The sequence below is a fragment of the Streptomyces sp. CB03238 genome, from assembly GCF_002099185.1.
Classification (GTDB): Bacteria; Actinomycetota; Actinomycetes; order Streptomycetales; family Streptomycetaceae; genus Streptomyces.
This window is the reverse complement of record NZ_NBCN01000007.1, coordinates 56,575-113,217: the sequence shown is the minus strand read 5'-3', so window position 1 is coordinate 113,217 and position 56,643 is coordinate 56,575. Positions and strand designations below refer to the sequence as shown.

The 56,643-nt window shown below is 73.3% G+C and carries 52 protein-coding genes and 2 pseudogenes (2 of these 54 cut by a window edge); 36 read left to right on the top strand and 18 right to left on the bottom strand.

The features are described 5' to 3' along the window. The 8 genes and pseudogenes from BKD26_RS13635 to BKD26_RS13595 form a co-directional block, all read left to right on the top strand. A protein-coding gene (locus tag BKD26_RS13635; protein ID WP_084898101.1) for a glycosyltransferase crosses the window boundary here: on the top strand, positions 1–670 show its 3' portion. It extends 488 nt beyond the left edge of the window; the window shows 670 of its 1,158 coding nt (coding positions 489–1,158); the start codon falls outside the window, past its left edge; its stop codon occupies positions 668–670. Further along, positions 667–2,082, top strand: coding sequence for an exopolysaccharide biosynthesis polyprenyl glycosylphosphotransferase (locus tag BKD26_RS13630; protein WP_084898100.1), 1,416 nt, complete (start codon positions 667–669; stop codon positions 2,080–2,082). The genes BKD26_RS13635 and BKD26_RS13630 overlap by 4 nt, the downstream gene beginning before the upstream one ends. Next, positions 2,082–3,335, top strand: a pseudogene (locus BKD26_RS13625) (O-antigen ligase family protein); the annotation flags it as partial. The gene BKD26_RS13630 and the pseudogene BKD26_RS13625, both read left to right, overlap by 1 nt. 325 nt (positions 3,336–3,660) lie before the next feature. After that, entirely contained in the window at positions 3,661–5,661 is a 2,001-nt protein-coding gene (locus BKD26_RS13615; protein ID WP_143662644.1) for a lipid II flippase MurJ, read from the top strand. Beyond that, positions 5,594–6,322 (top strand): polysaccharide deacetylase family protein, encoded by a 729-nt coding sequence (locus tag BKD26_RS13610; RefSeq protein WP_084898099.1) that lies wholly within the window; start codon positions 5,594–5,596, stop codon positions 6,320–6,322. Before BKD26_RS13615 ends, BKD26_RS13610 begins: the two co-directional genes overlap by 68 nt. A gap of 5 nt (positions 6,323–6,327) precedes the next feature. Further along, the gene (locus BKD26_RS13605; RefSeq protein WP_107417866.1) at positions 6,328–7,425 is read left to right on the top strand and encodes a glycosyltransferase; all 1,098 of its coding nucleotides are present in this window, start codon (positions 6,328–6,330) and stop codon (positions 7,423–7,425) included. Between the two features lie 7 nt (positions 7,426–7,432). Then, positions 7,433–8,095 (top strand): lipopolysaccharide biosynthesis protein, encoded by a 663-nt coding sequence (locus tag BKD26_RS13600; RefSeq protein WP_084898097.1) that lies wholly within the window; start codon positions 7,433–7,435, stop codon positions 8,093–8,095. Then, positions 8,092–9,189, top strand: coding sequence for a GNAT family N-acetyltransferase (locus BKD26_RS13595; RefSeq protein WP_084898096.1), 1,098 nt, complete (start codon positions 8,092–8,094; stop codon positions 9,187–9,189). The genes BKD26_RS13600 and BKD26_RS13595 overlap by 4 nt, the downstream gene beginning before the upstream one ends. On the opposite strand, the gene BKD26_RS13590 is transcribed toward BKD26_RS13595, so the two are convergent. From BKD26_RS13590 to BKD26_RS13575, 4 genes are all read right to left on the bottom strand, one after another. Next, on the bottom strand, positions 9,179–10,684 hold the full coding sequence (locus BKD26_RS13590; protein WP_084898095.1) for a glycosyl hydrolase: 1,506 nt from the start codon (positions 10,682–10,684) through the stop codon (positions 9,179–9,181). The genes BKD26_RS13595 and BKD26_RS13590 overlap by 11 nt on opposite strands. 206 nt (positions 10,685–10,890) lie before the next feature. Then, positions 10,891–11,124, bottom strand: a complete 234-nt coding sequence (locus tag BKD26_RS13585; protein WP_084898094.1) for a chaplin — start codon at positions 11,122–11,124, stop codon at positions 10,891–10,893. A 451-nt stretch (positions 11,125–11,575) separates the two neighbouring features. Then, positions 11,576–12,928, bottom strand: a complete 1,353-nt coding sequence (locus BKD26_RS13580) for a cytochrome P450 (protein WP_084898093.1) — start codon at positions 12,926–12,928, stop codon at positions 11,576–11,578. A 240-nt stretch (positions 12,929–13,168) separates the two neighbouring features. Next, positions 13,169–13,549, bottom strand: coding sequence for a DUF6479 family protein (locus BKD26_RS13575; RefSeq protein WP_084898092.1), 381 nt, complete (start codon positions 13,547–13,549; stop codon positions 13,169–13,171). A 200-nt stretch (positions 13,550–13,749) separates the two neighbouring features. Here BKD26_RS13575 and BKD26_RS13570 point away from each other — a divergent pair, with 200 nt between their 5' ends. The 4 genes from BKD26_RS13570 to BKD26_RS13555 all read left to right on the top strand — a co-directional run bounded on the left by BKD26_RS13570 (position 13,750) and on the right by BKD26_RS13555 (position 16,682). Beyond that, positions 13,750–14,142 carry a rodlin gene (locus tag BKD26_RS13570; protein WP_084898091.1) on the top strand — a complete coding sequence of 131 codons (393 nt, stop codon included), beginning with the start codon at positions 13,750–13,752 and terminating at the stop codon, positions 14,140–14,142. Positions 14,143–14,300: 158 nt separating this feature from the next. Further along, entirely contained in the window at positions 14,301–14,693 is a 393-nt protein-coding gene (locus BKD26_RS13565) for a rodlin (RefSeq protein ID WP_084898090.1), read from the top strand. Positions 14,694–14,871: 178 nt separating this feature from the next. Continuing rightward, positions 14,872–15,384 (top strand): SigE family RNA polymerase sigma factor, encoded by a 513-nt coding sequence (locus BKD26_RS13560; RefSeq protein WP_084898089.1) that lies wholly within the window; start codon positions 14,872–14,874, stop codon positions 15,382–15,384. A 65-nt stretch (positions 15,385–15,449) separates the two neighbouring features. After that, a complete protein-coding gene (locus BKD26_RS13555) occupies positions 15,450–16,682 on the top strand; it encodes a hypothetical protein (protein ID WP_084898088.1) in 1,233 nt (410 codons plus the stop codon). Between the two features lie 37 nt (positions 16,683–16,719). Here BKD26_RS13555 and BKD26_RS13550 read toward each other — a convergent pair whose 3' ends face one another. The 3 genes from BKD26_RS13550 to BKD26_RS13540 all read right to left on the bottom strand — a co-directional run bounded on the left by BKD26_RS13550 (position 16,720) and on the right by BKD26_RS13540 (position 21,339). Continuing rightward, on the bottom strand, positions 16,720–18,408 hold the full coding sequence (locus BKD26_RS13550) for a bifunctional 3'-5' exonuclease/DNA polymerase (RefSeq protein WP_084898087.1): 1,689 nt from the start codon (positions 18,406–18,408) through the stop codon (positions 16,720–16,722). A gap of 109 nt (positions 18,409–18,517) precedes the next feature. Continuing rightward, the gene (locus tag BKD26_RS13545) at positions 18,518–20,590 is read right to left on the bottom strand and encodes an FtsX-like permease family protein (protein WP_084898478.1); all 2,073 of its coding nucleotides are present in this window, start codon (positions 20,588–20,590) and stop codon (positions 18,518–18,520) included. Positions 20,591–20,604: 14 nt separating this feature from the next. Next, complete coding sequence (locus BKD26_RS13540; protein ID WP_084898086.1) at positions 20,605–21,339, bottom strand: ABC transporter ATP-binding protein; 735 nt, start codon at positions 21,337–21,339, stop codon at positions 20,605–20,607. 111 nt (positions 21,340–21,450) lie between these two features. On the opposite strand from BKD26_RS13540, the gene BKD26_RS13535 reads away from it, so the two are divergent. Both BKD26_RS13535 and BKD26_RS13530 read left to right on the top strand, forming a co-directional pair. Then, positions 21,451–22,611 (top strand): DUF2786 domain-containing protein, encoded by a 1,161-nt coding sequence (locus BKD26_RS13535; protein ID WP_084898085.1) that lies wholly within the window; start codon positions 21,451–21,453, stop codon positions 22,609–22,611. Positions 22,612–22,701: 90 nt separating this feature from the next. Next, entirely contained in the window at positions 22,702–24,825 is a 2,124-nt protein-coding gene (locus tag BKD26_RS13530) for an FUSC family protein (protein ID WP_084898084.1), read from the top strand. Between the two features lie 18 nt (positions 24,826–24,843). Here BKD26_RS13530 and BKD26_RS13525 read toward each other — a convergent pair whose 3' ends face one another. From BKD26_RS13525 to rpmB, 3 genes are all read right to left on the bottom strand, one after another. Continuing rightward, positions 24,844–25,299: a hypothetical protein gene (locus tag BKD26_RS13525; protein ID WP_084898083.1), complete on the bottom strand. Its 456-nt coding sequence runs from the start codon at positions 25,297–25,299 to the stop codon at positions 24,844–24,846. A 61-nt stretch (positions 25,300–25,360) separates the two neighbouring features. Continuing rightward, entirely contained in the window at positions 25,361–25,666 is a 306-nt protein-coding gene (rpsN, locus tag BKD26_RS13520) for a 30S ribosomal protein S14 (RefSeq protein ID WP_084898082.1), read from the bottom strand. Next, positions 25,666–25,902: a 50S ribosomal protein L28 gene (gene rpmB / locus BKD26_RS13515; protein ID WP_084898081.1), complete on the bottom strand. Its 237-nt coding sequence runs from the start codon at positions 25,900–25,902 to the stop codon at positions 25,666–25,668. Before rpmB ends, rpsN begins: the two co-directional genes overlap by 1 nt. A 63-nt stretch (positions 25,903–25,965) precedes the next feature. On the opposite strand from rpmB, the gene rpmG reads away from it, so the two are divergent. The 5 genes from rpmG (at position 25,966) to BKD26_RS13490 (ending at position 28,258) form a co-directional block, all read left to right on the top strand. Then, a complete protein-coding gene (gene rpmG, locus BKD26_RS13510) occupies positions 25,966–26,130 on the top strand; it encodes a 50S ribosomal protein L33 (protein WP_073756961.1) in 165 nt (54 codons plus the stop codon). A gap of 6 nt (positions 26,131–26,136) precedes the next feature. Continuing rightward, positions 26,137–26,394 (top strand): type B 50S ribosomal protein L31, encoded by a 258-nt coding sequence (locus BKD26_RS13505; RefSeq protein WP_084898080.1) that lies wholly within the window; start codon positions 26,137–26,139, stop codon positions 26,392–26,394. Continuing rightward, positions 26,394–27,521: a GTP-binding protein gene (locus BKD26_RS13500; RefSeq protein ID WP_084898079.1), complete on the top strand. Its 1,128-nt coding sequence runs from the start codon at positions 26,394–26,396 to the stop codon at positions 27,519–27,521. Before BKD26_RS13505 ends, BKD26_RS13500 begins: the two co-directional genes overlap by 1 nt. Before the next feature lie 3 nt (positions 27,522–27,524). Then, on the top strand, positions 27,525–27,770 hold the full coding sequence (gene rpsR / locus BKD26_RS13495) for a 30S ribosomal protein S18 (protein WP_073756964.1): 246 nt from the start codon (positions 27,525–27,527) through the stop codon (positions 27,768–27,770). 248 nt (positions 27,771–28,018) lie between these two features. Continuing rightward, positions 28,019–28,258 carry a DUF397 domain-containing protein gene (locus BKD26_RS13490; protein WP_073756965.1) on the top strand — a complete coding sequence of 80 codons (240 nt, stop codon included), beginning with the start codon at positions 28,019–28,021 and terminating at the stop codon, positions 28,256–28,258. 88 nt (positions 28,259–28,346) lie between these two features. Here the strand turns inward: BKD26_RS13490 and BKD26_RS13485 are convergent, their stop codons facing one another. Next, positions 28,347–28,868, bottom strand: a complete 522-nt coding sequence (locus tag BKD26_RS13485; RefSeq protein WP_084898078.1) for an ATP-binding protein — start codon at positions 28,866–28,868, stop codon at positions 28,347–28,349. Positions 28,869–29,178: 310 nt separating this feature from the next. Here BKD26_RS13485 and BKD26_RS13480 point away from each other — a divergent pair, with 310 nt between their 5' ends. The 9 genes and pseudogenes from BKD26_RS13480 (at position 29,179) to BKD26_RS13440 (ending at position 37,751) form a co-directional block, all read left to right on the top strand. Beyond that, positions 29,179–30,060 (top strand): helix-turn-helix transcriptional regulator, encoded by an 882-nt coding sequence (locus BKD26_RS13480; RefSeq protein ID WP_084898077.1) that lies wholly within the window; start codon positions 29,179–29,181, stop codon positions 30,058–30,060. 72 nt (positions 30,061–30,132) lie between these two features. Further along, a pseudogene (locus tag BKD26_RS13475) lies at positions 30,133–31,587 on the top strand (aldehyde dehydrogenase family protein); the annotation flags it as partial. A gap of 89 nt (positions 31,588–31,676) precedes the next feature. Continuing rightward, positions 31,677–32,213, top strand: a complete 537-nt coding sequence (locus BKD26_RS13470) for a DinB family protein (protein ID WP_084898076.1) — start codon at positions 31,677–31,679, stop codon at positions 32,211–32,213. A gap of 75 nt (positions 32,214–32,288) precedes the next feature. Then, on the top strand, positions 32,289–32,930 hold the full coding sequence (locus BKD26_RS13465) for a PadR family transcriptional regulator (RefSeq protein ID WP_084898075.1): 642 nt from the start codon (positions 32,289–32,291) through the stop codon (positions 32,928–32,930). Positions 32,931–33,017: 87 nt separating this feature from the next. Then, the gene (locus tag BKD26_RS13460; RefSeq protein WP_084898074.1) at positions 33,018–33,959 is read left to right on the top strand and encodes an ATP-binding cassette domain-containing protein; all 942 of its coding nucleotides are present in this window, start codon (positions 33,018–33,020) and stop codon (positions 33,957–33,959) included. A 17-nt stretch (positions 33,960–33,976) separates the two neighbouring features. Then, positions 33,977–34,804, top strand: coding sequence for an ABC transporter permease (locus BKD26_RS13455; protein ID WP_084898073.1), 828 nt, complete (start codon positions 33,977–33,979; stop codon positions 34,802–34,804). Between the two features lie 106 nt (positions 34,805–34,910). Further along, complete coding sequence (locus BKD26_RS13450) at positions 34,911–36,116, top strand: sialidase family protein (protein WP_241518675.1); 1,206 nt, start codon at positions 34,911–34,913, stop codon at positions 36,114–36,116. A 71-nt stretch (positions 36,117–36,187) separates the two neighbouring features. Further along, positions 36,188–36,946: a MerR family transcriptional regulator gene (locus BKD26_RS13445; protein ID WP_084898072.1), complete on the top strand. Its 759-nt coding sequence runs from the start codon at positions 36,188–36,190 to the stop codon at positions 36,944–36,946. Positions 36,947–37,067: 121 nt separating this feature from the next. After that, complete coding sequence (locus BKD26_RS13440) at positions 37,068–37,751, top strand: VTT domain-containing protein (RefSeq protein ID WP_084898071.1); 684 nt, start codon at positions 37,068–37,070, stop codon at positions 37,749–37,751. Positions 37,752–37,762: 11 nt separating this feature from the next. Here BKD26_RS13440 and BKD26_RS13435 read toward each other — a convergent pair whose 3' ends face one another. Further along, complete coding sequence (locus BKD26_RS13435; protein ID WP_241518628.1) at positions 37,763–42,160, bottom strand: cation-transporting P-type ATPase; 4,398 nt, start codon at positions 42,158–42,160, stop codon at positions 37,763–37,765. A 117-nt stretch (positions 42,161–42,277) separates the two neighbouring features. On the opposite strand from BKD26_RS13435, the gene BKD26_RS41270 reads away from it, so the two are divergent. After that, positions 42,278–42,679 (top strand): hypothetical protein, encoded by a 402-nt coding sequence (locus BKD26_RS41270; protein ID WP_241518627.1) that lies wholly within the window; start codon positions 42,278–42,280, stop codon positions 42,677–42,679. 493 nt (positions 42,680–43,172) lie between these two features. Here BKD26_RS41270 and BKD26_RS13425 read toward each other — a convergent pair whose 3' ends face one another. Beyond that, entirely contained in the window at positions 43,173–44,858 is a 1,686-nt protein-coding gene (locus tag BKD26_RS13425) for a threonine/serine exporter family protein (RefSeq protein ID WP_084898068.1), read from the bottom strand. A gap of 110 nt (positions 44,859–44,968) precedes the next feature. Then, entirely contained in the window at positions 44,969–45,463 is a 495-nt protein-coding gene (locus tag BKD26_RS13420) for an inorganic diphosphatase (protein ID WP_073756976.1), read from the bottom strand. Positions 45,464–45,635: 172 nt separating this feature from the next. Here BKD26_RS13420 and dacB point away from each other — a divergent pair, with 172 nt between their 5' ends. From dacB to BKD26_RS13385, 7 genes are all read left to right on the top strand, one after another. Next, complete coding sequence (gene dacB, locus BKD26_RS13415; RefSeq protein ID WP_084898476.1) at positions 45,636–47,069, top strand: D-alanyl-D-alanine carboxypeptidase/D-alanyl-D-alanine-endopeptidase; 1,434 nt, start codon at positions 45,636–45,638, stop codon at positions 47,067–47,069. Between the two features lie 55 nt (positions 47,070–47,124). Continuing rightward, positions 47,125–48,252: a zinc-dependent metalloprotease gene (locus tag BKD26_RS13410; protein ID WP_084898067.1), complete on the top strand. Its 1,128-nt coding sequence runs from the start codon at positions 47,125–47,127 to the stop codon at positions 48,250–48,252. Between the two features lie 201 nt (positions 48,253–48,453). Beyond that, positions 48,454–49,545, top strand: a complete 1,092-nt coding sequence (gene tilS, locus BKD26_RS13405; protein WP_084898066.1) for a tRNA lysidine(34) synthetase TilS — start codon at positions 48,454–48,456, stop codon at positions 49,543–49,545. Between the two features lie 41 nt (positions 49,546–49,586). Further along, positions 49,587–50,126 carry a hypoxanthine phosphoribosyltransferase gene (gene hpt / locus BKD26_RS13400; protein ID WP_064067358.1) on the top strand — a complete coding sequence of 180 codons (540 nt, stop codon included), beginning with the start codon at positions 49,587–49,589 and terminating at the stop codon, positions 50,124–50,126. Positions 50,127–50,297: 171 nt separating this feature from the next. After that, positions 50,298–52,337, top strand: coding sequence for an ATP-dependent zinc metalloprotease FtsH (gene ftsH, locus BKD26_RS13395; RefSeq protein WP_084898065.1), 2,040 nt, complete (start codon positions 50,298–50,300; stop codon positions 52,335–52,337). A 120-nt stretch (positions 52,338–52,457) separates the two neighbouring features. Beyond that, positions 52,458–53,063 (top strand): GTP cyclohydrolase I FolE, encoded by a 606-nt coding sequence (folE, locus tag BKD26_RS13390; protein ID WP_073756980.1) that lies wholly within the window; start codon positions 52,458–52,460, stop codon positions 53,061–53,063. A 92-nt stretch (positions 53,064–53,155) separates the two neighbouring features. Next, positions 53,156–54,166, top strand: a complete 1,011-nt coding sequence (locus BKD26_RS13385) for an aldo/keto reductase (RefSeq protein ID WP_084898064.1) — start codon at positions 53,156–53,158, stop codon at positions 54,164–54,166. Positions 54,167–54,664: 498 nt separating this feature from the next. On the opposite strand, the gene BKD26_RS13380 is transcribed toward BKD26_RS13385, so the two are convergent. The 4 genes from BKD26_RS13380 to BKD26_RS13365 all read right to left on the bottom strand — a co-directional run. Continuing rightward, complete coding sequence (locus BKD26_RS13380; RefSeq protein WP_084898063.1) at positions 54,665–55,141, bottom strand: DUF3180 domain-containing protein; 477 nt, start codon at positions 55,139–55,141, stop codon at positions 54,665–54,667. Positions 55,142–55,188: 47 nt separating this feature from the next. Continuing rightward, complete coding sequence (folK, locus tag BKD26_RS13375; protein WP_084898062.1) at positions 55,189–55,788, bottom strand: 2-amino-4-hydroxy-6-hydroxymethyldihydropteridine diphosphokinase; 600 nt, start codon at positions 55,786–55,788, stop codon at positions 55,189–55,191. After that, the gene (gene folB, locus BKD26_RS13370) at positions 55,785–56,144 is read right to left on the bottom strand and encodes a dihydroneopterin aldolase (RefSeq protein WP_064067363.1); all 360 of its coding nucleotides are present in this window, start codon (positions 56,142–56,144) and stop codon (positions 55,785–55,787) included. Before folB ends, folK begins: the two co-directional genes overlap by 4 nt. 133 nt (positions 56,145–56,277) lie before the next feature. Further along, positions 56,278–56,643 carry the 3' portion of a nuclear transport factor 2 family protein gene (locus tag BKD26_RS13365; protein ID WP_241518674.1) on the bottom strand. It continues 33 nt past the right edge of the window, so the window shows 366 of its 399 coding nt (coding positions 34–399); its start codon lies beyond the right edge, outside the window; it ends in the stop codon at positions 56,278–56,280.

Sequence of the window (56,643 nt, the reverse complement as noted above, 5' to 3'; positions counted from 1 at the left end):
CTGGTCGGTCGTCCACAACGGCGTCGACACCGCCCGGTTCACCACCGGACCGGACCGGGCGGCCGCCCGCGCCGCGCTCGGGCTGCCCGCCTCGGCACCGCTCGTGGTGTGCGTGGGGCGGCTGTGCCGCCAGAAGGGCCAGGACACGCTCCTGGAGGCGTGGCCCGCCGTCCTCGACCGCGTACCGCACGCGCGGCTCGTCCTCGTCGGTGACGGCCCCACGTCCGAGGCGCTGCGCGCCACCGCCCACCGGCTGGGCGCGCCCGGGTCGGTCACGTTCGCCGGGGCCGTGGCCGACCCGGCGCCCTGGTACCGGGCCGCCGACCTCGTCGTGCAGCCGTCCCGGTGGGAAGGGATGGCCCTCGCGCCCCTGGAGGCCATGGCGGCCGGCCGCCCCGTCCTCGTCACCGACGTGGACGGCGCCCGCGAGAGCCTGCCGCCGGGCCAGGAGACGCACTGCCTGGTCCGCCCCAGTGACCCCGCCGCCCTCGGCGCCGCCCTGGCCGTGCTGCTCCAGCGGCCCGTCCTGCGGGAGGCCCTCGGCCGCCAGGCCCAGCGGCACGTACTCCGGCGATTCGACGTGCGGCGCGCGGGCGTGGCCATCGCGGACGTGTACCGCGAGGTGACCGCCGCACCACGCCCCGAGCTCAGGGAGCCGATCTCCCAGTGACCACGGAAAGCACCAGCCCGGCCACCACGGTCGTCCCGCCGCGCGGGAGGGCCGACCGGGTGGCCCTGCCGCCGAGCCGCCCGGTGCCCGCGCCGCCCTTCGTCTCCTCCCTGGTCGCCGCCGACTGCGCCGCCGTCCTCCTCGCCGCGCTCACGCTCGACCACGAGCAGCGCGGCGCCGCCCTGCTGATGCAGCTCACCGCCTGCCTGGCCGCGCTCAACGCGTACGCCGGCCTCTACCGCCCCGGTGCCATCGCCTCCGTACTCGACGAACTGCCCACCCTCGCGGGACGCGCCGCGATCGCCTGGTGCGCGGCCGCCGCGCTGCTCGCCGCGCAGTCCCCACGGGGCGCCATCGGCCCGGCGGCGCTGGCCGCCGCGTACGCCGTCCACCTCGCCTTCGTGTGCGGCTGCCGCGCCGTCCTGCACCACCGGCGCCGCACCGCCGCCCGCGCCCACCCGAGCTCCGCGCTCGTCATCGGCACCGCGCCCGCCGCGCGGCGACTGGCCGGCGTCCTCGCCAGGCATCCGGAGTACGGCATGCGGCCGGTCGGCATCGTCGCCACCCAGCGGCCGGAGCCCGCCGAATCGTCACTGCCGGTGCTGACGACCCCCGAGGAGATCCACCGGGCCGTCATCCAGAACAGCGTGCGCGACGCGGTGTTCGCCGGCGGCGCCGAAGCCGGCGGCGCCGAACATGCCGACCTCGTCGCGCTGCTGCGCCACTACGGCTGCGCCATCCGGCTCGTCGGAGACACCGGCGGTGGCCGGACGCCGATGAGCCAGCACCTGTGGGGCCACGCGTGCCGGCGCCTGGACCCGCCGCCCGCGCACCGGGGCCGGCTGCCCAAACGGGCCCTCGACATCACGGTCGCCGGGCTCATGCTCGCCGCCCTCTCCCCGCTCCTGCTTTTGTGCGCGGCCGTGATCCGGTTGTCCGACGGGCCCGGGGTGATCTTCCGTCAGGAGCGCGTCGGCCAGGACGGCCGGCTGTTCACGCTGCTGAAGTTCCGTACGCTGCGCCCCGCCGACGACGAGGAGGCCGCGACCCGCTGGAGCGTCGCCCACGACGAGCGGATGAGCGTCGTCGGAACGTTCCTGCGCCGTACGTCGCTCGACGAGCTGCCGCAGCTGTGGAACGTGCTGCGCGGCGACATGAGCCTGGTCGGCCCGCGCCCGGAACGCCCCTACTTCGTCGCCAAGTTCAGTCGCCTGCACCCCGGTTACGCGGCGCGGCACCGGATGCCGGTCGGGCTGACCGGGCTCGCCCAGGTGCACGGGCTGCGCGGCGACACCTCCATCGAGGACCGGTGCCGCTTCGACAACCACTACATCGACCACTGGTCGCTCTGGCAGGACGTGTGCATCCTGCTGCGTACGGCGGCCTCGCTGATCCGCCCGGCGGGCAGCTGATGCCGCTTCGCCTGCCGCCGCTTCGCCTGCTGCCGCTGCTCGCGGTGGTCGCGCTGCTCGCCGTCCCGCCACCGCACGGCGCCTCCGGTACCGGCACGGTGGCGGACGCGGCGTCCGCCGTGCTCGTCGTCTTCTGCGCCGTACGCCTGGTACGGGACCGGGCGCGGCCGCTGACACCGACGGCGGCCGTCGTGCTGGGTCTGCCCGTGCTGGGCGTCTGTACGGCGGCCGTCGCGTCCCACGACCCGGCGGCGAGCCTCCCGGGCGTGGCGCGTTACCTCCAGGTCTTCGTCCTCGTACCGGCCGCCGTGGTGCTGCTGGTGCGCGACCGGCGGGACTTCGCGGTGGTCGCCTGGGCGGTGATCGGCCTCGCCCTGGTGCAGGGGGCGGTCGGCGTCGTGCAGTACCTCACCGGGACGGGCGCGTCGTACATGGGGGAGGACGTCCGGGCGGTGGGGACGTTCGGGGCCGGCGATGTGATGGGCATGGCGACGGTCGTCGCGTACGGGATCGTCGCGGCCGCCGGGATCGCGCTCGGTTCACCGGGGCGGGGGCGGGCCAGGACATGGGCGCTGGTGTGCGGCGGGCTGCTGCTCGTGCCGCTGGTGGTGTCGTTCAGCCGCGGCGCCTGGATCGCGACGGTGCTGGCGTGCGGGCTGCTGCTGGTGCTGTGCGGGGTGCGGCGGGCGGTGCGGGCGGGACTGGCGGCGGGCGCGCTGGGCGTGGTGCTGGTGGCGGGGCTGGGCATCGGCTCGCAACTCGTCCAGGAGCGGGTCGCGAGCATCACGCAGGTCACCGCGGCTCCCGACCGGTCGGTGACCGACCGGTACACCATGTGGGCCGCGGCGGCCGGGATGTGGCGCACCGAACCCCTCACGGGCGTCGGGCTCAAGGGCTTCCCCCACTACCGGGACAGCCACGCCTCACTCGCCCTGTCGTCGGGCAGCGACACGGCGGGCGCGGGGCGGGGCTTCGAGCGGCAGCCCCTGTTGTCGCCGCACAACATGTACCTGCTGGTGCTGGGGGAACAGGGCCTGCTCGGCCTCTTGACGCTCGCGGGCAGCTGGCTCGCCCTGCTGGTGTGCGCCCTGCGGCGACTGCCGGAGGCCCGCCGGGACGGCCTGGACTGCGCCTTGGTCGCGGTGGGCCTGCTGGTGTGGCAGCTCGTCGACTTCGTGTACGCGGACATCGGCGGCCCGGCCACCGTCCTGACGGCCCTGGCCCTCGGCCTCGCCGCCTGGTGGGCCCTGGCCCCGTGGTCCCCGTGGTCCCCGTCGGACGCCGCCCCGCGTCCCGTCGGCCCACGGGGCGGCCCGTGCCCCGTTCCGCGCGGCGCGGCGACCGGGCGGGCCGGGGGCGCCGGCCAGGGCGCGGGCGTGTGTGCGGGTACGGACGCGGGCGGGGTACGGCCCGGCAGGGGTGGCGCCGGCTCGGACGCCGTCCGGGGCGGCGCGCGGGAGCCGGGCGTCCAGGCCCCGGCACGTGGCGCCGTCCAGCGAGGTGCCGTCCCCGGCCGTGGCGCCGTCCAGCGGGGTGCCGTCCCGTGCGCCGGCGCCCTTCCCGGCACGGGAGGTCCGCATGGCTGACGCCCCGCAGCGCGTCGCGGTGGCCGCGCGGCCCGCGCCGGAGGCTGGCGGACTGTCATGGGCTCCGTCCAGCCGCGTCCTCGCCCGGGCGGCCGCGCTCACGGCCGGGCTGACGGCGGTGGGCGCCCTGCTGGGGCTGGTCCGGGACCAGTTGCTCGCCCGCACGTTCGGCGCGGGTACCGGCACGGACGCCTTCCTCGTCGCCTGGACCGTCCCGGAATTCGCGGCCACGCTGCTGATCGAGGACGGCATGGCCCTCGTCCTCGTACCCGCCTTCGCCGCCGCGCTCGCCCGCCGGGCGGGCCAGGGCGACGACCCCGTACACGCCCTCGTCAGGGCCACCCTCCCGAAGGCCGCCCTCGGCATGAGCGCCGCCGCCGGGGGGCTGGCCCTCGCCGCGCCCTGGCTCGTCACCCTGCTCGCGCCCGGGCTGCCGGATCGGCAACTGGCCGTCGACTGCACCCGGTTGACCGCGACCTGCCTGCTCTCCTTCGCGCTCGCCGGGTACTGCAGCGCCGCGCTCCGCGCCCATGGCCGGTTCCTCGCACCGGCCGCGATCTACGCGGCGTACAACACGGGCATCATCGCGGCGGTCGTCCTCCTCGGCCCCGGCGAGTGGGGCGTACGCGCGGCGGCTGCCGGGGTCGCGGCGGGCGGCGTGCTGATGGTGCTGATCCAGGCGCCGGTCCTCTGGCACGTGCTGCGCACACCCGGCGCGCCGCGCCCCACCCCCGCGACCCCGGACCGGCCTGCGTCCCTGTCCGCCCCGGGGAAGGCCGAGCACCCGGCACCATGGTTCGCCCCGGCGGAACCGGAGCAGCCGACGACCCGCCCCACCCCCGCGACCCCGGACCGGCCTGTGTCCCTGTCCGCCCCGGGGAAGGCCGAGCACCCGGCATCCCGCCTCGCCCCGGCGAAGGCCGAGCAACCCGCACCCCCGTCCGCCCCGGTGAAGCCGCACCAGCCGACACCATGGACCGCCTCGGCGGAGCCGGACCGGCCGACACCATGGACCGCCCCCGCGGAGCCGCACCGGCCGGCGCCCCCGTCCGCCCCCGCGAATCCGGGGCAACCGGCCGTCCAACTCGTCCTGGTCGCGCTCGCGCCGGTGGTCGTGTTCGCGGTGAGCCGTCAGTCGCAGGTCCTGGTCGAGCGGTTCCTCGCCGCGCCGCTGCCCGCCGGGGCCATCTCGCACCTGAACTACGCCCAGAAGGTCGCCCAACTGCCCATGGTCCTGTCGCTGATGCTGTGCACGGTCAGCTTCCCCGTCGTCGCGCGGGCGCTCGCGGCGGGTGACACGGCGGCCGCGCGGCGGCGGGCCGAGCGGGATCTGCTGCTCGCGGGCGTGATCGTCCTGGTCGGCGCCGCGACCGTCGTGGCGGCCGCGCCGCAGATCGTGCAGGTGCTCTTCCAGCGCGGCGCGTTCGACGGCGCGGACACCGCCGCCACGGCCGCCGTCATGCGGGTGTACGCCCTCGGGCTGCTCGGCCAGACGCTCGTCGGTGCCCTCGTACGCTGCTACTTCTCCGCCTCCCGCCCCCTGTGGTACCCGGCCGCCGCCATGCTCGGCGGCATCGCCGTGACCGCCGCCGCCGGCCGGGCGTGGGCCGGCCCGTGGGGCACCCCCGGCATCGCCGCCGCGAACGCGCTCGGCATCACCCTCACCGCCGCCCTCCTCCTGCTCGGCGTACGCAGGCAGAGCGTCCCCCTCGACGCCCGGCGCCTCGCCCTCGGGCTGGCCCGGCTCACCGCGGCCGCGGCCGTCGCCACCGCCGCCGGGTGGTGGTGCGCGGCCGGTCCACCGCCGCTCGCCGTGGCGCTCGCACTCGTCACGGTCACGGCCACGTTCACCGCCACCGCCTGCGCCCTGCGCGCCCCGGTCGTCCCCTCCCTCATCCGTTCCGCCGTGCTGCGAAGGCCCACTCATGAACCAGCCGAGAATCCCCCTCTGGGTGGCGATGTACCACTCGATCGACGACACCACGGACGATGACCCGTACCACGTGACCGTCTCGCCCGCCCGCCTCGACAAGCAGCTGCGCTGGCTGCGCGACCACGGCCTGCGCGGGGTCGGCGTACGGCAGTTGCTGCTGTACGCGGCGCGCCACGGCGACACACGCGGCCTGGTCGGCCTCACCTTCGACGACGGGTACGCCGACTTCCTCGACAACGCCGTCCCGATCCTGCGCCGCCACGAGTGCACGGCCACCGTCTTCGTCCTCCCCGGTCGGCTCGGCGGCGACAACACGTGGGACGCGCTCGGCCCGCGCAAGCCGCTGCTCACCGAGGACGGCGTCCGCCGCTGCGCCGCCGCCGGCATGGAGGTCGCCTCGCACGGCCTCGCGCACGTCTCGCTGCCCGCCGCCCCCGAGCACGTCCTGCGCGAGGAGACCGCGCGCAGCCGCGAGGCGCTCCGTACGCTCACGGGAACCGCCCCGGACGGCTTCTGCTATCCGTACGGCCACGTCAACGGCCGCGCCATCCGCGCCGTGCGGGAGGCCGGGTACACGTACGCCGCCGCCATCGACCCGGGCGCCATGAGCAGCCTGTACGCCCTGCCCCGGGTGCACATCGGGCAGCGGGACACCGCCTGGCGGCTGCACGCCAAGCGCCGGCTGCACGGGGTGCGGCGCGCCCCGGTACCCGTGTCATGAGCGCCCTGAACGTCCTGCACGTCATCACCGGCCTCGGCATCGGCGGCGCCGAGCAGCAACTGCGCCTGCTGCTGCCGCACATGGGCCGTGTCCGCAGCAGCGTCGTCACGCTCACCAACCCCGGCCCCGTCGCCGCCGCGCTGCGCGCCGACGGCGTACCGGTCGCGCACCTGGGCATGCGCGGCAACCGCGACCTGTCCGCCCTGCCCCGCCTGACCCGGCTGATCCGGCACGGCGCCTTCGACGTCGTCCACACGCACCTGTACCGGGCGTGCGTGTACGGGCGGCTCGCCGCGCGCCTCGCGGGCGTACGGACCGTCGTCGCGACCGAGCACTCGCTGGGCGCCGCCCAGATCGAGGGCCGGCGCCTGAGCAGCGGCGCGCGCGCCCTGTACCTGGCGAGCGAGCGGCTCGGTACGTCGACGGTCGCCGTCTCCGACACGGTCGCGCGGCGCCTCGCCGGGTGGGGCGTGCGCCCGGCGCGCATCCGGGTCGTACCGAACGGCATCGACGTGCGGCGCTTCGCCTTCGACCCGGCCGCGCGGCGGGCGGCGCGCCGGCGGCTGGGGCTGGCGCCCGGCGCGTACGTCGTCGGCGGGGTGGGGAGGCTGGCGGCGGGCAAACGGTTCGACACGCTGATCCGGGCGGTGGCCGCGCTCCCCGAGGACACCCGGCTGCTGCTGGTCGGGGAGGGCGAGCAGCGGGAGCCGCTGGAACGGGTCGCCCGGGAGTGCGGGGCGGCGGACCGGGTGGTGTGGGCCGGCGCGGTCGACCGTGGCCTGCCGGAGCTGCTGTCGGCGATGGACGGGTTCGTGTCCACCTCCGCCGAGGAGGCGTTCGGGCTCGCGATCGTCGAGGCGCTGGCCGCCGGGCTGCCCGTGCGGTACGTGGCGTGCCCCGCGCTCGACGACCTGCCGCCCGAGGAGGCGCCCGGGGCGCGCCGGATCGGCGGAACGGTCCAGGACGTGGTGGCCGCGCTGCGGTCGGTCACCCGCGACCGGCTGCCGGTCCCCGCCGCCGTACACCGCTACGACATCGCGCGCAGCGCACAGCAGTTGATGTCCCTCTACGACGAGCTTTCGACGAGCTCTACGAAGAAGTGAGTTGTCGATGACCACGACCCAGTCCCTTGCCGTACGCCGCGCGATCGGATGGCTCACCCGTCTCAAGCGCACCCGCCGCCGCTGGCTCGTCCCGGCCGCCGCGCTGCTGGGCGTCCTCGTCGGCGGCGCGTACGGGCTGCTGAAGACCCCGGAGTACGCGGCGACCAGTTACGTCATCGTCGTGCCGTCCGCGAAGTCCGACCCGGCCGGCGCGATGGGCCTGGCGCAGGCGTACGGGCGGGTCGCCACCGACATCGCGGTCGTCGGCGACGCCCAGGTCGCGGCCGGTGTGCCGGCGGACACCCTGCGCGCGAGCGTGCAGGCCGCGACCTCGCCGGACGCCCCGATGATCGCCATCACCGCGCGGGCGCCGGAGGCCGCGGTCGCGGCGGGGATGGCCGACAGCGTGGCCAGGGCGCTCGTACAGAAGGGCTCCCACACCGAAGGCAGCACCGGCGTGAAGGTCCTCCAGTTCACCCGGGCCGCCACGCCGACGAGCCCCGTCTCGCCCTCGCCGTCGCTGTCCGCGCTCGTCGGCGGCTGCGCGGGCGGGCTGCTCGGCGGGCTCGCCCTGCTGGTGCGGCCCCGCTACGCGCGGCGCGGGCAGCGGTACGGGTACGGGCACGGGGCGGTGCCGGGGCCGGTGGCGCAGCAGGAGGCCCTCGTATGACCTGGGAGGTGACGGTCTGCCGGGACGGCGAGGAGTTCGGCCGGCTGGCGCGGGACTGGGCGGGCCTGTACCGGCGGTGCGCCACGGCCACCCCGTTCCAGGCGCACTCCTGGCTGCACTCCTGGTGGGTGTCGTACGGCACCCCCGGCACCCTGCGCGTCGTCCTCGTACGCCGGGACGGGCGGCTCGCCGCGGCGGCGCCCTTGCGGCTGGTGCGCGGGCCGCTGCCGGTGCTGACCCACCTGGGCGGGGCCATCACGGACTTCTCCGACGTGCTCGTCGACGACGCGTACGCCGACGCGGCGGTACCCGTACTGACCAGGGCGCTCGGCCGGCTGGCCCGTACCGCCGTGATCGACCTGAGGGAGGTACGGGCGGAGGCCGCCGCCCAGCGCGTCTACGCCTGCTGGCGCGGCCCGCGCCACCGTATGCCCGACTCCGTCTGCATGGAGCTCCCGGCAGCGCCCATCGACGAGCTGGTCGGCCGCCTGCCGTCGTCCCGCGCCCAGCGGGCCCGCTCGAAGCTCCGCAAGCTGGACAAGCTGGGCATCGAGGAGCACGTCGTCCCCGCCGCCGAGGTCCCGCACGCCTTGAAGCGGCTGCTGGACCTGCACCAACGCCAGTGGGGGGAGCGCGGGGTGACACCGGAACACCTCAAGCCCCGGTTCGCGGAGCACCTGGAGCGGGCGGTGCGGTCGATGGTGGCGTCGGGTGACGCGATGGTGACGGAGTTCCGCATGGCCGGTGACGTGGTCGCCGCGGACCTCACGCTGATGTCGCCGCTGCTGTCCGGCGGCTATCTGTACGGGGCGCATCCGGTGCTGCGCGCCAACAAGGTGGACGTGGCGACGCTGCTGCTGCGCAACGGCGCCCGGGAGAGCAGCGCCAGCGGCCGCACCACGCTGAGCCTGCTGCGTGGGCGCGAGTCGTACAAGAGCCACTGGCGCCCCGAACCGGTCGTCAACCAGCGGCTGCTGCTCGCCCGCCGGCGCACGGCGGCTCCGCTGCTGCTCCTCGCCGGGTACGCGGCCGGCCGCCGCCGGGCGGCGGACCGGCTGCGTGACCGGGCGTGGGTGCGGCGGCTCATGACGTGAGGTGACGGCGCCATTCGACGCGTACGCACAGCTTGCGGCCGAGCCACTTCTCGACCCAGTCGCCGAGGTCCAGCGGCGTGCAGGCGGGCTGCGGCTCGGGCTGGGGCTGCGGTTCCGGTTCCGGCTCGGGCTGGGGCTCCGGCTCGGGTGCCGGTTCCGTGGGCTTGCCCTTCCCGGAGAGCATCGTGCGGAACACCTCGGACGACTTGGGGTTCTCGTCGCACTGCCACACGCCGTGCGGGCAGTAGTCGGTGATCGTGTGGTACAGCGGCTTGTGCCGGTCGATCCACTCCAGCATGCGCCGCATGTACTCCGGGTTGTCGCCGTTGCGGAACAGGCCCCACTCCGGGTACGAGATGGGCTTGCCGTGCGCGGCGGCGAACTCCACGTGCTGCCGCAGCCCGTAGGGCTCGTTCACCTGCTGGTCGAAGGTCTGGCCCGAGGGCTGGTCGTAGGAGTCCATCCCGATGATGTCGACGACGTCGTCACCGGGATAGCAGGCGGTCCACGGAATGGCGTCCCGCCCGCGGTTGGGCGCGAAGTCGAACCGGAACCGCTGGCCCGGCACCGCGCGCATGGCGGTGACGATGCGTTTCCAGTACGCCTTCCAGGCCTCCGGATCGGGGCCGCAGCGGTGCGAGTACGTGATGCCGTTCATCTCCCAGCCGAGGACGATGACGGTGTCCGGCACGTCGAGCCGTACGAGGCGCTCACCGAGGGCCCGGAAGTGCCGGTCGAAGCGCCCGTCCGCGCCCAGCCGCAGCAACTGCCGTACGACGGGGTCCGGCAGGTGGCTCTCGTTGCGCTCCAGCATGGGCACGTTGAGCACGAACAGCCGGTCCTTGCGCGCCTGCCGCCACTGCGCCCAGTGCTCCAGGAAGCCGGGGCGGCCCTCGATGTTGGTCCACACGTCGCCGGGCAGGTAGGTGTGCCCCACCCGCAGGTCGGTACCGCCGAGCCACTTGCGCAGCCCCGCCATGCGGTGGATGCCCCGCGGCCCGTAGTCCAGATAGGCCCCCACCGCGGTCCCGGCACCCGCGTCGTCCCCGTCCCCGGCCCCGTCCCCGGCCTCGGTCGAGGTCCCGGAGTGCGGCCGGGTAACCGCTGCCGCCCCCGATCCCGCACCGGCCTTGGAACCCGTCCCTGGCCCCACCCCGGCTCCGTCGCCGGCTCCCGCCCCGGCTCCGGCTCCCGCGCCCTGGCCCGCCCCGGCTCCGGCGGCCGTCCCGGCCCCCGCCCCCGCCCCCGCAGCCGTCCCCGCGCCCGCGCCCGCCTCCGTACCGGCTTCCGCGTCGCCGGCCGGGCCTGGGCCGTGCTCCGGTGCACGCCCCGCTGCCGGGGCCATGGCAGGGGGTTCGGCCGCCCCCGGGGCGGCCGGGGCGGCGGCGTGACCGGGCGGGGCCGACAAGGCGGATCCGGCCATCAGCAGGCTCAGCAGACCGGCGGTGAGCACCCCCCGCCGCGCGCCTTTCGTGTTCGCTCTCCGGTGACCCATGTCCGCTCCTTCGCCAGGCGTCAGGATTCCGCCAGTCACTCGGAGCAAAAGTATTCTTAATGGGCCGACCGGGATCGCGGTCCCGGCTTTCAGTAGGCCGTTGGTGGATTTCATCGCCCGCATGGGGCATCCGGGCAGAGAAAAGCCGGTCCCGGAGCGCTCCGGGACCGGCTGTTACGCGGACGCGGCCGAGGCCTGCTGCTGCGTCACTTGTTGACGCAGACGTTCCCGAAGGCAGGGTTCAGCAGCGCGATGATGTTGATGGTGTTGCCGCACACGTTGATCGGCACGTGAATCGGCACCTGGACGACGTTGCCGGAGATGACGCCCGGCGAGCCAACAGCGGCAGCCTCGGCGTCGGCGTCGGCCACAGCAGGCGCGGCCGCACCCAGCGCCATGACCACACCGGCGACGGCTACCGCAGCCTTCTTGCACTTCATAGTTTCGGGTCCTTTCCACAGGAGGAAGTCTTGCCACGGATTTCGTGACGAACGAGCCCGACGAGGCCCGGCTTCCACTGCGAAAATCACAACGAATGCGAAAGCGGAAAGACACCACTGCGGCAACTTTCGGCACCGATTCACTCGAACTGCCGAGCTGCGGCCGGAGGCAGATGGCTCAACGGCTGGGCCACACGGGGCGGGACGTCAGAACCTCCCATTCGTGGTCCGGCAGTCCCGGGACCGCCCGGCCCAGCGCTCTCCATTCGCGCAGCAACGACGAATAGACGGGGGCCGTGTCGGCCTCCGTCGCTTGCCTGCTCTGTGGGATGAGGGGCACACGCTGCCACTTACCGGCGCGAGGAGCCATGCCGAACCTTTCCGTTCACAGCAGCCTTGGCGAGGCTCTCGCATCATGTCACAGCGCGTACTCGTCTCCTCACAGCCGCCGTCACGGGCGATGGGGCAGGGCCGCGAAGCGCAGGCCGAAGTGGTCGAGGGTGCGCGGCAGCGGCCGGTCCGGCCGCAGCCGGCCGGGCCGGTCCGGCAGGTAGGTGTGCCGTTCGAGGAGGGCCGCCAGCATGGTGGAGGTGACCAGCAGCACCAGGTCCTCCCCCGGGCACTCGCCCGGGCCCGCGCTGAACGGCATCAGCGCCTCGGTGTCCTGGGCCGTGCCGTCCAACCAGATCTCCGGCGTGAACCGGTCCGAGTACGGCAGCGACTCGTCCCGGTGGAACAGCGGGGTGTAGATCAGGAACTCGGTCCCGGCGGGCAGCGCGTCCTCGCCCCAGTCCGTCTCTCGCACCGACTCACGCAGCACGAACGGCGAGGTCGGCCACAGGCGTACCGACTCCAGCAGGCAGGCGCGGGTGTACGGCAGGAGGCGCGGCTCGGTCAGGTCGGTGACCGCCAGCTCATTGCGTATCTGCGTCTCCTGCGCGGTGTGTGTGGACAGCAGGGCCAGGGTCCGGTAGGTCGCGATGCCCGCCGCGTCGAAGGCGAACAGCCAGTGCGGCACCTGGCCCGCCGGGTCGGTGCCGGGCTCGGCGGGCGTGGCGGCGAGGGCGGCGGCGAGGCTGCCGGGCTCGGCGCGGTCGAGGTGCGTGCGCAGCCGGCGCTCGAAGCGGTCGCGCAGGGCGGTGCGGCGCGGGGCGGCGCCGGCCCAGTTGGCGGTGGAGCGGAGCCGGCCGAGCATCGCGGTCAGGCCGGTGTCGTCACGCCCGGTGTCGCCGAGCACGAGGCGCCGGGCCGTGCGGTCCCAGGCGGTACGGAAGGCCTGCCAGTCGATCTCGCCGTCGCCGGCGGTCGTCGCGCCCAGGAGCTTGCCGGCCTCTTCGCGTACCGTCCGCACCATCCGCGGGGCCAGGCTGTGCATCTGGTGGCCGTACTCCAGCACGGCCTCGTTGAACGCGCGCCGCGTGTCCCGTTCCGTACCGCGGGAGATCAGCACGCCGTGCGGCTGGAACTGTTCGAGCGAGGCGCGCTTCTCGCGGGTGGAGGGGGAGTACGGGTCCGGCGTGCCGTTCAGGATCCGGGTGGCGTCACCGGCCTGGAGGACGACGGCGAAGTGGCGCCCGGCCACATCGACCCGGAGCGGGCCGGGGCCGTAGGCGCCGCGCAGCTCGGTGAGCAGCCCGGTGGCGCGCCGGTCGACGGCGTACCGCTCGGCCAGGGCCATCCCGGCGCGGCGGCGGACGATGACGCCGGCCGCGAGGGTGGGTGCGAGCACCTGCGCGGCCAGCCGCGCGGTGTCGCGCGCGGACGCCCGGGCGGGGGTGTGCGTGGCCCTGTCCGTACTGGTCATGGGCCCCGGGTGCCCAGGCGCCCCCAGCACGAAACGGCACGTGGGAGTACGCGGCCCGCTCGCCGCCGGGGCCGTACGCCGCCGGTGCCAGCCCCCGCCGGGGCCGTGCGCTACCGGCCGGCCTTCGGCCGCCCCGTGCCAGTCGCCGCCGGGGGCAGCCACCGCCGGGCCGTGCGCCCGCCGGGGGCAGCCGCCACGGGGTGGCCGTGCGCCTGCCGGTGCCGGCCGCCGCCGGGGGCGTCAGCCGCCCGTGGTGGGGCCGCCGCTGCCGAAGCCGCCGCTGGGGGCGCCGCCCCACTTGGCGTCCTTCTCGCTGCGCGGCGAGGGGTCCGGGTCGGTGTTCTGGTGCCTCAGCTCGTACGGCATCACCCGGTCCTCGCGCTCGTCCAGCTCGGCGGGGCGGCGGTGGCCCTCGGCCTCACCCGGCAGCCCGGCGTCCGGCGGCCGGTGCGGCTGCTCGGCCGGGTCGGGAGGTGCGGGCTCCCGGTTCCGGATGCGCCGCCCCAGCCAGAACGCGCCGATCAGGAAACCGACGAGGAGGACGCCCGCGACCAGCGGACCAATGCCCACGACATGGTCCTTTGCGGCGAATTCCGTAGTGAACGCAGTAAGAGAGTCCATATGGGGCGTGTACCCCGGTCAGGCCCGATCAGACATGCGCACGGGCCGGGCACGGGCAGGGACAAAACCATCATCGTAAAAGCGATTCATCCGTTGTTAGGTGATTGATCTCTTCGGGTGACCTGGCGCAACTTAAACGGTGCGGCGCTGTTGATCAGGGCGACCCCGAGCACCGGGTCTCTCGACGAGAAGGATGGACCATGATCAAGAAGGTTCTGGCCACCGCCGGCGTCGCCGCGGCCGTCCTTGGCGCGTCCGCGCCGATGGCCGCCGCCGTGGGCGACCGCGGAATCGACACGCAGAACGGCAACTTCGCCACCCAGTCGTACGGCAACACGACCACCGGTGGCTACATGAGCCCGCAGATCGGGCTGATCCAGGGCTCCCTCAACAAGCCCTGCATCGGTCTGCCGGTCCAGGCCGACGTTCAGAACATCGTGGCCCTGGTCAACGTCGGTGTTCAGGACATCCTCAACGACACGCAGAACCAGCAGTGCGCCGAGAACTCCACGGCGGTCAAGGGCGACAGCGCCCTGTCGCACCTCCTGGAGAAGGTTCTCTCCGAGAACGTCTCGGCCTCCGTCGAGGACTGACGTGACGCCACCGTCCCGCACGACCACTGGGTCGGTCGTGCGGGACGGTACCGCGTGGCGCTCGCCGCCACGCGCACAGGGCTGACACCCCCCTTCACGCGCCCGATGCCGGGCGCGGCACGACCCGAGCACCGGGTCTCTCGACGATTGGATGAACCATGATCAAGAAGGTTCTGGCTACCGCCGGCGTCGCTGCGGCCGTGCTCGGCGCGTCGGCGCCGATGGCCTCGGCCGTGGGCGACCGCGGTATCGACACGCAGAACGGCAACTTCTCCAAGCAGGTCTACGGCAACACCGTGACGGGCGGTCACCAGAGCCCGCAGGTGGGCCTGGTCCAGGGCACGCTCAACAAGCCCTGCATCGGTCTGCCGATCTACGCCGATGTCCAGAACATCGTGGCGCTGGTCAACGTCGGTGTTCAGGACATCCTGAACGACCAGCAGGACCAGCAGTGCGTGGAGAACTCCACGGCGGTCAAGGGTGACAGCGCCCTGTCGCACATCCTGGAGAAGGTCATCGCGGAGAACGCGGCTGTCGCGGTCCAGGACTGACGCACGACACGCGCGTAGCCACCACTTGGGCGGGCCCCACATCCGGCACCACGGATGTGGGGCCCGCCCTCGTGCGCGTGGTGGGAGGCGGAGAGGGAGGGAAGTCGTGTGAAACATTTGCCGGGGGCTGCCGCGTCAATGGGGTGAAGGACGACGGCAGCGGGGTGAAGGGGAGGGCATGAGAAGGTCCCGAGCGGACGAGTTCATGGAGTTCGCGGGGGGCCGCACCGGGCATCTTTTCCGCTCCGCCTGCCTGCTGACCAGCGGCGACACCCACCTCGCCGAGGACCTGGTGCAGGAGACGCTGGGACGGATGTACGCGCTGTGGGGCCGGATGGCGCGCATCGACAGCCCCGCGGCGTACGCCCAGACCGTCCTCGTCCGCACCTACCTCACGCAAGCGCGACGGCGCTCCTCGGGCGAGCGGCCGCTGGCCGAGCTGCCCGACACCGCCACCGGGCGCGGCGACGATCCGGCCCTGCGGGTGGCGCTCCTCGACGCGCTGGCGCGGCTGGCGCCGAAGGACCGGGCCGTGGTGGTGCTGCGGTACTGGGAGGACCGCAGCGTCGAGGAGACCGCCGCCGCCATGAACGTCAGCGCGGCCGCCGTACGTACGCGCTCCACCCGGGCGCTCGCCCGGCTCCGCGAGCAACTGGGCGGCAGCCTCGCCGAACTCGTACCGGCGCACTGAGCGACTGCCACCCCCACCGACCCTGCGACCACGAACGTCACACGACCCACGAACGGTGGTTCCCCATGCCCTTTGAGGACGACGTCTCCGAGGCGATGCACCGCACCGGCGAAACCTTCATCACGGACCACCGCGCGATCGTGGAGGGCGGGCTGCGGCGGGGGCGTGCCCGGGTGATGCGCCGCCGTGCGGCCGTGGGGGCGGCCGCCGTGATGGCGCTGACCGGTTCGGCGGTCTACGGGGGCTGGCTGCTCGGCACCTCCTCCGCCCAGGAGGTGGCCACCGTCAACGGCCCGTCCCCGTACCCGTCCCCGGACGTGACACCCTCCGGCACGCCGGACCCCCAGACGAACGACCCCGACCAGCACATCCGCGTCTCCGCCGACCAGATGATCCAGATCCTGGAGCGGGTTCTGCCCAAGGGCAAGCTGACCCAGCAGCGCGGCACCAGCAACTTCGGGGACCCGAACCAGGCGGCGGACGCGTCCCTGGTGTACGACGACGGATTCGGCGAGGCCCTCGTCGAGGTGTCCATCAAGCGGGCCGACATCAAGGCCCCGGCCAACCGCAAGCTGGTCGTCTGCCCGAAGAAGCTCACCCCGCCCGCCATCAGCTGTCACAGCGAGCCGTGGGCCGGGGGCTCGGCCACCGTCGTGAGTGAGGACAGGGGCCTGCGCACGTCGCGCTCGGTGAGCCTGTCCGAGGAGGGCTACCTCGTCGAGCTGACCACCTTCAACGGTCTGCCGAAGGAAGGCAGAGCCACCCGCGCGCACCCGCCCTTCACGGAGATGCAGACGTCCAACCTGATAGGGATGCTGAACTCGGCGATGACCAAGTACGGCATCCCCAACCCGGACCTCTTCACCCGGGAGGTGCACGTCTCGGGAAGCCTGGCCGTCATGGAGCGGTTGCAGAGGCTCTCACCGAAGGGACTGTCGCCGCGCGGTGGCGGCGGCGACGGCACGACCGGCTACATCATCGCGTACGACGTCAAGAACAAGACCAAGAGCCACCTCCGGGCCACCCTCACCCCGAAGGGCGCCCCGGGCGACGGGGAACCGCGGTGGAGCGAGACGCTCCCGGACGGTACGAGGATCGCCACGTCGGAGCGGCCCGCCAAGGGCAAGGGCGTCACCGAGTGGCGGGTCGACGCGCTGCGGCCGAACGGCCTGCGCGTCACCATCACCTCGTACAACGCGGAGTACCCGCACCGGGACGCCAACCGGACGACGCCGCCCGCCACGATGGAGCAGCTGAAGGCGGTGGCCGTCCACGATTCCTGGCTGACGCTCAAGTAGGAGCGAGCGACGAGCGAGCGAAGGCGTCGGCGACACTTCACTTCGCATCGGAGTAGCGCCCCACCGTCGCCGTCGTGAACGGGAACCGCACCGGTGTGTCCCCGAACGCGATCCGGCCGGCCGCGTCCCCGGCCGTACGGATCGCTTCGTCGACCTCCGGGGCCTCCTCGGCCGGGCAGTGCACGATCACCTCGTCGTGCTGGAAGAAGACCAGCTCCGCCCGCATCCCGGAGAGGGCCTGCCGCAGCGCGGCCAGCATCAGCAGCGCCCAGTCGGCGGCGCTGCCCTGTACGACGAAGTTGCGGGTGAACCGGCCGCGCGCGCGGGCGTTCACCGACGCGTACCCCGGCGTGAACTCGGCGTCGGACAGCGGCTCTTCCACGCCCTCCTGTGGGATACCCGCCTCGTCGGCCTCCGCCGCGCCCGCGGCGCGCGGGCTCGTCCGGCCCAGCCAGGTGCGCACCAGCCGGCCCTCCTCGCCCGCCTTCGCCGCGTCGTCCACATAGGCCACCGCCCGGGGGAACCGGCGGCGCAGGGCCGCCAGGTTCTTCAGGCCGTCCCCGCTGGTCTGCCCGTAGACGGCGCCGAGCAGCGCGAGCTTCGCGTGCTCCCGGTCACCGGAGAACGCCCGGTCGGACAGGCGCGTGTACAGGTCGTCCCCGTGGCCCGCCACCTCCATCAGGCCCGGGTCCCGGGAGATCGCCGCCAGCACCCGCGGCTCCATCTGGTCCGCGTCCGCGACGACGAGCCGCCAGCCGTCGTCGGCGACGACCGCCCGCCGTATGACCTTCGGGATCTGCAGGGCGCCGCCGCCGTTGGTCGTCCAGCGCCCGCTGACCGTGCCACCCGGCAGGTACTCCGGCCGGAAACGCCCGTCCCGCACCCAGTCCTGGAGCCAGCCCCAGCCGTGCGCCGTCCAGATCCGGTACAGCTTCTTGTACGCGATGAGCGGCCCGACCGCCGGGTGGTCGATCTCCTCGAGCTCCCAGCGGCGCGTCGAGCGCACCTTGATCCCCGCCTGGGCGAACGCCTTCACCACGTCGGCGGGGAGGTCCGGCCGCACCCGGCGGCCGAACGCCGCCGACACCTCGTCCGCCAGCTCCGCCAGCCGGCGCGGCTCGCCCCCGCCCGCGTACCGCTCGCCCAGCAGCTCGTGCAGGACGGTCCGGTGGACGTCCGCCCGCCACGGCAGGCCGGCCCGGGTCATCTCGGCGGCCACCAGCATCCCCGCCGACTCGGCCGCGGTCAGCAGCCGCATCCGGCCGGGGTGCTCGGCGGCCGTGTGCCTTCGGTGCTGGTCCGCGTACACCTCCAGCAGGCCCTCGAAGGGCACCTCCAGACGCGTCTGCGGCTCGAACAGGGGCGACTGCGCGCCCGGCTCGGCGGCCCGGAGCGGCGGATCGGCCGGTACGGGACGGTCGTGCAGCCGCGCCCAGGCCGCCGCCGCCGAGCGGGGCTCGCCCAGCCGCCCCTCGTGCCCGAGCAGCAACTGCTCGGCGTCCTCGATGTCGTAACACCGCTCGACCCGGACACCGGCCGCCAGGAGCCGTGGGTACAGCGCGGCCGTGGACCGCCACACCCACCGGCCGACGCCCGGCCGCGACCGCACCGCCTCGACCAGGTCGGGCTCGGTCAGCACCGGACCGGCGGGCAGGCCGTCCCCGCCGAGGGGGACGAGCCGCGCCCCGCCGCCCTCGGTGCCGTCCACCAGCCAGCGTTCGCTCACGCATGCGAGTCTGGCACCCGGCACTGACAACCGGCCGGCACTGACCGCGCTGCGAGAGCGTGCCGGTCCGGCCCCGCCCGGCTCCGGTACGGGTGCCGGGCCCCGGCGCTCACCGGCCGGTGCGGGCTGCGCCCAGGAGGGCCGAGGCGACGGCCACCACGGCGCAGCCGCCCAGGGCGGCGCCCAGCGTGCCCCAGGGGACCGTGATGGTCGCCGGGGCGGACAGGGAGGCAAGGGCGGCGCCGAGGCCGGCGAGGCCGACCGCCGCCACCGCCGCGCCGAGCACCGCGCCGACCGCGACCGCGAGGAGGGTTTCGCCGGCGACGACCGCCAGGACCTGGGGGCGTGTCGCGCCGGTCAGCCGGAGCGAGCGCAGTTCCCCACCCCGTACGGACGTGGCCATCGACAGCGTGCTGGCGAGGGATATCGCGGTGTAGACGAGGGCGATGCCCAGCACGACGAGGAGACCGAGCCGGGTCTGCGGGCTCGTGCGGGGCGCCGCCCATGCGTCGGTGGTGGTCACCGTGCCGCCGGTGGCGCGGAGCACGGCGGGGCCGGTGCCGGGCGGGAGCCGTACGTCGATCCGGTCGACCGCCGCCGCGCGGGCGTTGGCGGTCGTGACGTATGGGCCGTTGTCTCCCGTCCCGGTCGCGAGCACCGCCGCGATCCGCAGCGACACCTGCCGGCCGTCGCCCAGCCACACGTTTATGCGGTCGCCGACCGCCCGGTTTCCGGACTCGCTGTTCGCGATCTCCTGGTTGATCACGATCGAACCGTCGTCCAGGTTTCGTATGTCACCCGTCACCACGGGAAGCCGCGCCAGGACCGCGAAGGCGGCCGGGTCGGTGACCGCCCGCGCCTCGTACCGGACGACGGCCGACTCCCCGTCCCGGACGAAGACACCGGTGGACGCGGTGGGGGACAGGGTGGCGCCCGGGACCGGTATCGGTTGCAGGTTACGGCCCGTCACCACGTGGTCCGCCGCCGTCTGCTGCCGGGCCTCCGCCGCCTTGGACGCGGTCACCGTCCCGGCCGAGCCGAGCAAGGACCCGGCCAGCGCGACGGTCACCAGGACGGGCGCGGCGACGGCGGCGGTACGGCGCAGGGCGGCGGTCGCGTTCTCCCGCACCAGCATCCCCGTGGCGCCGGGCAGCGGCAGGGCGCGCGCCACGGGACGTACGAGCAGGGGGGCGAGCAGCGCCACCGCGGTGATCAGCACCATCGGCTGGGTCGTGTACGTCTTGCGCTTGAGCAGCTCCGACGGGTCGCTGAGCAGCGTCCAGGCGAGCAGGGCGGCGCCCATGACCAGCAGCGCCGCGCCCAGCAGGCGGCGGCCGAGGGGCAGGACGCCGCTGTCGACGTCGGCCTCGCGCAGCGCCTCCGCCGGGCCGGTGCGCCCCGCCCGGCGGGCGGCCGCCCAGGCGCCGGTGACGGCGACGGCCAGGCCGGTCCAGAAGGCGACGTGGAAGGGCCAGGCGGCGTCCCGGATCGTGAACCATTCGGGCGCGATCCCGCCCTCGACCAGGACCCTGGCCAGCTCCGGCGCACCCCACGCGCCCAGTGCGCACCCGGCGGCGGAGGCGGCGACCCCGACGAGGGCCGCCTCGGTGAGCAGCGCCCGCCGCACCTGCCCGGGCGTCGCCCCCGCCGTACGCAGCAGCCCGAACTCCCGGCGGCGCAGCGCCACCGCGAAGGCGAACGTCGACGCGACGACGAACACCGACACGAAGGCGGTGACCCCGCCGGCCGTGCCCAGCAGGGCGTTCACGGTGACCAGCGCCTCGGCGTCCCGCTCCGGCTCGGGGTCGGCCTGCCGCCGCTCGTCACCGGTCAGGACCCGGCCGCGGTCGCCGACGACCCGGTGTACGGCGGCGGGATCGGCGTCCACGCCGACGGCGTCCGGTCGCCCGTCCGTCGCCACCGGCCCGAGCGCCCGCAGTTCGGTGAGCAGTCGCGCGTCCACAGGGTGTGGATGGAACAACCGGTGCGACACGCGCCCGACGGTGAGCGTGTCCGTACCGATCACCACCACCGGCGAGGCCGCGAACCGCCGCGGTGCCCGCTCCGGCGCGTCGAACGTCGACGCCAGGCCCAGGCCCATGGTCACCAGCAGCCCCACCCCCAGGGCGACGGCGACGAAACTCCCGGCGAACGCCGCCCACCGGCTGCGCAGCCCACTCATCGCGAGGCTCAGGCTCAGCACGAGGCACGCTCCAGGGACTCCAGCCCGGCCATCCGGCCCGCGACCGCCTCGGCGGTGGGCGCGGTCAGCTCGCCGCTCACCCGCCCGTCCACCAGGAAGACCACCCGGTCCGCGTACGACGCCGCCACCGGGTCGTGCGTGACCATGATGACCGTCCGACCGTCCCGGTCCACCACCTCCCGCAGCATCCGCAGCACCTCCCGGCTCGTCGTGGTGTCCAGCGCCCCGGTCGGCTCGTCACCGAACAGCACGGCGGGCCGCGTGATCAGTGCCCGCGCGACGGCCACGCGTTGTCGCTGGCCGCCCGACAGCTTGTTCGGCCGGTGCCGCGCCCGGTCGGCCAGCCCCACGCGCGCGAGGGCGGCGCGCACCTCCGTGCGGGACGGCCGCCGCCCGGCCAGCCGCAGCGGCAGCGCGACGTTCTGCGCGGCGGTCAGCGACGGCAGCAGGTTGAACGCCTGGAACACGAACCCGATCCGGTCGCGCCGCAGCAGCGTCAGCCGCCGCTCGCTCAGCCCGCCCAGGTCGACCCCGTCGACCTCGACGCGCCCGCCGGTCGGCCGGTCGAGCCCGGCCGCACACCGGAGCAGCGTCGACTTGCCGGACCCGGACGGCCCCATGACGGCGGTGAAGGAACCGGCACGGAAGCCGAGGTCGACTCCGTCGAGCGCGGTGACGTCGCGGTACGCGCGACGAAGGGCGGTGAGCCGGACGGCGGTTGTGGTCATGCCTCAAGCGAACCGCTTTCGCCGCTCGTGATCACGACCGCTGGCAGGTGTCTTCGGGGTAGGGCCGGCCCTACCTGCGACCATGGAGGTGACGGGCGAGGAGGCACTTTCATGACAGCGGGGCACACGGGGACAGGCGTCGTCGAGCGGGCGCTCGCCGCCGCCCTGTACGCCGAGGACGACGCCGCCCTCGACACCGGCGCCTCGCTCCTCGCCGCCGACCCCGGCGCGGACGCGGAACTGGCCCGGCGCGGCGAGGAGTTCGTACGCCGGGCGTGGCAGCGCGGCTGGCAGCCGGCCGATGTCGTCCGGCTCGTACGCCGTGACCTGGACGAACACCATGTGCGGCTGGTCGCCGGGCTGATCGTCGCCGAGACCCGCGGGTACGAGCAGCTGCCGCCTCGCTGGGCCGCGCAGCTCGCCGAGCTGCCTTGCGGCGACTGGCGCGCCGACCGCTTCTCGTACGCCACGGCCGTGCTGGAGCTGTACCGGCTGCTCGCCCGCCTCCCCGCGATCGAGCCGGTCGGCCCCGTGCCCGGCGCGTCGCCGCTGCACACCGCGCCCGTGCACGGAGAGCCGCGCATGCTGGCCCGGATCCGGGCGCTGCTGGCCAAGGCGGAGGCGACCGGGTTCCCGGAGGAGGCCGAAGCGCTCACCGCGAAGGCCCAGGAGCTGATGGCCCGGCACAGTCTCGACGAGGCCGCCCTCGCGGCGCGTACGCACAGCGCGGAGGAGCCCGCCGCGATACGGATCGGCGTCGACGCGCCGTACGAGACGGCCAAGGCGATCCTGCTGGACGCGGTCGCGTCGGCGAACCGCTGCCGGGCGGTGTGGAACGAGGCGTTCGGCTTCTCGACGGTCGTCGGCTTCGAGCCGGACCTGGAGGTCGTCGAGCTGCTCCACACCTCGCTGCTGGTCCAGGGCATGGGCGCCATGGTCAAGGCGGAGGGGGAGCAGAGGGCGGGGGGACGGAAGCGTACGAAGACCTTCCGCCAGACGTTCCTGCTGGCGTACGCCCACCGGCTCGGCGACCGGCTCGCGTCCACCTCCCGCCGGGTCACCGCCGAGGAGCCGACGCTGCTGCCGGTCCTGGCGGCCCGGGACGTGGCGGTCACGGCCCGGGCGGACCGGATGTTCCCCGAGACGACGACGACCCGGGTCCGGGGCGCCACCGACGAGGCGGGCTGGCACCACGGCACGGCGGCGGCGGACCGGGCGCGGACGGACCACGGGCGGACGGACGGCCCGGGGCGGGGGCGGCTGCCCAAGTAGGGCGATCCCAAGTAGGGCGATCCCAAGCAGGGCAAACCCCAAGCAGGGCAAACCCCAAGCAGGGCAAACCAACCCATTACGCTCGACCCCATGAGCTGGCTCCGAGCGCTGAAGGCCACCGCCCGTTCGGGGCTGAAGGTCGAGCGGCGGCGCCTGGAGCCGCTGGTCGCGCTGCGCGGGGCCGCCGGGCTGGCGCTGGTCGTCGGGGCGAGCCTGGCGCTGTTCGGCACCGGTGTCGCCGTGAGTTCCGCGTTCGGCGCGTTCCAGGCGGCCATCGCCACCTTCCAGCGCAGCTGGCGCCCGCGCCCCACTCTCGCGCTCGCGTCCGGGGCCAGCCTCGCCGTGTCCACGTTCCTGGGGTACCTGACGGGCGCGCACCTCGTGCTCTTCCTCGCCCTGCTCGCGCTGTGGACGTTCCTGGCAGGCCTTGCCTGGGCCACCGGGCCCACCACCGGCATCATCGCCTCCTCCAACGTGGCGATCATGCTGGTCACCGTCACCCTCCCCACCTCCGTCGCGGACGCCGCCGGCCACGCCGCGATGATCGCCGTCGGGGGCCTGGTCCAGGCCGCGCTCGTCGTCCTGGTCCCCATCCGCCGCTGGGGCGCCCAGCGCGACGCGCTCGCCGACGCGCTGGCCGCCGAGGCCGACTACGCCCGGCGCCTCCGCCACGACCCGTACGCCCCGTTCGACCCCGTACCGCTCATGACCGCGCGCAGCGCCGCCGCCGTCACGCCCCACCAGGCCCGCCGCCGCCCCGCCGAACTGCACGGCGCGCGCGGGCTCGCCGAGCGCATCCGCCCGGTCCTCGCCTCGCTCGCCGACCCGGCCGTCGGCGTGGAGCGCGAGGGCCCGCAGCGCGACCGGGTGTGCGAACTGCTCGGAGCCGCCGCCTCCGTGCTCGACACCGCCGCCCGCGCCATCCGCCACGGCCGTCCCGCCACCCTCCCGCCCGCCGCCCTCGCCGCGCTGCGCACGCCCGACACGGGCGCCGTCCTGACCGGCCCGGCCCGTCGCGCGGCGACCCGCCTGGCCGCCCTCCTGGAGGATGTCGTCGAGACGGCGACGCCCACGGACCGGGCCGAGGTGGGCGAGCTGCGGGCGCGCCCGACCCTCCTCCAGCTCGTCCCCGTCGCCGTACGCACCATCCGGGGCGAACTGCGCCCCGCCTCCCCGGTCTTCCGGCATGCCGTCCGCGTCAGTGCCGTCGCCACGGGCGGGTACGCCATCGGTACGGCCCTGCCCCTTGGACACGGCTACTGGGCGCCGATGGCCGCCGTCATGGCCATGCGCCCGGACTTTACCCAGACGTACTCCCGCTCCGTGGCCCGCTTCTGCGGCACCCTCCTGGGCGTGGCGCTCGCCACGGGCGTGGTCCAGGCGGCGCACCCGGGCCGGTACACCTCGGCCGCGCTGGCGGTGGCCTGCGCCTTCGGGATGTACCTGCTGATGCGCACGGGGTACGCGGTCGGGCAGGTCTGTGTATCGGCGTACGTGGTGTTCCTGCTGGGCATGGGCGGTACGGAGTGGACGCAGACCGTTCCCGAGCGGGTGGTGCTGACGCTGCTGGGCGGTGTCCTCGCGATGGTGGCGTACGCCGTGTACCCGGCCTGGGAGACGCCCCGGCTGCGTACCCGGCTGGCCGACTGGCTGGCGGCGGACGGGCGCTACGCGGCCTGTGTGGTCGCCCACTACGCGGACCCGGCGGCGCGCGGCACGGCCGCCGTGCGCGAGACGCTGCTCGCCACCCGGGACGCGCGCGTGGCCTGGCAGGACGCCGTCGAACGGGCCGCCCACGAACCGGTCCGGCACCGGGGCCTGTCGCGCACCGCGGCTGCCGACGCGGGGGACGCCCTGGCGCAGCTGGGCCGGGTCGCCATGCTGATGGAGGCTCACCTCCCGGACCGCGACGCCGCCCCGCTGCCGGCCGCCGCCGATTTGGCGGAGGCGCTGCGCCACGCCACGGAGGAGGGGGCGAAGGCCGTCCGGGAACGCCGGGTCCCGCGCTGGGGCCCGGTGCGTGACGCCGTCGCCCGGTGGGACGCCGACACGGTGCCCGACTCCGTCGTACGCAATGGGGCGCGGCTGCTGCTGGAGGCCCTGGACGCGCTGTCGGACGCCCTTGAGGACGGCCCTTCTGAGGAGGGGTCTCTCGAGGAGGGCTCTCTTGAGGAGGGCTCTCTTGAGCAGGGGGACAACAAACAGGGGCAATGAGGCCGTGACCTCCCCAGGTCACGGTTTCGGCGGGACGGCCGCCTTGGTGAGCGTGTCCTTGACCCCGGCACTCCATGAGACGACCAGCTTCTCCTTGTCCGCGTCCGCGGAGCCCTTGGTACGAGCGGTGTAGCCGTCGTCGCACGTCAGGGTCAGTGTCACGGTGTCCGTGCCCTGGGCGGTGCCCTGGCAGACGTGCGCCTCGGCCAGCACCAGGGCGTGGCCCTTCTTGATGGTGAGGCTGACGGGCTTGCCGTCCGTGAGCCCCACCCACGACCCCTCGAACGCCGCCCCGGCCGCGGGGGAAGGGGAGGCGCTCGGGGACGCGGTGGGGCTGGTCACAAGTTTCCCGCCGTCGCCGGGGTCGTCGCCGCGCTGCTGGTCCCGGCCGCCGCCGCAGCCGGCCAGTGCGAGCACGGCAGCCGTGCCCGCCGCCGCGACGATCCCTGCCCGTACGAGCCTGTGCGCGTCCACGCCACGTCTCCCCAAATCGGTGTCGGAAACGCGCGACAAGCTACCAGCCGGTAGTTGCCTGCTACCAGGACGACTTGGTGACTCCGGGCAGGAAGCCCGCGTGCGCCTGCTGACGCACGTTCACCCGGGACAGCCCGAACTTCCGCAGGTGGCCGCGGGGGCGGCCGTCGACGCTGTCGCGGTTGCGTACGCGGGTGGCGCTGGCGTCGCGCGGCTGGCGCCGCAACTCGGCCTGGGCGGTGGCCCGTTCTGCCTCCGGGGTGCCGGGCCGCCGGATGATGTCCTTCAGCTCGGCGCGCCGGGCCGCGTACCGCTCGACGACCTCCTTGCGCCGCTCATTGCGCGCGATCTTGCTCTTCTTGGCCATCAGACCCTCACTCCCCGGGCGCGGATCCGGGCCACAGCGGCCTCGATCCCGATGGTGTCGACCGTCTTGATGCCCTTGGTGGACAGGGTGAGCCGGACGTACCGGCCCTCGCTCGGCAGCCAGTAGCGCTTGCGCTGGATGTTGGGGTCGAAGCGCCGGGGCGTACGCCGGTGCGAGTGCGAGATGCGATTGCCGAAGCCCGGCTGGGCGCCGGTCAGCTGGCAGTGGGCGGACAAGGGTGACCTACCTCTCTGAACGCTGTCTTGGTAATGGAGACCATTTCCACTTACTCTAACCCCATGGCCCGCAACGAACTCCGACCGATCATCAAACTCCGGTCCACCGCCGGCACCGGTTACACCTACGTGACCCGCAAGAACCGCCGTAACAACCCCGACCGCATGACGCTGCGCAAGTACGACCCGGTCGTCGGACGCCACGTCGACTTCCGAGAGGAGCGCTGACGCGCGATGAAGCCCGGAATCCACCCCCCGTACGAGCCCGTCGTCTTCCGTGACAAGGCGGGCGGCTTCGCCTTCCTGACCCGCTCCACCGCCACCAGCGACAAGACGGTCGAGTGGGAGGACGGCAACACGTACCCCGTCATCGACGTCGAGATCTCCTCCGCGAGCCACCCCTTCTACACGGGCCAGGCGCGCGTGCTGGACACGGCGGGGCGCGTGGAGCGGTTCGAGCAGCGCTACGGCCGGCGCCTCGGGGCCCGCTGATGCTGTCCGTCGCTCTTGTCGGCGGGCTGCACTCCGAGGCCCGCGCGGCCGCGGTCGAGCGGCTGCTCGCCACCGTTCCCGGCAGCGTGGCGCTCCACCACGACCTGGCGGCCGCCGCCGAGCGGGGCACGGTCACCCGTACCGTGCGCGACGCGACCGGTGTCCTGTCGACGGACGAGACACCGCTGGTCAACGACTGCGCGTGCTGCGCCCTGCGTGAGGACCTGGTGCCCGAGCTGGAACGGCTCGCCGACGCCGGGCTCACCCGGCTCGCGGTCGTCGAGCTCTGGGACTCGGTCGAGCCCAAGGCGATGGCCGAGGTCGTCGCGGCGGCCGGACTGACGGTCAGCTCGGTGATCACCGCCGTCGACCCGGCGCTGCTGTTGCCGTACCTCGGCAACGGCGACGACCTGATGGAAGCGGGGCTCGCGGCGGCCGCCACCGACCAGCGCACGGTCGCCGACACCTGGGCGCGCCAGCTGGAGTACGCGCCCGTGCTCGCCGTCCTCGACAGCCCCGAGGCCGACGACGAGGACCGCGCGCTGCTCGCCCAGCTCCACCCGACGGCCCGCCGGGTGCCGGTGCCGGACGGCGACCTGGCCGCCGCCGCGCTGGCCGGGTTCGACGTCGAGGCGGCGGCGGCCGCACAGCACCCGGCCTGTGCGCTGCTGCCCCAGGAGGCGGACGCGCACGGCGTCGGTACGTACGTGTGGCACCGGCGCCGTCCGTTCCACCCGGAGCGGCTGTACGCGGCGCTGGAGGACCTGTGCTGTGCGGCCGCGCGCAGCCGGGGGCGGTTCTGGCTGGCCGACCGGCCCGACACGCTGCTGGCGTGGGACGCGGCGGGCGGCGCCCTGTGCGTCGAGCCCGCCGGGCCGTGGCTCGCCTCGCTGCCGGACGCCGCCTGGGAGATGGTCCCGCCCGTGCGCCGGGCGGCGGCCGCGCTGGACTGGGACCCCGAGCACGGGGACCGCTGCCAGCACCTGGTCTTCACCTCGCCCGGCCTGGACCGCGAGGGGCTCGCCGAACTCCTCGACTCCTGCCTGCTCACCGACGCGGAGTACGCCGCGGGCCGCGAGGCCTGGAAGCGGCTCCCGCCCGCCTTCGACGCCCTCCTGGAGGTCTGACCCATGTCCCCCCGCCGCTCGGCCGAGCGCAAGCCCGCGAAGTCCCGCCCCAACCCGCTGGACCGCGACGGCATCACGTACATCGACTACAAGGACACGGACCTGCTGCGGAAGTTCATCTCCGACCGCGGCAAGATCCGCAGCCGCCGTGTGACGCGCGTATCGGCGCAGCAGCAGCGCCAGCTGGCCCGCGCGATCAAGAACGCGCGGGAGATGGCCCTGCTGCCGTACTCCTCGTCGGCGCGCTGACGTCCCTCGCGTACGCACGTTCGGTACAAGGCCCTCCTTCCAGGAGGGCCTTTTCGTATGTCGTGAGAGGAAGAAGGGAGCCATAAGGGCCCGTCGTACGTCTCTACTGGCGTACGGGGGAGTAGCACGAGGGCCTGTAACCGAGGGAACACACGGCGTGCACGTGCATCTGCACGCGCGTATGCATGTGAGTCGACGCTATGATCCCGATAGTTGACACCTGCATCATGTATCTCGGGGAGCGTCCTGTGCACCACGTGTACAACGGCATGGCGGCCACAGAGCTTCACGGCGTCGTGTGGCAGAAGAGCAGGCACAGCAACTCACAGGGCTCGTGCGTGGAGTTCGCCAAACTGCCCGGCGGCCATGTGGCTGTACGCAACTCCCGGCACCCCGACGGCCCGGCGCTGGTCTACACCCCGGCCGAGATAGAGGCTCTGCTGCTGGGCGTCAAGGACGGCGAATTCGACCACCTGACAGCCGGCTGAGCCCACTCGGGGGCCCGGGCCCGCGTCTGGGTCCAGGTCCGGGCCCGGCCCTAGCGGAGCGCCCCGCTAGGGGCGCCCCTGCGGCGTTCTACGGCGTCCGCCCCTGCGCCTGTTGGGCGTCCGGGAGGCGGAACAGGGCCCAGACCACCTTGCCGTGCAACGTGCCGGCCAGCGGGTGCCAGCCCCAGCTGTCGCTGAAGGACTCGACCAGGAACAGCCCGCGACCCGACTCCGCCGAGAAGTCCTCCTCCGACTCGCGCGTCGCCGGGCTGTCCGGGCTCGGGTCGCGCACCGCGCACACCAGCCGGCTCGCCCAGCGCATCAAGTGCAGCCGTACGGGCGGGTCGTGCGGGGCGTCGCGGGGCGTGTCGGCGGGCAGGGCGTGCCGGAGCGCGTTGGTGACGAGTTCGGACACGACCAGAGCGACGTCGTCGAACCGGTCGGTGAGGTCCCACTGGGCGAGCGTCGTACTGGTGAACTTCCGTGCGCCGCGCACCGCTTCGTAGCGGGCGGGCAGCGCGCACGAGGCGGAACTGGAGACGGAAGCGGCGTCGATCGGCGGAAGCCCCTGCCTTAAAGGCTCGAGCATGGTCGATCCATTCGTCCCCATGCGAGGCACTCCCGGGATTCGCGGCTGTGGTGCGACAACACGAACGGCTACGCAGGTGCGCGGGCTCCATGGTTCCGAATGCGACCATCCGATGCAAGGGCAGATGCACGTGCACGCGCCCGACCTGTCCACCCCCGTGCCGGTTGCTGGTCATATCTTCCCCCCATGACTTTCACCGGTAGGACCCCCGCAGGGGCGCCACTCGGTCAAGGCTTCGTCTTTCCGTAATCGAGCGAGTACGCGCTGAAGCGTTTTGGTGGCAGAATCCGGCGTCTCGGAGCTCGGGGGTGCTCCGTCGTACACATCAGCGATGGGGAGGGTTGGAGACGTGACCGCAAGTGAATCGAGCGGTTCCGTGGTGCGGCGCATCCTGCTGGGCTCGCAGCTGCGGCGGCTGCGTGAGTCGCGCGGCATCACGCGTGAGGCCGCCGGTTATTCGATCCGGGCGTCCGAATCCAAGATCAGCCGTATGGAGTTGGGCAGGGTGAGCTTCAAGGCGAGGGACATCGAGGACCTGCTCACGCTGTACGGCGTCACCGACGACACCGAGCGTGACTCCCTCCTCGGCCTCGCCCGGGAGGCCAACGTCGCCGGCTGGTGGCACAGTTACGGAGATGTGCTGCCGGGCTGGTTCCAGACGTACATCGGCCTGGAGGGCGCCGCCTCGCTCATCCGCATCTATGAAGTGCAGTTCGTGCACGGCCTGTTGCAGACGGAGGCGTACGCGCACGCCGTCGTCGCCCGTGGCATGCCGGACGCCCCGCAGGCCGAGATCGACCGGCGCGTGGCACTGCGCCTGGAGCGCCAGAAGGTGCTCGTCTCGGAGCGGGCACCGCGATTTCACGCCGTTCTCGACGAGGCCGCCCTGCGCCGCCCGTACGGAGACCGCGCCGTGATGCGCGACCAGCTCAAGCACCTGATCGAGGTCTCCGAGCAGCCCAATGTCACGCTCCAGGTCATGCCCTTCAGCTTCGGCGGCCACGCGGGCGAGAGCGGCGCCTTCACCATGCTCCGGTTCCCCGAGTCCGACCTCTCCGACATCGTCTACCTGGAGCAGCTGACGAGCGCGCTCTACCTCGACAAGCGCGAGGAAGTGGCCCAGTACGAGCGGGTCATGGCGCGGCTGCATCAGGACAGTCCGGGCCCCGAGGAAAGCCGCGACCTTCTCCGAGGTCTCCTCCAACTCACCTGACTCGCCAGTAGGATGACGTCTCATCAAACGTCTCGTCATGAGTCAGAGTGCGCGCCCTCGGGAAGGGATGGCATGTCCTACTTCACAGACCTGGCCCTGCAGTACATAGACGGTGAGTGGCGGGCCGGCGGCGGCTCGTGGGACATCATCGACTTCAATCCGTACAACGAGGAGAAGCTCGCCTCCATAACCGTGGCCACGGTCGAGGAGATAGACCAGGCCTATAGGGCGGCCGAGCGGGCACAGCGCGCGTGGGCGGACACCAATCCGTACACGCGCCGCGCCGTTTTCGAGCGGGCGCTGCGGCTCATCGAGGAGCGCGAGGCCGAGATCACCGAGGCGATCATCGCCGAGCTCGGCGGTACGCGGACCAAGGCCGGCTTCGAGCTGCACCTGGCCAAGGAGTTCATGCGCGAGGCGGTCAACCTGGCGCTGCGCCCCGAGGGCCGGATCCTCCCCTCGCCGGTCGACGGCAAGGAAAACCGTCTCTACAGGGTCCCGGTCGGCGTCGTCGGCGTCATCAGCCCCTTCAACTTCCCCTTCCTCCTCTCGATCAAGTCCGTCGCCCCGGCGCTCGCCCTCGGTAACGCGGTCGTCCTCAAGCCCCACCAGAACACGCCGATCCTCGGCGGCAGCCTGGTCGCGAAGATCTTCGAGGACGCCGGCCTGCCGGCCGGTCTGCTGAACGTCGTGATCACCGACATCGCGGAGATCGGTGACGCGCTGATCGAGCACCCGGTGCCCAAGGTCATCTCGTTCACCGGCTCCGACCGGGTCGGCAAGCACGTCGCCACCGTCTGCGCCGCCAACTTCAAGCGGTCCGTCCTGGAACTGGGCGGCAACAGCGCCCTCATCGTGCTGGACGACGCGGACATCGACTACGCGGTCGACGCGGCCGTCTTCAGCCGGTTCGTGCACCAGGGGCAGGTCTGCATGGCCGCCAACCGGGTGCTGGTGGACCGGTCGGTGGAGCGGGAGTTCACCGAGAAGTTCGTCGCCAAGGTGCGCACCCTGAAGACCGGCGACCCGGCCGACCCGGCCACGCACATCGGCCCGCTCATCAACGCCTCCCAGGCCGAGGCGGTCACGACGCTCGTCGACCAGACGGTCGGCGCGGGTGCGACGGCCCTGCTGCGGGGCGGCGCGGAGGGCAACGTCGTGGCGCCGACCGTACTGGCCGGCATACCGGCCGATTCGCCGGTCCTGGGCCAGGAGATCTTCGGCCCGGTCGTGATGCTCATCCCCTTCGACGGGGAGGAGGAGGCGGTACGGATCGCCAACGACACCCCGTACGGGCTCAGCGGGGCCGTGCACACGGGCGACGTCGAGCGCGGTGTACGCGTCGCCCAGCGCATCCACACCGGAATGATCCACATCAACGACGGCACCGTCCACGACGAGCCCATCGTGCCGTTCGGCGGCGAGAAGCACTCGGGCGTGGGGCGGCTGAACGGCGAGTCGACGGTGGACGCCTTCACCACGTACAAGTGGATCTCGATCCAGCACGGCAGGAGCCGCTTCCCCTTTCTGACGGCGGCGAGTCGAGGACAGAACCTGTCCGCAAGGGTCCGTACCTTGGTCGATGTAAGGCAAACGACCGGAAGGCGGACCAGGTCATGGTCACTCACGTTCCCGCAGAGGCTCACGGCGACGAGCGCGGCGCGCTGCTCTCCTTCATCGAGGCGCAGCGCGGCGCGGTCCGCCGCTCGGTGCTCGGGCTGACCGAGGAGCAGGCCGCGTCCCGGCCGAGCGCCAGCGAACTGTCGCTCTCCGGCCTGCTCAAGCACTGCGCCGAGATGGAGCTGACCTGGCTGCGGATGGCGCAGCGGAAGCCGAACGAGAAGCAGCGCACCGAGGCGACCTGGGGGGACAGCTTCCGGCTGGTGGAGGGCGAGTCGATCCAGGGGATCCTGGTGTTCTGGGACGGGGTGGCCAAGGAGACCGAGGACTTCCTGCGGACGGTGCCGAGCCTGGACGACACCTTCCCGCTGCCCGAGGCGCCCTGGTTCCCCAAGGACGGCCGCGTCTCGATGCGGTGGCTGGGCATGCACCTGGTCGAGGAGATCGCCCGGCACGCCGGGCACGCCGACATCATCCGCGAGTCGCTGGACGGTAGGGACGCGTTCGGGCTGATCGCCCTGGAGCATGCCTGACGTCCATCGGCTGCGCCCCGGGCTCCGCCCGCCTGCGTACCCTGGTCAAAATTGACTAGGAAGGTGCGTGAGGTGATGTCAGCGATCCGGTTGCTGGTTCTGGGTGCCGTGCGCCAGCACGGGCGGGCGCACGGCTATCAGGTCCGCAACGACCTGGAGTTCTGGGGCGCGCACGAGTGGTCCAACGCCAAGCCGGGCTCGATCTACCACGCGCTCAAGCAGATGGCCAAGCAGGGGCTGCTGCGGGCCTACGAGACCGCGCCGAGCACGGCGGGCGGGCCGCCGCGTACCGAGTACGAGATCACCGACGAGGGCACCGCGGAGTACTTCGCGCTGCTGCGCGAGGCGCTGACGGCGTACGACCAGAAGACGGACGTCCTGTCGGCGGGCGTCGGCTTCATCGTCGACCTGCCGCGCGAGGAGGCCGTCGCGCTGCTCAAGCGGCGGCTCGAGGGGCTGGAGCGGTGGCGGGCGGGCGTCACGGAGTACTACACGCCTGCGGACGGGCCGGAGTCGCTCGGTCACATCGGCGAGATCATGAACATGTGGGTGTACTCGGCCGACGCGGGTGCCGAATGGACACGCGGGCTGATCGAGCGCATCGAGGGCGGCGCGTACACGTTCGCGGGTGAGGGTGACCCCTTTGTGGGCGTGCTGGCGGAGGACCAGGAGAACCCGTACGCGACGGGGACTGCGCATCCGGACGACGCGCGCTGAGCTCTGGCTAATCAAGTTTGATTAATGAGTCGATCCGGTTTAGCGTTGTGTGGTAGTCAATTTTGATTACTGGCTGGGGAGGGATGCATGGCGGACGCGATCGTCGTCGAAGGCGTACGGAAGCGGTACGGCGACAAGCAGGCCCTGGACGGGCTGGACCTGGTGGTCGGGCGGGGCACGGTGCACGGCGTCCTGGGGCCGAACGGCGCCGGCAAGACCACCGCGGTGCGGGTGCTGGCCACGCTGCTGCGGCACGACGAGGGCACGGCCCGGGTGGCCGGGTACGACGTGCGGGCCCGCCCGGACGAGGTGCGGCGGCGGATCGGGCTGCTCGGGCAGCACGCGGCCCTGGACGAGGGGCTGAGCGGGCGGCAGAACCTGGAGATGTTCGGGCGGCTGCATCACCTGGGCGCCCGGCGGGCGGGCGCGCGGGCTGACGAGTTGCTGGAGCGGTTCGGGCTCGCCGACACCGGCCGCAAGGCGGTCAAGCAGTACAGCGGCGGGATGCGGCGGCGGCTGGACCTGGCCGCCTCGCTGATCACGGAGCCGGAGGTGCTGTTCCTGGACGAGCCGACGACGGGGCTCGATCCGCGCGGGCGGGCGGAAGTGTGGAACTCGGTGCGCTCCCTGGTGGGGGGCGGGACCACCGTCCTGCTCACCACGCAGTACCTGGAGGAGGCCGACCAGCTCGCCGACCGGATCTCGGTCGTCGACCGGGGCCGGGTCATCGCCGACGGCACGGCGGACGAGCTGAAGGGCAAGGTCGGCGGCGACCGGATCGACGTCGTCGTGCGCGACGTACGGCACCTGGCCGCCGCGGCCGCCCTGGTACCCGCGGGGGCCCACGTGGACGAGGACCGGCGGCTGGTCAGCGCCCCGGTCGAGGACCGGATGGCGGCGCTGACCCGGGTCGTACGGGACCTGGAGTCGGCCGGGATCGAGGCGGAGGACATCGCGGTGCGGCGGCCGACGCTGGACGAGGTCTTCCTGCACCTGACGGGCGAGCCGAAGGAGGTCTCGGCGGTATGACGGCGACCGGCACAGGAATGACGAGCACGACGGACACGAGCGGGTCCGGTCTGGGCCGGCTCGGATGGGCCCTGGCCGACTCGTGGACGATCACCCGGCGTGAACTGGCGCACTGGGCGCGTGAACCGGTGCAGATCGTCGTCGGGCTGGCCTTCCCCGTGATGATGCTGCTGATGTTCGGCTACCTCATCGGCGGCGGTCGCGGCGTGACCGGCGCGTACATCGACTTCCTCGTCCCCGGCATGTTCGCCCTGACCATGGCGTTCGGCCTCGAAGCGACCCTGCTGGCGGTCACGCAGGACCTCAACAAGGGCGTGATCGACCGGTTCCGGTCGATGCCGATGGCCGACGGCGCCGTGCTCGTGGGGCGTTCGGTCGCCGACATGCTCCAGTCGGTGCTCGGCCTGGCCGTGATGATCGGTGCAGGGTACGCGATCGGCTGGCGGGCGCACGGCGGCTTCGGCGCGTTCCTGGCGGCCGTGGCACTGCTGTTGCTGCTGCGGTTCGCGATGCTGTGGATCGGCATCCACCTCGCGATGGTGGCGGGCAGGCCGGAGCTCGTGCAGGCGGTGCAGATCCTCGTCTGGCCGGTCGCCTTCCTCTCCAACGCGTTCGCGGCGCCCGGCACGATGCCGGGCTGGCTGGGGTCGGTGGTCGAGTGGAACCCGCTGTCGTCGACCGCGACGGCGGTACGGGAACTGGTCGGCCCCCCGGGGACCGCCCAGGCCGCGGGGTCGTCGTGGGCGTCGCAGCACGCGGAACTGCTGGCGGTGGGGTGGCCGCTGGCGCTGCTCGCGGTCTTCTTCCCGCTGGCGGTGCGGAGATTCCGGCGGCTGAGCCGCTGAGTGGAACCTGACGGCGGTTCGCGGTGTATCCAAAGCAGCACGGTTCGCCGCGGACCGGCCCGAGGGCAGGGGGAGCTCCATGCACAGGTGTGCTCGCGTGATCGGGATGGTGATGGCGCTGTCGGCGTCGCTGCTGGCCGGGGGCTGTACGGGGGAGGGGGCGCCCGCCTCGCGGCCGCCGGCGCCGTCGGCTTCGGCATCGTCGTCGGCGCCGCCCCGGTCGGAGTCGCCGTCGTCCGTGCCGCCGTTGCCGCGTGTCCCGTCGGCCCCCGAGCTTCCCGGCTGGGCGCACAGCGTCGGATTCGCCGCCGACGGCAGCGGGTTCGTGCTGCTCGCGCAGTGCGTGGAGGACGAGGTGACGCCGGCGAACGGCTTCTGCCGCCAGCATGTCGCGGTGCTCGACAGGGGCGCGGCCCGCTGGGTGCTGCGCACCTCGCCGCTGCCGGAGGTGCACGGCACGGTGGGCGTCAGCGCGATGATCACGGTGCTGGGACCGGGGCGCGCGCTGATACAGGAAGCGAGCGAACGGCACCCGCTGCGTACGTGGTTCACGACGGACGCCGGCCGGTCCTGGCGGATGGGCGACCTGCGGGCGGCGGGCACGGCCGACGCGATACCCGAGGGTGCGGTGCTGTCCACGCAGTGCCCGGGGCCGGCCGGGGCGGTCGTGCAGGAGTGTGCGAGACCGCGGCTGGTGGTGATCTCACCCCAGGACGGCAAGGTCCGGTTCCTGGCGCGGGAACCGCGGCTCGGCGCCCACCCGGCGCCGGCGGGCGAGGCGGAGCCGGACGGGTCCTGGTGGGTGTCGGGCACCGATCCCCGCTCGGGCGGTACGGCGCTCGCCGTCTCCCGGGACGCCGGCCGGACGTGGACGGTGAGCCGGCTGCCCAGCCCCGGCGCCGATCCGGCGTGGGGCGTCGCGGTCTCGGTCGGCCCGGACGCGGTGTACGCCGCGGAGCGCGGCGAGGTGCCGGGCGTGGAGCCGGCCAAGAACCCGCTGCGCGCACTGCACCGCTCGGTGGACGGGGGCCGGACCTGGACGCGCGTGTGGGTGAGCGGCCCGCAGCGGGAGCCGCGCACACTGATGGGCGTGCCCGTCGCCGGCCCGGGCGGGCGCCTCGTGGTGCACGGGGAGCGGGGAACGTACGCCGGCGCCGACGGCGGCCGCACCTTCCGGGACGCGGGGCCCGGCATGTACCACGTCACGCGCGGGCGCCTGGGGTACCTGCGGTCGGCCGCCATCGGCTGCGCGTACGGGATATCACCGGACGGGGTGCGCTGGGTCACGTTCCGGCTGGCGTGCCAGGACTGAACGGACTTGCACCTCACGTTGCGTGAGGGCTCAGGCTGAGGTGCGTACCGAGAAGAAGGGAGCGGAGAGCCATGAGCTACTCCGTGGGGCAGGTCGCCGCTTTCGCCCACGTCACGGTGCGCACCCTGCACCACTACGACGAGATCGGGCTGCTCTCGCCGAGCGGCCGCAGCCATGCGGGACACCGGCGGTACGACGACGCCGACCTCGACCGGCTGCAGCAGATCCGGTTCTACCGGGAGCTGGGCTTCCCGCTCGACCAGGTCGCGGTCCTGCTCGACGACCCCGACGCGGACCCGCGGGAGCACCTGCGGCGCCAGCGCGAGCTGTTGTCCGCGCGGATCGCCGAACTGCAGAAGATGGCCGAGGCCGTCGAACACGCCATGGAGGCGAAGAAGATGGGCATCAACCTCACACCCGAGGAGAGGTTCGAGGTCTTCGGGGACAAGGATCCCGAGCAGTACGCGGAGGAGGCCGAGCAGCGCTGGGGCAACACCGAGGCCTACCGGGAGTCCCAGCGCCGTGCGGCCCGCTACACCAAGGCCGACTGGCAGCGGATGCAGGAGCAGAACGCCGACTGGGGCGTCCGCTACCAGGCCCTGATGTCGGAGGGCGAGCCGCCGACGGGCGAGCGGGCGATGGACGTGGCCGAGGAGCACCGCCGGCAGATCGCCACCTGGTTCTACGAGTGCCCCTTCGAGATGCACCGGTGCCTCGCGGACATGTACGTGTCGGACGAGCGCTTCACGGCCTTCTACGACGCCATGCGCCCGGGCCTGGCCGAACACCTCCACGCCGCCATCCACGCCAACGCGGACCGGCACGCCTGACGGACCCGGGCAGGGGGCGCCGAGCGGGGAGAAGGGGGCGGTGGAACCGGGAGGCGGGTGGAAGCGTTGATAGCTTTGGGCAGCCGTCCCCCGCCCACCAAAACCAGGAGCCCCGGAACCCGTGAATACGCTTGCGCTCGGACCGAGCTGGCTGGACCCGGACTATCTCATCGAGACCTTCGGCCTCATCGGCGTCCTGGTCATCGTCTTCGCCGAGTCCGGACTGCTGATCGGTTTCTTCCTGCCCGGTGACTCGCTGCTGTTCACCACGGGTCTGCTGGTCACCACCGGCGTGCTGGACACCCCTCTGTGGGTGGTGTGCACCCTGATCGTGCTGTCCGCGATCATCGGTGACCAGGTGGGCTACCTGTTCGGCCGCAAGGTCGGACCGGCCCTCTTCACGCGCCCGGACTCCCGCCTCTTCAAGCAGGAGAACGTGGAGAAGGCCCATGAGTTCTTCGAGAAGCACGGCCCGAAGTCGCTGATCCTCGCCCGGTTCGTCCCGATCGTGCGGACGTTCACGCCGATCATCGCCGGTGTGAGCCGGATGAACTACCGCTCGTTCATCACCTTCAACATCATCGGTGGCGTCCTGTGGGGCGCCGGCGTGACGCTGCTCGGGGCGTCGCTGGGCAACATCCCCTTCGTACACGAGCACATCGAGGCGATCCTGATCCTCATCGTGCTGATCTCGGTCGTCCCGATCGTGATCGAGTACCTGCGGGCCCGCTCGCAGAGCAAGAAGCAGCCGGTCGTCGAGGACGGGACACCGCCCGCCCAGCGCGGGCGGCACGCCAAGCGCTGACCTCGCTGACCTCAGGGCGCGGCGTCCTGGACCTGCTCCTCCTCCGCGGCCGTCATCGAGTGGACCAGCGGCGACAGGGCCGTACCGAGCAGGGTCGCCGCGGCGATCGAGCCGAGCGCGATGCCCCAGCCGACCGGCCCCAGCGGCGTGCAGCCGAAGAACTGGCTCACGCCCGGCGTCTGGATGACCGCGGCCAGCACCGCCGCCGACCCCAGGCTCGCCCCCAGGACGTTCCGGTCCAGGCCGCCCGTCGCGAGAGTCTGCGCCAGCTGCGTACCGACGACGGCGGCGAGCGCGACCGTGCTGGCCCGCTTGCGGCGGCCGGTGAGGCGGGCACCGGTCCACGCCAGCCCCGCGCCGGTCGCGGTGATGGCGCCGCGCAGCAGCATCTCGTGGGTGAGCGCGCTGCCGAGCGAGCGGCTCGGGCCCTCCGCGAGGAGCCGCTTCGCGGCCTGGCCGGCCGGTTCGCGCACGGCGATGGCCAGCGAGGGAGCCAGGTCGGTCAGCAGGTTGACCAGCATGATCTGGCGGGCGTTGAGCGGCGTGGCGCCGGTCAGCGTGGAGATCAGCACGCTGAAGGTGACCTCGCCGAGGTTGCCGCCGATGAGGATGCCCAGCGCGGCCCGCACCGACGCCCACATGGAGCGGCCCTCCATCAGTGCCGAGACGATCGTCTCCAGCCGGTCGTCGCTCACCACCAGGTCGGCCGCGGCGGTCGCGGACGGAGTGCCGCGCCGCCCGAGCGCGATGCCGATGTCGGCGAGCCGGATGGCGGGCGCGTCGTTGGCGCCGTCGCCGGTCATCGCGACGACCCGGCCGACGCGCTGGTACGCCTGGACGATACGGACCTTGTGGTGCGGGCTGCACCGGGCGATGACGTCGACGGTCGGCAGCAGCTCGTCCAGCTCGTCGTCGTCGAGTTCGTCCAGCTCGGCGCCCGTACAGACCTTGGGGTCCGTGACGTCGCTGATGGTGGACGCGATGGCGTCGGCGGTGGCCGGGTGGTCGCCGGTCAGCATCACGGTGTGCACGCCCGCCTCCCGCAGCCGCGCCGTCGCCGGAGCGGCGCCCGCCCGGACCGGGTCGGCCAGCGTGATGAACCCGAGGAAGGCCAGGTCCCGCACGCTGTCGTCGGTGAGGTCCTCGCCGGTGTCCATCCGGCGCTCCGCCACCGCCAGCACCCGCCGCCCGGCGCCCGCCAGCTCCTCCGCCTCGGCGGTCAGCCCGGCGAGCCCCTCGTCGTCCAGCGCCTCGGCCCGGCCGTCGGGGGTCCGGCGCCGCGCGCAGCGGTCCAGTACGTTCTCGGGCGCGCCCTTCACGCTCAGCAGCAGGCCGTGCGCGGTCTGCCCGGACGTGGCGTGGTAGGCGCGGGACGGCTCGAACGGCAGCGTGTCCAGCCGCCGCCAGCGCGCCGCCCCCTGCCGTACCGACACCTTGGCGCCGCGCGCGCCGGCCGTCACCGCGCGGTCGGTCTGGTGCGCCATGGGTTCGGCCTGCCGGGCGGGCGGGGTGGCCCGTAGCGCCGCGGCGAGGACGTCCTTGTGCCGGCCGTCGAGCTGGTCCAGCGGCACGGCGCCGTCCCCGTCGCTCACCGCCGCCAGCTGCAGCTTGCCCTCCGTGAGGGTTCCGGTCTTGTCGAAGCACAGCACGTCGGCGCGGCCGAGCGCCTCGATGGTGCGCGGGTTGCGGACGAGGGCGCCGACGTCGGCCAGGCGCCGGGCGGCGGCCAGCTGGGCGGCGTTGACCAGGAAGGGCAGGCCTTCCGGTACGGAGGCGACGGCGAGGTTGACCGCGGAGGCGAGGTTGTCGGCGAGCGGCCGCCCGTGCAGCAGGCCCGACGCGGTGACCGCGCTGGCCGACCCGATCGCGATCGGCAGGCTGGACCGGGTCAGCGAGGCGAGCCGGGCCTCCACACCCGTCTCCGGCGCGGCCTGCCGCGCGGTGGCGAGGCTGCGCCCGACCTCGGTGCTCGAACCGGTCGCCACGACCACGGCCACGCCCCGGCCGGAGGAGACGGTGGTGCCCTCGTACACCATGGAGCGGCGTCCGGTGATGTCGGTGGCGACCACCGGCGCCGGGTCCTTGTGGACGGCGAGGGACTCGCCGGTCAGCGACGACTCGTCGACCTCCAGCCCCTCGGCCTCCACCAGCCGGCAGTCCGCCGGTACGACGTCCTCGGGCCGCAGCAGGACGATGTCGCCCTCCACCAGGTCACCGGCCGTCACCAGCCGCTCGCGGCCCCCGCGGCGTACGCGTGCGCCGACGGCGGAGCGGGCGAAGAGCTCCGCGAGGGCGCGTTCGGTCCGTACCCGCTGGAAGCCGCCGATGAGGGCGGAGGTGCCGGTGATGGCGGCCACCAGCATGGCGTCGGTACGCGAGCCGACGGCGGTCGCGAGGGCCGCGCCACCGGCCAGGACGGGCGTCAGCGGGTTGGCCAGCTCCTCGATGAAGGCGGACGGCAGGGTGAGCCGGGCGGGTTCGTTGCCGCCGCGGGGACCGCCGCTGCGGCCCGCCGCCTCGTCGGCGGTCAGGCCGTCGGTGGTGGTACGCAGCCGCTCCAGGACCCGTTCCGTGGGCATCAGGTGCCAGGGCACGGTGGTCACGGGCGGGGCGAGGGGCCGGGCGAGCAGTTGCCTCGTACGCCAGGCGCCCATGCAGAACGCCACGCTCGCGGCGGTGGTCCCGGCCGCCATGCCCCGGGCGGCGGCCTGCGCGGGCTGGGCCTGGAGCGCGGCGACCGCGCCGACGCCGCTGCCGCCCGCGGCGAGCACGGTGGAGTCCCGGTCCACGCGCGCGGCCGCGCCGACGGCGTCCACGATGATCCCCGCCGATTCGAGGTCGGAGCCGACGATCAGGTGGGCGCCCCAGGCGGGCGGCTCGCCGTCACGGTGCACGCCGACGCCGCAGTCGGCCACGCCCAGCGCCCGCCGGTTGCCGGAGACCAGCAGCACGACCGCGCCGTCGGCCTGGAGGCCGCGTACGGAGGCGACCAGGCGCCCGCCCGCCGGGACCACCGCGTCGGCGAACGTGAACGCCGGTGCCTCGCGGTCGGTCGCCAGCACCACCCGGGCGCCCGCGCGCCGGGCGGCCGCCGCGACCGCCTCGGCGCCCGGCGCCGTCTGCGTACCGAGCCCCGCCACCGCCTGCAGCCTGCGCCCCTTGGCCAGCCCGAGCGTCCGCTCGGCGCCCCGGCGCCGCAGCCGCGCCTCCGCCTGGCGTCCGGTACGCCCGGACAGATCGAGTTCGTCGAGCGGGCCCAGCACCCAGCCGTCGTCGTCGCGGGCGGTCCCCAGGGGCGCGTCGGCGTCGAACAGCGTGAAGAGCCGCTCGGCGGTCCGCTCCGGGTCGGCGCCGCTGAGCAGCTCCAGGTCCACGGGTTCGTACTGGTCGCTGCGGAGCGCGTCCTCCTCCAGGACGACGGTGTCCACCTGACCGAGCCGCCGCAGGGCGCCCCGGTCCATGGTGACGACGCCGCGCAGCGCCAAGGCCCGGCCCAGGCTGGTGGCGAAGCCCTCGCGGCCGGCCTCCGGGGCCTTCGGTACGGCGGACAGGGCGACGGCCAGGCCCTTCCGGAGGCCCGCGAAGGGGACGCTGAGGCCCCCGGCGGTCAGGCCCGCGACCATGGCCCGCTCGGCGTAGCGGTCCACCGAGTCCTTGGGCGTCGGCCCGGCGCGGTCCACGACGAGCGGCTCCGCCTCGGCGTCCTCCGGCCCGTGGACGAGGTCGGGCTCCGCGTCGGCCCACGCCTTGCGTTCCGCGGTGGCCTCCCGCCACTGGGCGACCCTTTCGAGTACGTCGAGGGCGAGCCCGCCACCCCTTGTGGCCACGCCCTGCGCGAGGGCGCTGACCACGGGCAGGACCGACTCGGCCTGCTCGACGCTGCTCAGGTCGGCGACCAGGTGGCGCAGGTCCGGGTGGTGCTGGAGGGCGCCTGCGACCGCCGCCACCTCGGGCGGCAGCCGGAACCACGGGGCCAGCTGCCGTACGGAGGCGATGGCGAGCCCCGCGGTGTCGGCGGCCAGCGCGGGCACCGACTGGCGGGTCCTGGGGCCCTCGCAGGGGTGGTGCGGTTCGGGACACCACTCGTCGAACTCGTCGATGTGCGCGGCCAGCTGCCCCTCCGCGCGCTCGACGAGCGCGACCAGCTCGCGGTCGGACGGCGGCGGAGCGGACACGGCCACCACCACCCGCTCGGACGGCGCGTTGACCCGGGCCCACAGCACCCTCGGGTGCCCCTCCAGGGCGCGCTCGACGCGCCGGGCGACCCGCTCGCCGCCGACGCCGTGCACGCCGTGCACCTCGATGTAGCAGCGGCCGGGCCGCCACCACACGCCGCGCTGCGGCAACCCGATGAGCTGCGCGGCCACGTCGGCGGCCCCGCGCACCCCGGCCGCGACCCCGTAGGTCACGCCGGACGCTATCGGCCCGAGCAATTGCAACGGTGACATGGGCTGGTGCCTCCGGTCCGATTCAGTCGTCCCGGAACGGATACCCTGAAATGTAGACAACCCGCCCATACCACATCCATGGATGTGAGATCTGTGGCCACCTCTTCAGCACCGCGTAAGCGGACCACGACGAAGTCCACGAAGACCACCAACAAGCAGAGCGCGGCGCAGCCGCGCAAGGAACCGGCCCCCGCCCAGACCCAGGACCAGGCCTCACCGGGAGGCCGCACGGTCAGCTTCACCGTCCCGTCCCTCGACCGGGTCGCGAACGGCGCGGCCAACGCGGCGCTGCTGCCGGTGGCGGCCGCCCGCCAGGTACTCCCCGCCAAGGGCGGCCTGCCGCTCTACCTCGGCCTCGGTGTCCTGGGCGCCGCGGACGTCATCGAATGGCCCGTCGCCATCGGCATCGGCGTCGGCTACGCCGTCCTGCGCCGCGGCGGCCTCATGACGGGCGCCGCCCGCCCCCGCGCCACCGCCTGACACCCCGCGCGGGCGCCCGGCTGGCCCCCGGTCGGGCCAGCCGGGCTACGGCGTGGGCGGGGCCTGTTGGGCCCGGTGGGCCGGGGTCGGGGCCCCTCCGGGCTCACCTCCTCGCGGTCGGCGGGGTGCCCACCCGGACTTCGTGACCGTTTCTCGCCGCCAACCGCTGCGGGGGCGACCCTGCACGGCCCCTTCTCGCCGTAGTCGACAGCTCGTACCCGGCCCGCCACGAGCACCGCACAGGACATCCGGCCCGCAGGCCGCGTACGACCGTGCCGTGCAAGGGATTTGGGAGCGCCCCACCGGTCCGCAGTCGGCGTACGACCGGGGCGGGGCCGTGCAGGGTCGCCCCCGCAGAGGCCGGCGGCGTCGGAAGGGCTCCCAAGTCGGCGTACCCAAGGCCGCCGGCCTCGAGGAGGTGAGCCCGGAGGGGCCACGCCCCCCACCCACCGGCGCGCACCGACCCAGGGGCGCCCGGGGCGCGACGCCCCGGTCAGAAGCCCCGCGTGCGCTTCGCCGCGCGGCGAAGCGCGGCCGAGCCGGGGGCGCGGATGAACAGGCGGGCCATCTCGCCGCCCAGGTTCACCCCGATCGCGATGGCCAGCGCCAGCGCCGCCGCCCGCGCCAGGGAGGTGAAGCCGGCGTCCATGTTGTTCTGGGCGATGTTCAGCACCCCGAGGTACGTCGCGCTACCGGGCAGCAGCGGCCCGATCGCCGCCGTCACGTACGGCAGCGACGACGTGTGCTCGTACCGGGCCATCAACTGCCCGAACAGCCCCACCAGCCCCGCCGCGACCGCCGTCGCCATCACGGTCGAGCCGCCCGCCGTCACCGCTATCGACGCGTAGATCACCCACGCCGCCCCGCCGTTCAGCGCCACGAACAGCACCGTGGAACGTTCCTGCTGGAGCAGGACCGCGAAGGTCACCGACAGCAGCACGGCGGCCAGGATCTGGAGCACCGGCCGCTCGACCGCGCTCAGCACGCCTTCCGGGTTGAGCTTGGCGCCGAGCTGCACACCCCCGTACAGCACCGACAGCACACCCACCACGATGGCGACGAAGAAGTACGCCACCTCAAGCAGCCGCGCCGACGCGGTGATGTAGAAGCCGGTCAGGCCGTCCTGTACGGCGGCGACCAGCGCCCGCCCCGGAATCAGCGCGAACAGCCCACCGGTGATCACCGCGTTCGGCTGGAGCCCGGCGTGCAACAGGCTGACCAGCACCCCTATCCCGGCGGGCGGCACCGCGGCCACGGCGAACTGGTAGAACTCCGGAAGCCCGCGCCCCGCGCAGAACCACGCCAGCCGGTCGCCCAGCATCGCGCCCGCCGCCGCCACCAGGAACACCGCCATGTCACCGCCCAGCAGCATCGACGCCGCGCCCGCGAGCCCGCCCGCCGCCACGGTGAGGACCCACCCGGGGTACGGGTGCCGGTTGCGCCGGATCTCCGCGAGGCGCCGGTAGGCCTCCTCCAGCGAGACGTCGTAGTCCTCGGCGTTGATGTCGGCGACCAGCGCGTAGACGGCGGACAGCCGGGTGTAGTCCGTGCCGCGCCGCCGTACGGTCCGGCTCACCGTCACCGGGTCGTCCACCAGCGACGGCTGGTAGGTGACGCCCAGCAGCGTGAACGTCACGGTCGGCTCGCAGCGGTCGAGCCCGTACGAGCGGCAGATCGCGAACATCGCCGCCTCGACGTCCTCCGCGCCCTCGCCGCCCGCCAGCAGCAGCTCGCCGATACGCAGCGTCAGGTCGAGGACGCGCGGTACGGCTGGGGCGGCCTCGCCGTGCCTCTGCACCGGCTCCGGCACCGGCCGCTCGCTCACCGGCATGCGCAGCATGGTGCGCATCCGGTCCTGCCACGGCGCGTCCTTGGACAGCCTTATCGCCGGGAACCCCTGGGCGGGCGTGAACGCCGGTGGGGACTCCTTCGCCGAGTACGTCGAGGGCGGGGCGAACGCCGATCGCTCCGGCTCGGCGGGCGACGGCTCGGCCGCCAGCCCCTCGGGCAGCGCGAACTCCGACGTCGTCTGCTGGTCCTCCTCGGTGCCGGAGGGCTGCTCCACGCCCGGCGGCGGCGTGAAGGCGCTGTGTGCCTCATCGGACTGAGGCTTACGGTCCTCAGGACCTCCCGTAGGACCGTCCGTCTCCGGCGCCACTGTGCTCGTCCTCACTCCCATCCGACCCATCCGACCCGCCTGCCCAGTATGGACATGGCCAAGGCCTCGGACACGACGACGGGCGGCGCACCCATCAGGGTGCACCGCCCGTCATACGGCGAAAAAGGGGCTCAGTGAGCGCCGCCCTGCGCCTCCAGGCGCTTGATGGACGCCTCGATCTCGGCCTCGGCCTCGGCGCGGCCGACCCAGTCGGCGCCCTCGACCGACTTGCCGGGCTCCAGGTCCTTGTAGACCTCGAAGAAGTGCTGGATCTCCAGGCGGTCGAACTCCGAGACGTGGTGGATGTCGCGCAGGTGCTCCATACGCGGGTCGGAGGCCGGCACGCACAGCAACTTGTCGTCGCCGCCCGCCTCGTCCGTCATGCGGAACATGCCGATGGCGCGGCACTTGACCAGCACACCCGGGAAGGTCGGCTCGTCCAGGATGACCAGCGCGTCCAGCGGGTCACCGTCCTCGCCCAGGGTGCCCTCGACGAAGCCGTAGTCGGCCGGGTAGACGGTCGACGTGAAGAGGTGGCGGTCCAGTCGGATACGACCGGTCTCGTGGTCCACCTCGTACTTGTTCCGCGACCCCTTCGGGATCTCGATGGTGACGTCGAACTCCACGGGTGGCTCCTCCAAGATCAACACAAAATGTCGGGTGATACTGCGCCCCCAGCAGGACCGGACCACCGTGCTCACCGGGGGTGCCGTGCTCACGGCACAGCTCAGTGGTTAAGTGTCCCTCACGCAACTGTGTGCTCGCGAAAGGGGCTGGTCAGCCGTGCTGGAGCCGAAGATGCTGCAGCTCTCCGCAGGCTCCGCCGTGCTCGGTCTCGTCCTGGCCTCCGGGGTGGTGACCCTGGCCGGGCCCTGGGACTCGGGTCAGCGTACGGCCGAGCGGGCCCGGGCCGCCGCCCTGGCCGGCACAGGTGGCGCACATCACGACGCGGCCGGTCCGGAACGCCCCGCCCCGAAACCGCCCGCCCCGGCCCCCAGCGCCCCGGGCGTACTCACCGCCCTCACCGCCCCCCGCACGGAAGCCGCCCCCGAGCCCAAGTCCCCGCCCGAGCCCGCCGCCCCGGCTCCGGCCGCCCTCGCGGCCACCCTGGACCCGCTTTTCGCCGACCCCGGGCTCGGCCCGCTGCGCACGGCGTCCGTCGTCGACGTACCGACCGGCAAGCAGCTGTACGGGAAGGGGGCCGGCGTCCCGATGACGCCCGCCTCCACCATCAAGATCGCCACCTCGGCCGCCGCCCTCACCGCCCTCGGGCCCGACCACCGCATCCCCACCACGGTCGTGGCCACCCCCGACGCCCGCCGGATCACGCTCGTCGGCGGCGGCGATCCCACCCTCGACGCCGGCCGGCTGCGCGCCCTGGCCGCCGACACCGCCCGCGCGCTGCGCGGCCGTGGCGTCACCGCCGTCACCCTGGCCTACGACACGTCCCGCTACACCGGCCCCGAACGTCACCCGATCGGTGTCAACGACAACATCGCCCCCGTCACGGCCCTCATGACCAACGAGGGCCGGCTCGGCACCTCGGCCAACGGCCCCGCCCCGCGCTCCGCCGACCCCGCCGGCGACACCGCCCGCGCCTTCGCCGGGCTGCTCGCCGAACACGGCATCGCCACCGGAAAACCCCCGGCACGCGCGCGTGCGCCCAAGAAAGCCACCCCCCTCGCCAAGACCTGGTCCGAGCCCCTGTCCGCCCTCGTGGAGCGCGCCCTGGTCCACAGCGACAACGACCTCGCCGAGGCCCTCGCCCGCCAGACCGCGATCGCCACCGGCCGCCCCGCGAGCTTCGGCGGCGCGGGCCGGGCCGTCACCGACCAGCTGCGCGCGCTCGGCGTACCGCTCGCCGGAGCGAGGTTCGCCGACGGCAGCGGCCTGGACCGCCGCGACCGGGCCTCCGCCGCCCTCCTCACCGCGCTCCTCGTCCGCGCGGCCGACCCCGCCCGGCCCGAACTGCGCCCCGTCCTCACCGGCCTGCCCGTCGGCGGCTTCAGCGGCACCCTGCAGGACCGTTACGCCGACGGTTCCCCCGGCGCGGCGGGCGCGGGCCTGGTCCGGGCCAAGACCGGCACCCTCACCGGCGTCAACACCCTGGCCGGCACGGTGGTGACCGCGGACGGACGACTGCTGGCCTTCGCGTTCCTGGCCGGGCGGACCACGTCCCCGTACACCGCCCAGCCCGCCCTGGACGGCCTCGCCGCCGTCCTGGCCCGCTGATCCGGACGGCGCCGCACCCTGACCCGATCCGGCGCCGAGCACGTACGGTTGACGCATGACGAGCATCGGTGGTGCCGAGATGGTCGACTGGAACCTCGCGGTCGCGACCGCGACCCGACTGGTACGCCCCGGGCCCGAGGTGAGCCGCGAGGAGGCCCGCGCGGTGGTCGCCGAGCTGCGGCGGCACGCCAAGGCGTCCGAGGAGCACGTCCGGGCCTTCACCCGGATGATCCCCGAGGGACACGAACCGGAGGACACCCCCGTCCTGGTCGTCGACCGGGCCGGCTGGATCAGGGCGAACGTCGCCGGTTTCCGCGAGCTGCTCAAGCCGCTGCTGGAGAAGATGCAGGAGCGCCGCTCCGGCAGCCCGGGCGGCGCCGTTCTCGGCGCGGTCGGCGGCAAGGTGACCGGCGTGGAGCTGGGCATGCTGCTGTCGTTCCTCGCCTCCAGGGTGCTGGGGCAGTACGAGACGTTCGCCCCCGCCACCCGCGAGCTCCCGGCCGGGGAGAACGGCGGCGGCAGGCTCCTGCTCGTCGCGCCCAACATCGTCCACGTGGAGCGGGAGCTGGACGTCGCCCCGCACGACTTCCGGCTCTGGGTGAGCCTCCACGAGGAGACGCACCGCACCCAGTTCACGGCCGTGCCCTGGCTGCGCGACCACCTCCAGGGCGAGATCCAGTCATTCCTCGGCGCCACCGACATGGACCCGATGACCGTCCTGGAGCGGCTGCGCGAGGCCGCCCAGGCCCTGACCGGCGCCCGCCCCGAGGGCGAGGAGGACGAGGGCGGCCGCTCGCTGGTCGAACTGGTCCAGACGCCCGAGCAGCGGGAGATCCTCGGCCGCCTCACCGCCGTGATGTCCCTGCTCGAAGGGCACGCGGATTATGTGATGGACGGCGTCGGCCCGCAGGTCGTGCCGTCGGTGGCGGAGATCCGCGAGAAGTTCCAGCAGCGCAGGGCGAAGGGCGCCTCCCGCCTGGACCAGGCGCTGCGCAGGCTCCTGGGCCTGGACGCCAAGCTGCGCCAGTACCGGGACGGCGAGCGGTTCGTACGCGCGGTCGTCGAGGAGGTCGGCATGGCCGGCTTCAACCGGGTGTGGACCTCTCCGAACACCCTCCCCACCAAGGCGGAGATCGCCAAACCGGCGGACTGGGTCGCGAGGGTGCACCGTAAAGCAGAATGAGGAGTCCAATCCGGCCGACGGCAGGAGAACGCCCCTCCAATCACCCATCCGAGGGACCGTGGGCAGTGGGTGGGCGTGCGATGCTCGGGTAACGGCCGAGTTCTGTCACCATCGACGCACTCTGAGTGACCGAACCCCCCGCTCCGGCCGTTAAGACTCCGACCGAGGCACCCCCCCAACTTCACACGAAGGGCACCGGACATGGGTCCCCATCCTGCGGTCGCGGCGATACGCCTGGCGGTCCGCCGCGTACTCCACGACGTACTCACCGAGCACACCACCCCAGCGCACCCCCCGGCCGCGCGCGCCGCGAGCGGAGCAGCCGAACACGCCCCCACCGGCGAGTCCCCGCAGCCTCAGCAGCCCCAGCAGGGCCCGCAGCCGCCGCTCGTCCTGGTGGCCTGCTCCGGCGGCGCCGACTCCATGGCGCTCGCCTCCGCCCTCGCCTTCGAGGCCCGCAAGCTCGACGTCCGCGCCGGCGGCATCACCGTCGACCACGGCCTCCAGCCCGGCTCGGACCTCCGCGCCGCCGAGGTCGCGGCCCGCCTCGTCGCGATGAACCTCGACCCCGTGGAGGCCGTCTCCGTGACCGTCGGCCGCGACGGCGGCCCCGAGGCGGCCGCCCGCGACGCCCGGTACGCGGCGCTGGACGAGGCCGCCGAGCGTCTCGGCGCCGCCGCCGTGCTGCTCGGCCACACCCGCGACGACCAGGCCGAGACGGTGCTCCTCGGCCTCGCCCGCGGCTCCGGCATCCGCTCCCTGTCCGGCATGGCCGCCGTCTCCGGCACCGCCGACCGCTACCGGCGCCCGTTCCTCCAGCTCGACCGGCAGACCGCCCGCAAGGCCTGCATGGTCCAGTCCCTGCCCGTCTGGGACGACCCGATGAACGCCGACCCGGCCTACACCCGGTCCCGGCTGCGCCACGAGGGCCTGCCCGCCCTGGAGAAGTCCCTCGGCAAGGGCGTCGTGGAGGCCCTCGCCCGGACGGCCCAGCTGTGCCGCGACGACGCCGACGCCCTGGACGCCTGGGCCGCCGACGTCGACCCGACCGTACGGGACGAGGCGGGCCTGCTGGAGTGCGCCAAGCTCTACGCCCTGCCGCCCGCCGTCCGCCGCCGCGTACTGCGCCGCGCGGCCATCGCCGAGGGAGCCCCCGCCGGCTCCCTGTTCGCCCGGCACGTCGAGGAACTGGACCGGTTGATCACCAGCTGGCGCGGTCAGGGAGCCATCAATCTGCCCGGCCGCGTCGTGGCACGCCGCCAGGGTGGCAGACTGGTCATTCGGCAAGGCTGACGCAGGCTGCAACGAAAGTGACCCGGGTGAACGAGAAAGACATGGGCACCGACCTCAAGTCGGTGCTCATCACCAAGGAAGAGATCGACGCGAAGCTGGCGGAGCTCGCCGCGAAGATCGACGCTGAGTACGCGGGCAAGGACCTCCTCATCGTGGGTGTCCTCAAGGGCGCCGTCATGGTGATGGCGGACCTGGCGCGTGCGCTGTCCACCCCCGTCACGATGGACTGGATGGCCGTCTCGTCGTACGGCGCGGGCACCCAGTCCTCCGGTGTCGTCCGGATCCTCAAGGACCTGGACACCGACATCAAGGGCAAGCACGTCCTGATCGTCGAGGACATCATCGACTCCGGCCTGACGCTGTCCTGGCTGCTGTCGAACCTCGGCTCGCGCGAGCCGGCCTCCCTGGAGGTCTGCACCCTGCTGCGCAAGCCGGAGGCGGCGAAGGTCGCGATCGACGTGAAGTGGATCGGCTTCGACATCCCCAACGAGTTCGTGGTCGGCTACGGCCTGGACTACGCGGAGAAGTACCGCAACCTGCCGTTCGTCGGCACGCTCGCGCCGCACGTCTACGGCGGCTGAACCGCCCCCGGACACCCGCCGGGCCCCGGGAACCCTGACCGCCCTCCCGCCGTTGGAGCATGGGAAGGCGGTCGCGGGTGACAATGCTGGGGTACCGTCCGAAGAACAGTCTTTTCTCATAGCAGCATTTACCTACGGGCAGGAGGGACGGGGCGTCATCGCTCCGTATGGATGGACGTGAAGCGATACTTCCGTGGGCCGGTCATGTGGATCGTGCTGGCCGTCCTCGCCGTGGTCGTGTTGATGCAGGTCGTCGGCTCGTCCGGTGGCTACAAGACGGTGGACACCGGCGAGGTCGTCCAGGCGATCGACAAGAACCAGGTCGACCAGGTCAAGCTGACCACCGGCGACGAACAGATGATCAAGGTCGACCTCAAGGACGGCCAGAAGGTCAAGGGCAGCGACAAGATCCAGGCGAGCTACATCGGCACGCAGGGCTCCGACCTCGCCGCCACGCTGCAGAAGAAGTACGAAGCCGGCGACATCGACAAGGGCTACACCGTCTCGCCGACCAAGCAGAGCGCCATCGTCTCGGTGCTGCTCTCGCTGCTGCCGTTCGTGCTGATCGTCGTGGTCTTCCTGTTCCTGATGAATCAGATGCAGGGCGGCGGCTCCCGGGTGATGAACTTCGGGAAGTCCAAGGCCAAGCTGATCACCAAGGACACCCCGAAGACGACCTTCGCCGATGTGGCGGGGTCGGACGAGGCCGTCGAGGAGCTCCAGGAGATCAAGGAGTTCCTCCAGGAGCCGGCGAAGTTCCAGGCCGTCGGCGCCAAGATCCCCAAGGGCGTGCTGCTGTACGGCCCGCCCGGCACCGGCAAGACGCTGCTCGCGCGCGCCGTCGCGGGCGAGGCGGGCGTGCCGTTCTACTCGATCTCCGGTTCCGACTTCGTCGAGATGTTCGTCGGTGTCGGTGCCTCCCGTGTCCGTGACCTCTTCGAGCAGGCCAAGGCGAACGCCCCGGCGATCGTCTTCGTCGACGAGATCGACGCCGTCGGCCGGCACCGCGGTGCGGGTCTCGGCGGTGGCCACGACGAGCGCGAGCAGACCCTCAACCAGCTGCTCGTCGAGATGGACGGCTTCGACGTGAAGGGCGGCGTCATCCTGATCGCCGCCACCAACCGGCCGGACATCCTCGACCCGGCGCTGCTGCGCCCGGGCCGCTTCGACCGGCAGATCGCGGTCGACCGCCCGGACATGCAGGGCCGTCTGGAGATCCTCAAGGTCCACCAGAAGGGCAAGCCGGTCGCCCCGGACGTCGACCTGTCCGCGGTGGCGCGTCGTACGCCGGGCTTCACCGGCGCCGACCTGTCGAACGTGCTGAACGAAGCCGCGCTGCTCACCGCGCGCAGCGACAAGAAGCTCATCGACAACCACTCCCTGGACGAGGCGATCGACCGGGTGGTCGCGGGCCCGCAGAAGCGGACCCGGATCATGTCGGACAAGGAGAAGAAGATCACCGCGTACCACGAGGGCGGCCACGCCCTGGTGGCGGCGGCGTCCCCGAACTCCGACCCGGTCCACAAGATCACCATCCTGTCCCGTGGCCGGGCCCTGGGCTACACCATGGTCCTGCCCGACGAGGACAAGTACTCGACCACGCGCAACGAGATGCTCGACCAGCTGGCTTACATGCTGGGCGGGCGCGCGGCCGAGGAGCTGGTCTTCCACGACCCGACCACGGGTGCGGCCAACGACATCGAGAAGGCGACCGCGACCGCGCGGGCCATGGTCACGCAGTACGGCATGACCGAGCGGCTCGGCGCGATCAAGTTCGGCGGCGACAACACCGAGCCCTTCCTGGGCCGGGAGATGGCGCACCAGCGCGACTACTCGGAAGAGGTCGCGGCGCTCGTCGACGAAGAGGTCAAGAAGCTCATCGAGACCGCGCACAACGAGGCCTGGGAGATCCTCGTCGAGAACCGTGACGTCCTCGACAACCTGGTCCTCCGGCTGCTGGAGAAGGAGACGCTCAACAAGGAGGAGATCGCCGAGATCTTCGCCCCGATCGTCAAGCGCCCGGCCCGCCCGGCGTGGACCGGCTCCTCGCGGCGTACGCCGTCGACGCGGCCGCCGGTGCTCTCCCCGAAGGAGCTGGCGCTGACCAACGGCGCGGCGGGCGCCAATGGCGCCACGCCGACGGACGTCACCAAGGCGAACCCGGCCGCCCCGGCGGCCGAGGCGGTCCCGGAGGAGCGTCCGGAGAGCTGACCGACCCGGTGGCCCTCCGCCCCCGGAATGAAAGCCGCGCCCCCCAGGTTCTAGCCTGGGGGGCGCGGCTTTCGCGTGCGCGGTTGGGCGCGTACTCAGGCAACACGGAACGAGGCACACATGACCGACCCGGTGACGTTGGACGTCGAGGGCACGATCGGCGAGTTCGACGAGAAGCGAGCCGAGAACGCCGTACGGGAACTTCTCCTCGCGGTCGGTGAGGACCCTGACCGAGAGGGTCTGCGGGAGACGCCGGCGCGGGTGGCTCGGGCCTACAGGGAGATATTCGCGGGCCTGTGGCAGGAGCCCGAGGACGTGCTGACGACGACGTTCGACCTGGGGCATGACGAGATGGTCCTGGTGAAGGACATCGAGGTGTTCAGCACCTGCGAGCACCACCTGGTGCCGTTCCGGGGTGTGGCCCACGTCGGGTACATCCCCTCCACCACCGGCAAGATCACCGGCCTGTCGAAGCTGGCGCGGCTCGTGGATGTGTACGCGCGCCGCCCGCAGGTGCAGGAACGGCTCACCACCCAGGTCGCCGACTCCCTGATGAAGATCCTGGAGCCGCGGGGCGTGATCGTGGTCATCGAGTGCGAGCACATGTGCATGTCGATGCGCGGCATCCGCAAGCCCGGCGCGAAGACCATCACGTCGGCGGTGCGCGGACAGCTGAGGGACCCCGCGACCCGCGCGGAGGCGATGAGCCTCATCATGGCCGACTGAGCGGACTGGATGGCCCAACTCCCTTTGACCGCTTGTCTTTTATGCCGGACAGGCGGTGGACGCGGGTGTGTTCTGCCGCAAGACTCACCGGCATGACGATCACGAACGAGCAGTCGAAGGCCCTACCCGTTCGCAGCCTCGGTGGCCTTGAGGTGTCCGCTCTCGGTTTCGGCGCGATGGTGCTGTCGCCCGGGGTGTACGGAGAGATCGACGACGCGCGTGCCGAGCGGGCGCTGCTCGCGGCGGTGGACGCCGGGGCCACGCTCATCGACACGTCGGACGGCTATGGCGCGGACGGCCACAACGAGCGGCTGATAGGCAAGGCGCTGGGCGGGCGGCGCGACGAGGTGGTCATCGCCACCAAGTTCGGTTTCCGGCTCCCCGAGGGCGTCGAGCCGCACCCCTTCCCGGTCGGGTACGCCTTCGGCGAGCTGGCCGTCAACGCGGACCCGAAGCATGTGCGCGGGTACGCCGAGGCCAGCCTGCGGGAGCTGGGCACCGACCGGATCGACCTGTACTACCCGCACTTCCCGGACCCCCAGGTGCCGCTGGAGGACACCGTGGGTGCGGTCGCCGACCTCATCGAGGCGGGCCTGGTCCGGCACCTCGGCCTGTCCAACGTCACCGCCGAGCAGTTGCGCGCCGCGCACGCCGTGCACCCGGTGGCGGCCGTCCAGACCGAGTGGTCCATGTGGCGGCACGTCGACGAGGAGCTGCTGGCGGCGGCGCACGAGCTGGGCGTGGGCATCGTCGCCTGGTCACCTCTGGGCGCCGGCTTCCTGACCGGCAAGGTCGACAAGGTGGAGGACGGTGACTTCCGGCAGCACATGCCCCGGTTCGACGCCGCGAACCACCAGGCCAACAACGACCGCTTCGCCCCCGTGCGCGGGATCGCCGAGGAGCTCGGCATCACCCCGGCGCAGCTGGCCCTGGCCTGGCTGCTGCACCAGGACGAGCACGTCGTTCCCATCCCGGGCAGCCGCACCCCGGCCCACATCCGGGAAAACCTCGCCGCCGCGCATGTGCGGCTCTCCCCGGACGTCCGCGACCGCCTCTCGGCAGTCCTCGCCGAAACGGAGGTCTCGGGCGGCACGCTGCTGTAGCCCCAGCCGCCGACCGGGCCCGGCCCGGGCACGGGTGCCGGGGCACGCGGCCCGCCGTCGTGAGCCGGGCCGCGTCCGACCCCGCCCGGCCGGCGCGCCTGCCGACCCTCCCGCGTGGCCCCCTCCGGGCGCGGCCGACCCTGGCGGGGCCGTTCCCGGTGGCCGGGCTGCCTGGCGCGAGCCCTTATGCGCTCGCCGTGATCAGCCCGGGTCAGCACGCCCGGCCGAGCGTCCGGCTTCAGGCGCCAGGCCTGCGGTCCGCGCAGGTCGGCACCCGTGCCGGGGGCCGTGTCCGGCGCGCGGGGCGCGGGGCGCGTAGGGCGACGCCCTGTGCCTGGGCGGGGTCCGGCGTGCGGGGCGCGTACGCCCGGCACCCGTGCCAGGGTCCGGCGTGCGGGGCGCGTAGGGCGATGCCCTGTGGCTGGGCCCGGGCCGGGGTCGGGGGCCGTTCGTGCCGGGCCGCGGTCAGGTCCTGGGCCAGCTCCGGCGAGGTCGCGGCTATGCGCGGGACGTGGTTTCGTCGTCGTCCTCCGGGAGCTTGCAGACCCGCTCCAGGAAGATCGCCGCCGCGATCACGCCGATCCCCGCCAGCACCGAGAAGCCGGCGTAGATCGCCTGGTCGCGGCGGGCCGGGATGTCGAGCGAGCCGAGCAGGTAGACGCCCGTGCCGCCGTACATGCCGCTCACCAGCGCCGCGACCAGGGCGCTCGCCTGGCCGAACACGACCGCGCGGGCGGCCATCATCGGTTCCACGCCCTTGGCGTCGGGGCGGCGCTCGCGCTGGGCGCGCAGCCGGGAGCGAAGCGAGAGCGCCGTCGCGGTCAGGACGACCGCGATGACCGCGAGGACGATCGGCGCGGCCAGGGGCACGCTCGGCAGGGTGCCGAACGACTCCCACAGCCGGGCGCCGCCCCACGAGAGGATGCCGGCGACGGCGAACAGTCCGGCCAGTACCTTGAGCCGCAGTTGTTTCACCGGGGGCCCTTCCTCTTGTGTCGCCCGTGCTTGCCGATCACTCAACGCTACTCGGGCAGGCGCAGTTCCAGGTCCGCCCGCGGCAGGACACCCTGGCGGCCGACGCCGCCGAGCAGCTCGGCGATCGCGCCCACGCCCGGCAGCAGCGCCTCCGGCTCCACGTCGTGCCACGGCGCCAGGACGAAGGCCCGCTCATGGGCGCGGGGGTGCGGAAGGGTGAGGACGGGGTCGTCGGAGACGACGTCCGCGTACGCCACGATGTCGACGTCGATGGTGCGCGCGCCCCAGCGCTCGTCGCGCACGCGGTGGAATGCCTCCTCCACCGCGTGGGCCCGCTCCAGCAGGGACGCCGGCGGCAGCGTGGTCTTGAGGACGACGACCGCGTTGAGGTACGACGGCTGGGAGCCGGGGTCGACGCCCCAGGGCTCCGTCTCGTACACCGGCGAGACCGCCTTGACCCGGACGCCGGGGGTGTCCTCCAGCGCGTCGATGGCGCCCTGGAGCGTCTCCAGGCGGTTGCCCAGGTTGGAGCCGAGGGAGATCACGGCCCGTTTGGGGTTGGACAGCGTGATGTCGGCGGCGTCGACCTGCTCCGTCACGGAGGCGGGCACCGGCTGTACCGTCGGGTCGCTGTGCGTCTTGTTCATGCGCGGCTCCGGGTGATGGTGATGGTCACGTCGTCGAAAGGCACGGTGATCGGGGCGTCCGGCTTGTGGACCACCACCTCCACCTCCTGGACGCCGTCATGCTTGAGGCACTGCTGGGCGATGCGCTCGGCGAGCGTCTCGATCAGGTCGACCGGCTCCCCCTGCACCACGTCCACGACCTCTTCCGCCACGACGCCGTAGTGCACGGTCTTCGCCAGGTCGTCGTCGGCCGCCGCGGGCCGGGTGTCGAGGCCGAGCACCAGGTCCACGATGAACGTCTGGCCTTCCTCGCGCTCCCGGGGGAAGACGCCATGGTGCCCGCGGGCCTTGAGGCCGCGCAGCGCGACACGATCCACGCGAATCACTCCTGCTGTCGTTGGTCTGGCGGGCACGCGGCCGGGTGCGGACGGCGCGATGCCACCAGTCGAATCTACCTGCGAGCACTGACAGGACCTGCCCACGGTCTCCTCATGCCGCTCGCCTACCCACTCAGGAGGGGTTCTCGTCGGCCTCTTCCTCGCCGGTTTCGGCCAGAACGGGTGAACCGTGGTGCGACCAGATCCGCCACCCGTCCGGTGTGCGGCGGAACACATTCGTCGCGACGACCAGCTGCCCGACGAGCGGCCCGAGGTCGGCGCCGTCCTCGGCGGGGCCGCCGCTGAGGATGTTCTCCGTGCAGGTCACCAGGGCCGTGTCGCCGGCCATGGACACCTTCACATCGGTCAGGAAGAACTGGATGTAGTCGGTGTTCGCCATGATCAGCGCGTACGAGCGGAGCACCTCGCCGCGCCCGGAGAGCACCGGCCAGCCGGGGTGGACGCAGGAGATCTCGCCCCGCGACTCGTCCAGCCAGAG

Coding starts and splice junctions, on each gene's coding strand:
- BKD26_RS13565 (WP_084898090.1), top strand. CDS start 14,301: ATGATCAAGAAGGTTCTGGCTACCGCCGGCGTCGCTGCGGCCGTGCTC.
- BKD26_RS13480 (WP_084898077.1), top strand. CDS start 29,179: ATGGGGAGGGTTGGAGACGTGACCGCAAGTGAATCGAGCGGTTCCGTG.
- BKD26_RS13585 (WP_084898094.1), bottom strand. CDS start 11,124: ATGAAGTGCAAGAAGGCTGCGGTAGCCGTCGCCGGTGTGGTCATGGCG.
- BKD26_RS13455 (WP_084898073.1), top strand. CDS start 33,977: ATGACGAGCACGACGGACACGAGCGGGTCCGGTCTGGGCCGGCTCGGA.
- BKD26_RS13470 (WP_084898076.1), top strand. CDS start 31,677: ATGGTCACTCACGTTCCCGCAGAGGCTCACGGCGACGAGCGCGGCGCG.
- BKD26_RS13560 (WP_084898089.1), top strand. CDS start 14,872: ATGAGAAGGTCCCGAGCGGACGAGTTCATGGAGTTCGCGGGGGGCCGC.
- BKD26_RS13460 (WP_084898074.1), top strand. CDS start 33,018: ATGGCGGACGCGATCGTCGTCGAAGGCGTACGGAAGCGGTACGGCGAC.
- BKD26_RS13540 (WP_084898086.1), bottom strand. CDS start 21,339: ATGACCACAACCGCCGTCCGGCTCACCGCCCTTCGTCGCGCGTACCGC.
- BKD26_RS13545 (WP_084898478.1), bottom strand. CDS start 20,590: ATGAGTGGGCTGCGCAGCCGGTGGGCGGCGTTCGCCGGGAGTTTCGTC.
- BKD26_RS13575 (WP_084898092.1), bottom strand. CDS start 13,549: ATGGACTCTCTTACTGCGTTCACTACGGAATTCGCCGCAAAGGACCAT.
- BKD26_RS13530 (WP_084898084.1), top strand. CDS start 22,702: ATGAGCTGGCTCCGAGCGCTGAAGGCCACCGCCCGTTCGGGGCTGAAG.
- BKD26_RS13450 (WP_241518675.1), top strand. CDS start 34,911: ATGGTGATGGCGCTGTCGGCGTCGCTGCTGGCCGGGGGCTGTACGGGG.
- ftsH (WP_084898065.1), top strand. CDS start 50,298: ATGGACGTGAAGCGATACTTCCGTGGGCCGGTCATGTGGATCGTGCTG.
- BKD26_RS13615 (WP_143662644.1), top strand. CDS start 3,661: ATGGCTGACGCCCCGCAGCGCGTCGCGGTGGCCGCGCGGCCCGCGCCG.
- BKD26_RS41270 (WP_241518627.1), top strand. CDS start 42,278: ATGGATGTGAGATCTGTGGCCACCTCTTCAGCACCGCGTAAGCGGACC.
- BKD26_RS13595 (WP_084898096.1), top strand. CDS start 8,092: ATGACCTGGGAGGTGACGGTCTGCCGGGACGGCGAGGAGTTCGGCCGG.
- BKD26_RS13385 (WP_084898064.1), top strand. CDS start 53,156: ATGACGATCACGAACGAGCAGTCGAAGGCCCTACCCGTTCGCAGCCTC.
- hpt (WP_064067358.1), top strand. CDS start 49,587: ATGGGCACCGACCTCAAGTCGGTGCTCATCACCAAGGAAGAGATCGAC.
- dacB (WP_084898476.1), top strand. CDS start 45,636: ATGCTGCAGCTCTCCGCAGGCTCCGCCGTGCTCGGTCTCGTCCTGGCC.
- BKD26_RS13505 (WP_084898080.1), top strand. CDS start 26,137: ATGAAGCCCGGAATCCACCCCCCGTACGAGCCCGTCGTCTTCCGTGAC.
- tilS (WP_084898066.1), top strand. CDS start 48,454: ATGGGTCCCCATCCTGCGGTCGCGGCGATACGCCTGGCGGTCCGCCGC.
- BKD26_RS13570 (WP_084898091.1), top strand. CDS start 13,750: ATGATCAAGAAGGTTCTGGCCACCGCCGGCGTCGCCGCGGCCGTCCTT.
- folE (WP_073756980.1), top strand. CDS start 52,458: ATGACCGACCCGGTGACGTTGGACGTCGAGGGCACGATCGGCGAGTTC.
- BKD26_RS13535 (WP_084898085.1), top strand. CDS start 21,451: ATGACAGCGGGGCACACGGGGACAGGCGTCGTCGAGCGGGCGCTCGCC.
- BKD26_RS13425 (WP_084898068.1), bottom strand. CDS start 44,858: ATGGGAGTGAGGACGAGCACAGTGGCGCCGGAGACGGACGGTCCTACG.
- BKD26_RS13610 (WP_084898099.1), top strand. CDS start 5,594: ATGAACCAGCCGAGAATCCCCCTCTGGGTGGCGATGTACCACTCGATC.
- BKD26_RS13580 (WP_084898093.1), bottom strand. CDS start 12,928: ATGACCAGTACGGACAGGGCCACGCACACCCCCGCCCGGGCGTCCGCG.
- rpsN (WP_084898082.1), bottom strand. CDS start 25,666: ATGGCCAAGAAGAGCAAGATCGCGCGCAATGAGCGGCGCAAGGAGGTC.
- BKD26_RS13590 (WP_084898095.1), bottom strand. CDS start 10,684: ATGGGTCACCGGAGAGCGAACACGAAAGGCGCGCGGCGGGGGGTGCTC.
- rpmG (WP_073756961.1), top strand. CDS start 25,966: ATGGCCCGCAACGAACTCCGACCGATCATCAAACTCCGGTCCACCGCC.
- BKD26_RS13410 (WP_084898067.1), top strand. CDS start 47,125: ATGACGAGCATCGGTGGTGCCGAGATGGTCGACTGGAACCTCGCGGTC.
- BKD26_RS13500 (WP_084898079.1), top strand. CDS start 26,394: ATGCTGTCCGTCGCTCTTGTCGGCGGGCTGCACTCCGAGGCCCGCGCG.
- BKD26_RS13485 (WP_084898078.1), bottom strand. CDS start 28,868: ATGGGGACGAATGGATCGACCATGCTCGAGCCTTTAAGGCAGGGGCTT.
- folK (WP_084898062.1), bottom strand. CDS start 55,788: ATGAACAAGACGCACAGCGACCCGACGGTACAGCCGGTGCCCGCCTCC.
- BKD26_RS13555 (WP_084898088.1), top strand. CDS start 15,450: ATGCCCTTTGAGGACGACGTCTCCGAGGCGATGCACCGCACCGGCGAA.
- rpsR (WP_073756964.1), top strand. CDS start 27,525: ATGTCCCCCCGCCGCTCGGCCGAGCGCAAGCCCGCGAAGTCCCGCCCC.
- BKD26_RS13465 (WP_084898075.1), top strand. CDS start 32,289: ATGTCAGCGATCCGGTTGCTGGTTCTGGGTGCCGTGCGCCAGCACGGG.
- BKD26_RS13445 (WP_084898072.1), top strand. CDS start 36,188: ATGAGCTACTCCGTGGGGCAGGTCGCCGCTTTCGCCCACGTCACGGTG.
- BKD26_RS13600 (WP_084898097.1), top strand. CDS start 7,433: ATGACCACGACCCAGTCCCTTGCCGTACGCCGCGCGATCGGATGGCTC.